General features: G+C 73.2%; 33 protein-coding genes and 1 pseudogene (1 of these 34 running past the window's edge). 11 read left to right on the top strand and 23 right to left on the bottom strand.

Annotation, left to right across the window (positions count from 1 at the left end; all coding sequences use genetic code 11):
• From IH45_RS0127050 to IH45_RS0126985, 14 genes and pseudogenes are all read right to left on the bottom strand, one after another.
• Positions 1 to 169: the 5' end (the start) of an MFS transporter gene (locus tag IH45_RS0127050; protein WP_030673778.1), read on the bottom strand. 1,391 nt of this gene lie to the left of the window's left edge; only the first 169 of its 1,560 coding nucleotides appear in the window; its start codon is at positions 167 to 169; the stop codon falls past the left edge of the window.
• Positions 166 to 996, bottom strand: coding sequence for a thioesterase II family protein (locus IH45_RS0127045; RefSeq protein WP_030673775.1), 831 nt, complete (start codon positions 994 to 996; stop codon positions 166 to 168). The genes IH45_RS0127050 and IH45_RS0127045 overlap by 4 nt, the downstream gene beginning before the upstream one ends.
• Positions 989 to 2,137 carry an arginase family protein gene (locus IH45_RS0127040; RefSeq protein ID WP_234440691.1) on the bottom strand — a complete coding sequence of 383 codons (1,149 nt, stop codon included), beginning with the start codon at positions 2,135 to 2,137 and terminating at the stop codon, positions 989 to 991. Before IH45_RS0127040 ends, IH45_RS0127045 begins: the two co-directional genes overlap by 8 nt.
• On the bottom strand, positions 2,134 to 2,451 hold the full coding sequence (locus tag IH45_RS0127035; protein WP_234440690.1) for a hypothetical protein: 318 nt from the start codon (positions 2,449 to 2,451) through the stop codon (positions 2,134 to 2,136). The genes IH45_RS0127040 and IH45_RS0127035 overlap by 4 nt, the downstream gene beginning before the upstream one ends.
• A 75-nt stretch (positions 2,452 to 2,526) precedes the next feature.
• On the bottom strand, positions 2,527 to 6,351 hold the full coding sequence (locus tag IH45_RS1000000146935) for an aminotransferase class I/II-fold pyridoxal phosphate-dependent enzyme (RefSeq protein ID WP_030673769.1): 3,825 nt from the start codon (positions 6,349 to 6,351) through the stop codon (positions 2,527 to 2,529).
• Entirely contained in the window at positions 6,348 to 7,469 is a 1,122-nt protein-coding gene (locus IH45_RS0127025) for a DNA alkylation repair protein (RefSeq protein ID WP_030673766.1), read from the bottom strand. Before IH45_RS0127025 ends, IH45_RS1000000146935 begins: the two co-directional genes overlap by 4 nt.
• Positions 7,462 to 8,841: an acyltransferase domain-containing protein gene (locus IH45_RS1000000150180; protein ID WP_234440689.1), complete on the bottom strand. Its 1,380-nt coding sequence runs from the start codon at positions 8,839 to 8,841 to the stop codon at positions 7,462 to 7,464. Before IH45_RS1000000150180 ends, IH45_RS0127025 begins: the two co-directional genes overlap by 8 nt.
• Positions 8,842 to 8,954: 113 nt before the next feature.
• A pseudogene (locus IH45_RS01000000144145) lies at positions 8,955 to 13,415 on the bottom strand (beta-ketoacyl synthase N-terminal-like domain-containing protein); the annotation flags it as partial.
• Between the two features lie 68 nt (positions 13,416 to 13,483).
• A complete protein-coding gene (locus tag IH45_RS0127015) occupies positions 13,484 to 22,459 on the bottom strand; it encodes an SDR family NAD(P)-dependent oxidoreductase (RefSeq protein ID WP_030673763.1) in 8,976 nt (2,991 codons plus the stop codon).
• A complete protein-coding gene (locus IH45_RS1000000148110) occupies positions 22,456 to 31,620 on the bottom strand; it encodes a type I polyketide synthase (RefSeq protein ID WP_032918481.1) in 9,165 nt (3,054 codons plus the stop codon). The genes IH45_RS0127015 and IH45_RS1000000148110 overlap by 4 nt, the downstream gene beginning before the upstream one ends.
• The gene (locus IH45_RS0127000) at positions 31,617 to 32,897 is read right to left on the bottom strand and encodes an aromatic ring-hydroxylating oxygenase subunit alpha (RefSeq protein ID WP_234440688.1); all 1,281 of its coding nucleotides are present in this window, start codon (positions 32,895 to 32,897) and stop codon (positions 31,617 to 31,619) included. Before IH45_RS0127000 ends, IH45_RS1000000148110 begins: the two co-directional genes overlap by 4 nt.
• A 481-nt stretch (positions 32,898 to 33,378) precedes the next feature.
• On the bottom strand, positions 33,379 to 34,632 hold the full coding sequence (locus IH45_RS0126995) for an NAD(P)/FAD-dependent oxidoreductase (protein WP_078897797.1): 1,254 nt from the start codon (positions 34,630 to 34,632) through the stop codon (positions 33,379 to 33,381).
• A 731-nt stretch (positions 34,633 to 35,363) separates the two neighbouring features.
• Positions 35,364 to 36,410, bottom strand: coding sequence for a D-alanine--D-alanine ligase family protein (locus IH45_RS0126990; protein ID WP_030673753.1), 1,047 nt, complete (start codon positions 36,408 to 36,410; stop codon positions 35,364 to 35,366).
• Between the two features lie 134 nt (positions 36,411 to 36,544).
• On the bottom strand, positions 36,545 to 37,183 hold the full coding sequence (locus IH45_RS0126985) for a winged helix-turn-helix transcriptional regulator (protein WP_030673751.1): 639 nt from the start codon (positions 37,181 to 37,183) through the stop codon (positions 36,545 to 36,547).
• Positions 37,184 to 37,268: 85 nt separating this feature from the next.
• On the opposite strand from IH45_RS0126985, the gene IH45_RS0126980 reads away from it, so the two are divergent.
• On the top strand, positions 37,269 to 38,483 hold the full coding sequence (locus tag IH45_RS0126980; RefSeq protein ID WP_030673748.1) for a pyridoxal phosphate-dependent aminotransferase: 1,215 nt from the start codon (positions 37,269 to 37,271) through the stop codon (positions 38,481 to 38,483).
• Between the two features lie 151 nt (positions 38,484 to 38,634).
• On the opposite strand, the gene IH45_RS0126975 is transcribed toward IH45_RS0126980, so the two are convergent.
• Positions 38,635 to 39,720 (bottom strand): hypothetical protein, encoded by a 1,086-nt coding sequence (locus IH45_RS0126975; protein ID WP_030673745.1) that lies wholly within the window; start codon positions 39,718 to 39,720, stop codon positions 38,635 to 38,637.
• 184 nt (positions 39,721 to 39,904) lie between these two features.
• Between IH45_RS0126975 and IH45_RS0126970 the strand changes: the two genes are divergently transcribed.
• From IH45_RS0126970 to IH45_RS0126960, 3 genes are all read left to right on the top strand, one after another.
• A complete protein-coding gene (locus IH45_RS0126970) occupies positions 39,905 to 40,291 on the top strand; it encodes a hypothetical protein (protein WP_030673742.1) in 387 nt (128 codons plus the stop codon).
• Positions 40,292 to 40,510: 219 nt separating this feature from the next.
• Positions 40,511 to 42,673 (top strand): prolyl oligopeptidase family serine peptidase, encoded by a 2,163-nt coding sequence (locus IH45_RS0126965; protein WP_030673739.1) that lies wholly within the window; start codon positions 40,511 to 40,513, stop codon positions 42,671 to 42,673.
• 195 nt (positions 42,674 to 42,868) lie between these two features.
• The gene (locus IH45_RS0126960; protein ID WP_030673736.1) at positions 42,869 to 43,417 is read left to right on the top strand and encodes a Rieske (2Fe-2S) protein; all 549 of its coding nucleotides are present in this window, start codon (positions 42,869 to 42,871) and stop codon (positions 43,415 to 43,417) included.
• A 34-nt stretch (positions 43,418 to 43,451) separates the two neighbouring features.
• On the opposite strand, the gene IH45_RS0126955 is transcribed toward IH45_RS0126960, so the two are convergent.
• Positions 43,452 to 44,108 (bottom strand): isochorismatase family protein, encoded by a 657-nt coding sequence (locus IH45_RS0126955; protein ID WP_030673733.1) that lies wholly within the window; start codon positions 44,106 to 44,108, stop codon positions 43,452 to 43,454.
• A 157-nt stretch (positions 44,109 to 44,265) separates the two neighbouring features.
• Between IH45_RS0126955 and IH45_RS0126950 the strand changes: the two genes are divergently transcribed.
• From IH45_RS0126950 to IH45_RS0126940, 3 genes are all read left to right on the top strand, one after another.
• Complete coding sequence (locus IH45_RS0126950; RefSeq protein ID WP_030673730.1) at positions 44,266 to 44,739, top strand: pyridoxamine 5'-phosphate oxidase family protein; 474 nt, start codon at positions 44,266 to 44,268, stop codon at positions 44,737 to 44,739.
• Positions 44,740 to 44,958: 219 nt separating this feature from the next.
• Positions 44,959 to 46,413, top strand: coding sequence for an acyl-CoA synthetase (locus IH45_RS0126945; protein ID WP_030673727.1), 1,455 nt, complete (start codon positions 44,959 to 44,961; stop codon positions 46,411 to 46,413).
• Positions 46,414 to 46,513: 100 nt separating this feature from the next.
• Positions 46,514 to 47,974: a carboxyl transferase domain-containing protein gene (locus IH45_RS0126940; protein ID WP_032918491.1), complete on the top strand. Its 1,461-nt coding sequence runs from the start codon at positions 46,514 to 46,516 to the stop codon at positions 47,972 to 47,974.
• A gap of 354 nt (positions 47,975 to 48,328) precedes the next feature.
• On the opposite strand, the gene IH45_RS0126935 is transcribed toward IH45_RS0126940, so the two are convergent.
• The gene (locus IH45_RS0126935) at positions 48,329 to 49,237 is read right to left on the bottom strand and encodes a LysR family transcriptional regulator (RefSeq protein WP_030673720.1); all 909 of its coding nucleotides are present in this window, start codon (positions 49,235 to 49,237) and stop codon (positions 48,329 to 48,331) included.
• A 75-nt stretch (positions 49,238 to 49,312) separates the two neighbouring features.
• Between IH45_RS0126935 and IH45_RS0126930 the strand changes: the two genes are divergently transcribed.
• The gene (locus IH45_RS0126930) at positions 49,313 to 50,419 is read left to right on the top strand and encodes a DMT family transporter (protein ID WP_234440687.1); all 1,107 of its coding nucleotides are present in this window, start codon (positions 49,313 to 49,315) and stop codon (positions 50,417 to 50,419) included.
• Here the strand turns inward: IH45_RS0126930 and IH45_RS0126925 are convergent.
• Together IH45_RS0126925 and IH45_RS0126920 are read right to left on the bottom strand one after the other, a co-directional pair.
• Positions 50,373 to 50,936, bottom strand: a complete 564-nt coding sequence (locus IH45_RS0126925) for a GNAT family N-acetyltransferase (RefSeq protein WP_050515206.1) — start codon at positions 50,934 to 50,936, stop codon at positions 50,373 to 50,375. The two genes, IH45_RS0126930 and IH45_RS0126925, sit on opposite strands and share 47 nt — an antisense overlap.
• 137 nt (positions 50,937 to 51,073) lie before the next feature.
• Positions 51,074 to 52,405, bottom strand: coding sequence for an aminotransferase class I/II-fold pyridoxal phosphate-dependent enzyme (locus tag IH45_RS0126920; RefSeq protein ID WP_078897796.1), 1,332 nt, complete (start codon positions 52,403 to 52,405; stop codon positions 51,074 to 51,076).
• A gap of 35 nt (positions 52,406 to 52,440) precedes the next feature.
• Between IH45_RS0126920 and IH45_RS0126915 the strand changes: the two genes are divergently transcribed.
• Together IH45_RS0126915 and IH45_RS0126910 are read left to right on the top strand one after the other, a co-directional pair.
• Positions 52,441 to 53,112, top strand: coding sequence for a pyridoxamine 5'-phosphate oxidase family protein (locus IH45_RS0126915; protein ID WP_030673707.1), 672 nt, complete (start codon positions 52,441 to 52,443; stop codon positions 53,110 to 53,112).
• Positions 53,113 to 53,123: 11 nt separating this feature from the next.
• Entirely contained in the window at positions 53,124 to 53,789 is a 666-nt protein-coding gene (locus tag IH45_RS0126910) for an FMN-binding negative transcriptional regulator (RefSeq protein ID WP_030673705.1), read from the top strand.
• 45 nt (positions 53,790 to 53,834) lie between these two features.
• Here the strand turns inward: IH45_RS0126910 and IH45_RS0126905 are convergent, their stop codons facing one another.
• Positions 53,835 to 54,839, bottom strand: coding sequence for a DMT family transporter (locus IH45_RS0126905; RefSeq protein WP_030673702.1), 1,005 nt, complete (start codon positions 54,837 to 54,839; stop codon positions 53,835 to 53,837).
• Here IH45_RS0126905 and IH45_RS1000000148940 point away from each other — a divergent pair.
• Positions 54,838 to 54,975: a hypothetical protein gene (locus IH45_RS1000000148940; RefSeq protein ID WP_158813273.1), complete on the top strand. Its 138-nt coding sequence runs from the start codon at positions 54,838 to 54,840 to the stop codon at positions 54,973 to 54,975. The two genes, IH45_RS0126905 and IH45_RS1000000148940, sit on opposite strands and share 2 nt — an antisense overlap.
• Before the next feature lie 103 nt (positions 54,976 to 55,078).
• Here IH45_RS1000000148940 and IH45_RS01000000144135 read toward each other — a convergent pair whose 3' ends face one another.
• The 3 genes from IH45_RS01000000144135 to IH45_RS0126890 form a co-directional block, all read right to left on the bottom strand.
• Positions 55,079 to 56,101, bottom strand: coding sequence for an EamA family transporter (locus tag IH45_RS01000000144135; protein ID WP_394298714.1), 1,023 nt, complete (start codon positions 56,099 to 56,101; stop codon positions 55,079 to 55,081).
• 310 nt (positions 56,102 to 56,411) lie between these two features.
• Positions 56,412 to 56,942 carry a Clp protease N-terminal domain-containing protein gene (locus IH45_RS0126895; RefSeq protein WP_030673698.1) on the bottom strand — a complete coding sequence of 177 codons (531 nt, stop codon included), beginning with the start codon at positions 56,940 to 56,942 and terminating at the stop codon, positions 56,412 to 56,414.
• Between the two features lie 258 nt (positions 56,943 to 57,200).
• Positions 57,201 to 57,671, bottom strand: a 471-nt coding sequence (locus IH45_RS0126890; RefSeq protein WP_030673696.1) for a PadR family transcriptional regulator, incomplete at its 5' end; no start/stop codon positions are given.

Genomic DNA, 57,671 nt, shown 5'->3' with positions numbered 1-57,671 from the left:
TCCACAGCATCTGGGCGGCCGAGGGGTTCAGGCCCTCACTGATGTGCGGGACCGCCAGGTGCAGCACGCTCACGTCGATCGACAGCAGCAGCGTGGGAAGCGCCAGCACGGCCAGGCCCAGCCACTCCCGTGGCCCGGCCCGGTGGGAGGTATCGGTGACGGTGCTCAACTTGTCTCCTCCAAGGAGTGCTTCGGATCGCCGGCCGGAACGGGTGCCGGGCGGCGGGGCGGGCGGGGGACACGGCCCTCGCCCGGTGCACCGGGGCGGCCGGCCACCAGGTGGCGGGCGACGGCCGCGGCGTGCGGGGCTTCATAGAGGTAGAAATGGCCGCCGGTGAACATCAGCCGGCGAAAGCCGCCGGTCGTCTCCAGGGACCACAGGTGCAGCCGTTCGGCGATGACGACGGGGTCGTCGACAGCTCCGAGCGCCAGGACGGGCACGCCGGTCCCCGACAGCGGGCGCTCGTACCGCTCCATCGCCTCAAGGTCCGCACGGATGGCGCGCAGCGACGGCCGCACGAGGTCGGCCCGGCCCAGCAGCTGCGGTGTGATGCCGCCGATGTCCAGCAGGTGCGCCAGCAGGTCCGCGTCGCTCCTGAGGTGGGTGGCGGGCGGTTCGCCGGCGAAGCAGGGGGGCTGGCGCGCCGAGACGGCCAGCAGCTCGGGCGCGAGCCCCTTCCGCTCCATGTTCCGGGTGAGTTCGTACGCCAGCAGGCCGCCGAAGCTGTGCCCGATGACCGCGTACGGCAGCTCGGGCAGGTCCGTGAGATGTCGGCTGAGCGCGTCGACAAGAGGTTCGACGCGGGTCAGCGGCTCTTCGTTGATACGGGCGCCCCGGCCCGGCAGCTGGGCCACGACGAGTTCGACGTCTTCGGGCAGCACCTGCCACCAGGAGCGGAACGCGGAGGGCCAGCCGCCCGCGTGCGGAAGGGCCACCACCCGGAACCGGGGCGCCGGGCGGGCGCCGGCGCCGATGGTCGTCCACCAGCTACTCATGGGCCGCTCCCCGTACGGTGCCGGCGTCCGCCGGGCGGCGGTGCAGCAGCGGGTGACGGGCCTCCAGATGCTCGATCACCCGGCTCTGGTGGGGCTGCAGGCGCTGGCCCGGCAGATGGTCCAGCGCATGCAGGAAGGGGTCCTGCGGGGCGGGCAGCCCGGCGATCGCACTGGCCGTGCCGAGGACGAGCGTCGGCTGGTACCACGCCGAGTAACCGCCTTCGTGGACGAAGACGATCCGGCCCCCGGACAGTTCGTCGGCGAGCCCGCACACCATCGACGTCATGGCGTGGAACGTCCGGCTGGTGCACAGCATCCGGCCCATCGGGTCGTGCCCGCCCGCATCCACGCCCGCCGCGACCAGGATCAGTTCGGGGCCGAACGCGCGGACCGCGGGCGCCACGACGCGGCCGATGACGGCGAGGTAGGCGTCATGTCCCGTCCCCGGGGGCAGCGGGACGTTGAGCGTGCTGCCCGTGCCGGCGCCCGTGCCCGTCTCCATGACGAGGCCGGAGGCCGGCGGGAACAGGCCGTCCTGGTGGATCGACACGTACAGCACGTCGGGGTCGTCGTAGAACACGCGCTGGATGCCGTTGCCGTGGTGCACGTCCCAGTCCAGGATCAGTACCCGGCGCGCCCCCTGACGCTGCGCGGCCCGCGCGGCGATCGCGACGTTGTTGTAGAGGCACAGGGCCATCGCCCGGTCGGGTTCCGCGTGGTGGCCGGGCGGACGGACCAGGCAGTACGCCCGTCGGAACCGCCCGTCCAGGACCTGCCGGACAGCTTGCGCGGAGGCGCCCGCGGCGAGTCTCGCGGCCTGTGCGCTGTGGTGGTTGACCTGCGCGTACGCGCCGGCGTCGCCCCCGCCGAGCGCCGACATCGCTTCGACGCGCTCGATGTGTTCCGGCACGTGCACCAGCAGAAGGTCCTCGTCGGAGGCCGGGGCCGGAGTGACGCAGGTGTACCGGTCCAGTACGCCCGACGCCTTGACCAGCCCCTCGGCCCGGCGCAGGTCGGGGTCGACCGCGAACTGGCGGAGCGGTTCGACGCCCGGTCCCACCGGCACGTACCCCGAGCCGGGCCCGGGGTCGTGCCAGAAGCACATCTCGTGGCTGTACCACGCGATCTCGGAGGTGTTCACCAGGTGGACACGCCCAGCGAGGCCCGGCTGACGCCGGAGACCTTCTCGATGTACTGGAGGTAGTACTCCCGCTCCTCGTCCGGGGTGCGTTTGGTGCGGAACGTGGTCTCCAGCAGGTCCAGCACCTCACCGGTCTCACCGGGGGTGAGCTGCCGGTCCTTGGCCTCCTCCTCGACGGCGCGGATCCGCGCGGCCGGTTCCACCACGCCCTTGACGTGCTCGTCCTCGTCGGTGCCGTGGTTACGGGTCGAGGCGATGGCCTTCAGTACGGCCGAGAAGAATGCCGTCCGGTCGGTGTCCGTCATGTCCATCATGTGCGTTCCCCCTTGGTTGTCCGTGTGGTCGTGCGACGTGCCGTCCGGCCGGCGCGCCGTGTCCGGCCCCACCGGTCAGGTGATGAGGCCGCAGGCCCGGCCGGCCTTCTCCAGCGTCGCGACGGCCGTGTCCAGATCGGCGTCCGAGTGGCTGAGGCTGACGATGGTCCGCAGCCGCGGCAGCGTCCGCGGCACCGCCGGGTAGACGATCGGCTGGACGAACAGCCCGTCGAGCTGGCACGCGCGGGCCATGGCGTTCGCCTGCTCGGCGCTGCGGCAGATGACCGGCACGACCGGCGTCCGGCCCGTGAGCGTGTCGAAGCCCAGTGCCCGCAGCCGCTCCCGGTAACGCGAGGTCCTGGCCTGCAGTTCGCCGGGCAGCTGCGGAGCGGCGTCGATCACCTCGATCGCCGCTCTGGCCGCCGCCACCTGGGCCGGTGTGACAGCCGCGGAGAACATCCAGCCGCGCGCGTTGTTCTTCAGCGCGAAGACGAGGTCGCTCGGCCCGGCGACGTAACCACCCGCGCTGGGCACAGTTTTGGACAGCGTGCCCATCTTCACGTCGACGCGCGCCGGGTCGATGCCGAAGTGTTCGGTGATGCCGCGTCCGGTGCGGCCGAGCACGCCGAGGCTGTGCGCCTCGTCCACCATGAGCGGGGCGCCGTAGCGCTCGCACAGTCCGACGATGCCCGGCAGGTCGGCCACGTCGCCGTCCATGCTGAAGACGGCGTCGGTGACCACCAGCCGGCCGGCGTCCCCCGCCTTCTTCAGGGCGCGTTCCAGGTCGGCGAGGTCGTTGTGCGCGTAGGTGACGACCTCGGCGCCCGACAGCCGGTAGCCGTCGAGGATGCTGGCGTGGTTGTAGACGTCGCCGATGATGACGTCGCCGGGGCCGACCAGCGCGCCCACGGTCGCCACGTTCGCCATGTAGCCGCTGGAGAAGACGACGGCGTCCTCGGTGCCGAGGAAGCGGGCGAGCGCGAGTTCCAGTTCGCGGTGCAGCTGGAGGGTGCCCGCGAGGAGCCGTACGCCGTGGGCGCCGGTGCCGTGCCGTTCCACGGCCCGCAGCGTCTGCTGCTCGATGTAGTCGTGCCCGATGAGCCCGAGGTAGCTGTACGAGGCGAAGTTGAGGAACCAGCGGCCGTCGAACTTGATGTAGGCGCCCCGTGTCTCCTCGATGACGGGCTCGTAGAAGTACGCGTCCTGGGCGACGACGGCGCGGTCCTCCGCCGAAAGGGCGTCGATACGCCGGTCGAGGAACGTGCCGTCGGGCCTGCTGGTGAGACGGCCGGGCAGGGTACGCCGAAGGGTGTGGGTCCGGGGGCGTGGCGCCTCGGGGGCCGGGGCCGTTCCCGTCGCCTTGGGGCCTGCGGGTGACGGGTCGCGGTACCGGTCCCAGTCGGGGACGAAGGAGTCGGCCGGGGTGCGGTGCACAGCGGCGGTGGGGGTCGGGGTCCGGTGCACAGCGGCGGCGGGGGCCGACCGTTCCGGCTCACGTGCCGGGGGTACCGGGGGTGCCGGGTCCGGCACCGGGGCGGGAGCGGCGGGCGCCTCGACCGGCGCCGTCGCCGGGGCCGGGGCCGTACCGGCCAACGGTTGGAGGTGGCGGGCCAGTTCTCCGACCGTACTGTGGTCGAAGAAGGACATCGGGTCGGTTTCGAAACCGTCGGCGGACAGGGAAGCGGCCAGCTCCACCGCCATCATCGAGTCCAGGCCCAGCTCCAGCAGGTCGTCCTCCGGTGCCACGTCGTCCACGTGCAGGACTTTCTTCAAGGCCGTGGTCAGCGACGGCCACAGCCCGCGTTCCGGTGTCACAGCGGTCATGGATTCTTCCTTCGCATGGGCGGCGGTCAGGACGTAGTGCGCGGGAGGACGGCCGAGGACGGTACGCAGCAGGGCGACACCGCGGTCCGCGGTGAGGACCGGGACGCCGTGCGTGGCGGCCTTCGGGGCGATTTCCGCGCCCATGCCGACGTTCCACAGTCCCCAGCCGAGGCTGAACCAGGGCTCTCCGGCGGCGCGTCTGCGGGCGGCGTAGCCGTCCAGGTAGGAGTTGGCCGTGGCGTAGGCGCTCTGGCCGAGGTTGGCGCGCACCGCGGACACAGACGAGAAGAGGGCGACGAAGTCCGGTGACCCGCTGCCCGCGATCAGGTCGGCGATCGCGTGCACTCCGCCGATCTTGGGGCCGAGGACGTCCTCGACCCAGTCCGGCGTCAGGGTGCGGGCCAGACCGTCGCGCAGCACCCCGGCGGCGTGGAACACGCCGTCGTAGCGCTCCGCGCCGTCGAGCACGTTCGGCAGCTGGCGGACGTCCGCGGCCACGGTGTCCAGGCGGCAGCGGCTGCCGAGCCGGTCGAGCCGCGCCCGCGTCTCCCCGGTGCCCGGGACGTTGCGGCCCACGAGTGTCAGATGGGCGCAGCCCTCGGCCGCCAGGAATTCCGCGACGCGCAGGCCGATGCCGCCCATGCCGCCGGTGATGAGGAAGCGTCCGCCGCGCAGGCGGGGGCCCTGTGCACCGCTCGGCGATCGCGTTGGGTGCCCGTCCGGTTCCAGTTCCGGCCGGTACCAGCTGCCCGCCCGGCGGGCGAGTTCCGGTCCGGCGTGTCCGAGCACCTGCTCCAGTGCGGTCGCCGTGAGGCCGGCCCCGGGCTCCAGGTCCACCAGACGCACGGTGGCGCGGGGGTGCTCCACGGCCACAGTGCGGCCGAGCCCCCACAGGGAGGTCATGAAGGGATCGACGGTCTCCTCCCCCGCCACCTGCTGGGCCCCACTGGTGACCATCAGGAGATCCGGCATCGGCGGATGTGCCGCGAGCCGCCTCACCAGGGCGAAGACTCCCTGCAGGGCTTCGCCCACCCGCTCCGCGCCGGCCAGGCCGTGCGGGGCGGCGTAGACCACAGCCCCCACGACCGTCCCGGCGAGCACCTTGCCGAGGCGTTCCCCGGTCAGCTCCTCCGGCGTCAGGTGGACCACGGACCGGCCGGCAGGCGCCGGCACCCGCTGCGGCGAGACCAGCAGCAGGGCCCCGTCACGCGCCGGTGGGGCGGCCGCCGGTTCGGTCTTCCGCCAGACGACGGTCTCCACCGAACCCGCTGCGGAACGGCTCTGCGCCTCCGCGGTCCGGGCCCGTGCCGCAGACGACTTGAGGGTGATGCGGTCCAGTTCGATCAGGACTTCGCCCTGCTGGTTGCAGACGGTGGCCCGCCCCCGCACCGCACCGCCCCGGGACTGGACGGTCGTGTCCCGCTCCACGAGGGCGAACACCGTGCCGGAGACCCGCCGGCGCACCACGATCCGGCCCACGTACCAGGGCAGACATGCCCCGGCCACCCCGCCGTCGAGCATGCCCAGGGCCTGGAAGACGCTGTCGAGCAGGGGCGGCGGCACGTACCCGGCCCCGTGCGGGCCGGTGTCCGCGCGCAGCACCGTCAGCATGCGGTCCGGCCCGCGGTGCGCGGACCGGATCGCCCGGTAGGCGGGCCCGTACGTGATGCCACTGGTCTGCCGCCATGCCGCCACGTCCGCCAGCACGACGGGTTCCGCGCAGCCGGCCCGCAGTCCGGCCGGATCGACGTAGCGGGGCGGCGGCAGGGGCGTCCCGCGCACATCCGCCGTACTGTGCTCGACCGGCGCGCCTTCCCCGTCGGTACCGGGCGAACGGAGCGAGCACCGCCCGTCGTCGGAGGTGACCACCGTGAGGTCGACGCCGGGGCCGGTCACCCGGAGCGGTGCGCTGAAGGTGACGTTCTCCAGCGTCCACACACGGTCGGGGCGCCGGGCGTCGCAGGCGGTGAGCATGATGTCGAGCTGGGCGGCGGCCGGGAGGACGGGGGTGTCGCCGATCCGGTGGTCACGGACCAGCGGATCGGTGGCGGCGAGGTGCGCGGCGGCCCCGCTCATATGCGCAGCGCGAACTGCTCGGTGGCCTTGACCAGGCCGTTCACCTGAATGTCGACGGCGTGCTCACCCGCGTAGTACCGGCGGGTCTGCACCTCCTTGAGGGCGTGGGTCTTCTGGAGGGACCGCCGCTCCCCGGCGGCGAGTTCGAGGGTCGTCAGCTTGAAGACCTTCGGAATGCTGCGGCCGTTCTTGCGTACGTGGTGGACCACGTAGTCGACGGTGACACTGTGGGCCCGGGTGTCGGCGTTCTCCACGGCGAAGTCGATGACGAGGGTGTCCCCGACGGTCACCGCGGCGGGGGTGACGCGCAGGCCGGACACCTGGACGAACTGCCCGCCCGTCGCCCCGAGGATGGCCAGAGCCTGCTGGTCGCCCTTCTTCACCAGGGTGCGCAGGGCGTGCTTCACGATCCAGTTCGTCTCCGGCGTGGGGCTTTCCTCCAGCCAGCGCAACGCGGTGGCGAGCGCGATCTCCGGGGAGTCCTTGGAGATGTCGTTGAGGTTGTTGGCCACGGACTTGCGCACGTACTCCGCCGGGTCGCTGCGCAGCGTCTCCAGGACCTCCAGAACGGGCCGCGGGTCCTTGACGAAGACGTCGAGGGTGCGGGCCCAGGGCAGGCGCGGGCGGATTCCCTCGCTGGCCAGGCGCCGCACGTTGTGGCTCGGGCTGCGGGCCCATTCCGCGACGCGCTTCATGGTCATCGCATAGTGGTCCTCGACGAAGGGCCGGATGGCGTACTCGCCCGTGTGGCACCGGGTGATCGCCTCGATGGCGTCCAGCGACACCTCGGGGTGGTCCCGGCCGTACTCCTCCACGAACCTGGCCACCGGCATGAGGAACCAGCTGGTGTTGAACATGCCGTCGCCTTCGGCCAGTTCGTCCCCGAGGATCTGCACGAGCACGGCCACGGCGGCCGGGTAGTCCTCGGGAAGCCGGGTGCGCAGGCCTTCGGTCAGGACGAGGACGCGGTCCTTCAGCTCCTTGCCGGGGATGCGCTGTTCGACCTCGGCCGCGTAGCCCTCGACGTCGAACCCGGGGTGGACGGCGCGTGTCCTGCCCCCGATGAGGCGCGCGGCGTCGCCGTTGAAGTGTCGCTTCAGTCCGTATTCGCTAGCCATGGTGCTCGGGCCTCTTCGTCTCGTGCGGGTGGGTACTGTCGGTGGTCGTGGGGCCGGTGGCCGAGGTGCCGGGCACGTCGAGTGTGATCCAGAACCGGCGGCGCCTGAAGGGGTAGCCGGGCACGGTGGTCACGCTCTGGCGTTTGCCGTGGTGCAGGGCGGTCCAGTGCAGGTCCGCGCCGGTGTGGTTGTGGTGGGCCGCCAGCGCGGCGTGGAACTGCGGCTGGTCCGCCCGGCCCCGCTGGAGCGTAGTGATCCACACGGGGTCGGTACCGGGCCGTGTCTCGGCCAGCGTGGCGCGGGCGAGCGGGAGGAGCTGCGGGTGCGGCCCGATCTCCCAGACGGTGTGCGGCCCCGTCTCCGCCAGCGTGGTGACGGCCTGGCTGAAACGGACGGCCCGGCGGATCGCCTGGGCCCAGTGCCCGGGATCGGTGGCGGTGGCATCGCTGTGCCAGGCGCCGGTGAGGGTGCTGGCGAAAGGGATCGCGGGTGGCGCGAGCGGGGTGGCGGCCACCGCGTCCGTGAAGGGCGCGAGGGCCGGCTCCATCACCGCGGAGTGGAAGGCGTGGCTGACCTTCAGGGGCCGTACGCGGAAGCTGCTCTGCTCCGCGAACCGGGCCAGCGCTTCTTCCGGGCCGCTGACGGTGTGGACGCGCGGCGCGTTGTGGGCCGCGATCTCGATGCCCGGGAATTTCTCCAGTTCGGCCGTGAGCGCACGGATGCCGGTGTGGACGACGGCCATGGTGCCGGTGGCGGGCCGGGCCTGCATCAGCTCGCCGCGGAGCGCGGTCAGCCGCAGCAGGTCGGGCAGGGTGAGCACGCCGGCGGCCCAGGCCGCGGTCAGCTCGCCCAGGCTGTGCCCGGCGACCGCGTCGGGCCGGACCCCGGCCGCCCGGAGGGCAGCGACCAGGGCGACCTGGACGCTGACGATGCCGATCTGCGCGTACCGGGTCTGCTCCAGCAAGTGCCGGGCGTCGCCCCACAGGAGGTCGGGCAGCGGTACGTCGGTGTGCGGGGCGAGGAGGCCGGCGCACTCGTGGAGCGCGTCGCGGAAGTGCGGCTCGGTCGCCGCCAGGCCCTGGGCCATGCCCGCGTACTGCGAGCCCTGTCCGGTGAAGAGGAAGGCGGTGGTCGTCGCCGTCCGGGTGTGCCGGGTCGGCGGTGTGGCTCCGGAGGCGACCTCCCTCAGCCGGGCGGCCAGTTCGCCGGCCGTGGCGCCGTGCACGGCGATGCGGTACCGGTGGGCGGCCCGCGCGGTGTTGGCGGTGCGGGCGAAGTCACCGAGCCGGTCCTCGGCGGTGCCTGCCAGGTGGTCGGCGTAGCCGCCGGCCAGGTCACGCAGTGCGGCCTCGTCCGCCGCGCTGATCCGCACGATGTGGCTGTCCTGCGGAAGTCCTCGAAACGGATGTGGTCATTGGGACGCGTGACATGCAGCGTCGGCGGAACCACCCCGTACTCCATCGCCAGCAGACACTTCACCAGACCCGCCAGACCCGCGGCCGGCTCCAGATGACCCACATTCGACTTCAATGACCCGATCGCACAGAACTGCGCACGGCGGGTGTGCCCGCGCCAGGCCCGCACCAGCCCGTCGACCTCGATCGGGTCGCCCAGCCTCGTCCCCGTACCGTGCGCCTCCAGCAGCCCGATCGTCTCCGGCGGGACCCCCGCGTCCCGCAATCCCTCGGTGATGACGTCCTTCTGCCCGCGGGGACTCGGTGCGGAGTAGCGGGTCGTGCGGCCGCCGTGGTTCACGGCCGCGCCCTTGATGAGGCCGCGGACCCGGTCACCGTCCCGTCGGGCGTCGTCGTGGCGCCGCAGGACGACGGCGACCGCGCCCTCCCCGGGGACGAACCCGTCGGCGGTGGCGTCGAAGGCATGACAGCGGTGCCGCGGTGAGAGGGCCATCAGATCGCCCATCGAGCGGAAGTACTCCGGGCTGAGAGCGGCGTGCACCGCGCCGATCACCGCGGTGTCGATGTCCCCGGCGCGCAGGTGCTGCACGGCCGTGTGCACGGCCACCAGGGAGGACGAGCAGAGGGTGTTGACCAGTGCGCTCGGCCCGTGCCAGTCCATCAGGTAGGACAGCCGGTTCGCGATCATCGCCTCCAGGCCCAGGCCCCGGCCGTCGGGCACACCGAGGCGTGCCCGTTCCTCGTGGTAGTGGTCGTGGCTGTACGCGATCCACAGCCCGGTCCGGCCGCCCTCGGCCCGCTCACCGGCGCGTCCGCCGTCCTCCAGGGCCTGCCAGACCGTCTCGTACACGATCCTCGCCTGGGGGTCGATCAGCGGCGCTTCCCGGGGCGAGATCCGGAACGGGCCCGGGTCGAACTCGTCCACGGCTTCCAGGAACGAGGCGTACGGTGCGGGCCCGGACGGTGGCCGGCTCCAGCGGCCGTCGGGCAGCGCGCGTACGGTGTGCCGCCCTTCACGGAGGAGGTCCGCGAACTCGGCGAGGGTGTGTGCGGTGGGCAGGCGGACCGCCGCGCCTACTACGGCGATGTCGCGCGAGCGTACGGGGTCGGACGGGGGCGCGGGCGTTGCCGACTCGGCGGGTACGGGCTCGACCACGCGTATCTCTGCGGGAGGTGCCGGGGCGTTGCCCGTCGGGCGCGCCGGGGCCAGTCCGGCGGCCAGGTCCGGGGCCTCGCTCAGGACGAAGTCGGCGAAGCGGCGGGGGGTCGGGTACTCGAAGAAGACCGTCGGGTAGAGGGACAGCCCGAACTCCTGGGAGATCCGCTCGCTCAGCGAGACGAGGCCCACCGAGTCGAACCCGGCGGACAGGAACTCCGTGTCGGCGTCGTCCTCGGGGGTGCCCGTCAGCTCCAGGAACCAGGTGAGCACCCGTCCGGACGCCGACGGCCGCTCGTCGCGTGTCCCGGAGGCGAGGCGGGCGGAGGACTCCGGGGCGGACGGCGCCGCTTCCGTACCGTCCACCGCTCCCGCCGCGGTCGCGGACACCCTCGCGGACGTATCGCCGGGTGCCGCGGCCGCCGTGGCCGGGGGCTCCCCCACCTCACCGAACGCCTCCAGGGGCACCCGCTTGGACGACATGTCGCCGAAGACCAGCAGGGGGCGGCCCGTGGCGTCGGTCACCGTCTGGGTGACGCGGCAGGCCTCCTCGTTCCAGAAGGCGGTCTCCGTACGGACGTAGGCCGCGTCGTCGAGCGGGCCGTGGAGGTCCACTCGGCCCGCCGAGAGCGGAATGAACGCGGACGCGTCGGCGGCGCCGAACACCGGGTTGTCCGGTGCGATCGCCGCGATGGTGACACTGTCCAGCAGCCCGGGGAACAGTTCGACGCCGGGCGCGTTCAGTTCCCGCTGGCGCCGCCCCTCGACACGGGCGAGCGTGCCGCCGTCCGGGAGGCCCGCCACCCAGGAGATGTTGCGGTAGTAGCGGCCGTGGTGGTAGCCGATCCGCCGCAGCCACCGGTAGAGACCCGATCCGGCGTGCACCTCGGCACAGGCGCCGAGCAGCGCGGCGACCGGTACGGGGGCCGGCTCGGCGGCAGGCTCGCGCTGGAGCCGGCCGGTGACGAAGGGGTCCCCGTGCTGTCCGTCCTCCACCGTGAACCGCCCCAGCGCGTCCACACGGCACACCACGCGGCACGCGCCGGAGGGGATCAACGGGCGGTGGAACAGCAGGTCCCGTACCCCGTGGAAGGGCTCGCCGCGCAGCGCGGCGCCCTCCCGCAGGAACTCCAGCCACGCCACACCCGGCAGCATGATCCTGCGGTACACGGCGTGCTGTGCGAGAGGCGCCTCGCCCGGTCCGAAGACCCGCGCGAAGACGTATCCGGCGGCTCCCTCGTCCCGTACGAGCTCCGTGGGGGTGCCGGGCTCGGGCGAGCGCAGCGGTTCGGGAAGGTTCAGCGCCCGCCCGCGCGGCTGTGCCGACGGCAGCAGGCGCTTGCGCCATGCCGTGCCCCTCTGGTGGGCGGTCCAGTCGATGTCCTGGCCCGCCGCGAAGATGCCGGCGGTGATCGCGGCGAGCACCGCGGCCACCTCCCGGCCGTCGTGGGCCCCGGCCAGGCGGGCGCACAGCTCGCCGTCGGCGGCGGCCTCGTCCCCGGACCCGGTGGCCGGATCGCCGTCGTGACGGAGGACCTCGGCCAGCGCCTCCTCGACCGGTGAGCGGCCCCAGGCGAAGTCGCGGACCGCCTGCCACCCCGGGGGCAGGTCCACCGCGCTCTCCGGCAGCCCCGTATCGCGCAGCGCCACCGTGAGAGCGACTCCCTCGCTGATGCGCAGCAGTTCTCCGGAGAAGTCGGCCAGGCGCAGACCGGTCGCCGTCTCGAAGAGGCCGATGACCTCGTGCACGGGGCGCACCGAGCGGTCGAGGGCGAGCAGCCAGGCGGGGGGCGCTGCTGCGGCCTCGGGACGGACCCGTACGGCGGGTCCCACGGGCGCGGCGGAGTCGGGAGCGCCGTACCGGAGCAGCCACGCGCGCAGGACGGACGCCAGTTCCGTCGCGTCGGCCCCGCAGACGGCCACCCGCTCGGCGCGGTGCGGACGGGCCAGCCGCGCGGTGGCGCACACGTCGCCGAGGTCGTCGCCCACGGTGGGCAGGAACCCGATCCACTGAGCGACCAGTTCCCGCAGCGCGTACGGGGTGTCGGCCGACAGGGGAAGGACATGCGCCATGTGGGTCGGCCCGTCGGTGCGGTCGGGCCGGGTCGGGGCCGAGGGCACGGCTTCGGCCACGACGTGCGCGTTCGTGCCGCCGAAGCCGAACCCGCTCACCGCGGCCCGCCGCACGGGCGCATCGGGCCAGTGGCCAAGCGTGGCGGGGAGGTGGAACGGGCTGTCGGCCAGGTTGAGGCGGGGGTTGGGTTCTTCCACGGCCAGCGCCGGGACGATGCCGTCGCGCAGCAGGACGAGCACCTTGGCCAGCCCGGCGAGACCGGCCGCCGAGTGCAGATGGCCGATGCGGCGCTTGAGGGAGCCGAGTGCCACGGAGTTGCGGGGCGCCCCGCGCCGGCCGAACACCTCGGTGAGCGCCCGGGCTTCGATCGGGTCGCCGATCGCGGTGCCGGTGCCATGGGCTTCGACGTACCGGACGGTCGCCGGGTCGATCCGCTCGTAGACCTTGTCCAGCAGTTCCACCTGCGCTTCGAGGTTCGGCGACGTGACGCCCATGGTGCGGCCGTCGTTGTTGACCGCGGTCGCGGCGATGGCGCCGAGGACCAGGTCGCCGTCGGCCAGTGCCGCCGGCAGCGGCTTAAGGACGAGGGCGACGGCGCCCTCGCCGGGCACATAGCCGTCGGCCCTGCGGTCGAAGGTCCGGCACAGACCGCTGGGGGACAGGGCTCCGGTACGGGAGAGCAGGACGAAGGTCAGCGGGTCGATCAGCAGGTCGACCGCGCCGACGACGGCCAGTTCGCAGGCCCCCGCCGTCAGGCTCTGGCAGGCCAGCCAGACGGCGGACAGGGAGGACGAGCACGCGGTGTCGACGACGAGGCTCGGCCCCGCCAGATCGAACCGGTCGGAGAGCCAGGCCGCCATGAAGTTCTGCGACCGCCCCCAGAGGGCGGCGGCTCCGGGCCCGTCGGCCGGGCCGCCCGCGTCGTCCGCCCCCGGGCCCCGGCCGTGGTCGAATCCGTAGGCGTTCATGCGGGCGCCGATGAACACGCCCGCGTCGAGCCGACGGCGTGTCCCCAGGTAGCCGGAGTCCTCCAGGGCCCGCGCGCCGACTTCGAGCATCACACGCTGCTGCGGGTCGAGGAGGACGGCGTCCTCGCCGGTCAGGCCGAACGCCTCGGGATCGAAGGAGAACGGGTCCAGCAGGAAGCCGCCGCGGTGGTGTGTGCCCTGGTGGGCGCCGCTCCCGACGTACAGCTTGCGGGCCCAGCGGCTCGGCGGGACCTCACCGACCTCGACCCCGTCGTGCCGCAGCAGGGTCCCGAAGTCCGTGACGTCCTCGGCTCCCGGGAGCCGCACCGCCATGCCGATCACGGCGATACGGCCGTCGCGCTCGCTCACAGCAGTCCTCTCGTTCGGCTCTGTCGTCATGGTCACCGGTCCTGGTCCCGGTCCCGGGTGAGCAGCGGCCGCAGCAGGGCGCTCAGGGCCGGGACACGCTCGTCGGCGGGCGCGGGCCGGACCGGGGGCGCCTCTTCGGCAGGGGCCGCGGTCCGGCCCGGAGCGGCCGCGGCGAGACCGGCCGCGATGTCATCGGCCGTGCGGGCCCGCATCAGCAGGGACGGATCGACGTCGAGGCCCCCGCGCCGCTCCAGGGCGGTGGTCAGTTCGGCGATGACCAGGGAGTCCAGTCCCAGTGCCTGGATAGGCCGGTCGCCCGGGTCCTCGCCCAGCACGTGTACGAAGGCGTCCCGCACGTGTCCGCGCATCACCTCGTGGTCCCGGCTGCCGGTGGCCGGCGCATGGATCACCGTGCGGATCCGCGTGGCCACGCCGCTCGTTGCGGACGGCATCGCGGTCCGCTCCGGCGGGGCGGGAGCGCTGCCGGGGAAGACGACCGCACCGCCGGACCGTACGTGGTCGAGGAACGCGTCCGCCGCCTCGTCGGCGTCCAGGGAGTGCGCGGCGGAGTAGGACGCGTCCGCCTCCATGCCGGTGCCCGTCCAGTTGGGCCACGCGTGCGCGGTGACCGTGGTGGGGCCGCCGTTCTCGCGCTCGGCCAGGGCGAGTTGGTAGGCGTTGGCCAGGCTGTAGTCGACCAGGCCCCGGCCGGCCCGCGGCTGCGTGCCCGCGATCGAGGACACCAGCACCGCGAAGTCGGCGCCCTGCGTCCGGGCCAGGCGTACGGCGTTCAGCGAACCGGCCGCCTTGGGGGCGATCACCCGCGCGGCGTCGTCCCAGCGCCTGCGGTGCATGGCACCGAACGGGTTGGCCCCGCCGGAGCAGTGCACGACCCCGAGCAAGCGGCCCCAGCGGGCCCCGAACTCCCGCGCCGCGGCGGCCAGGGCGGCCGCGTCCGAGACATCACAGGGCACATACCGCAGCTCGGCCTGCCCCGACGCTTCCCGCAGCAGTACGGAGCGGGCCTCGTCGAGCACGGACCGCCCGACCACGCCGACGTGCCGCGCTCCCCGGTCGACGAGCCGCCGGACCAGGTGCCGTCCGACTGCGCCGAGCCCGCCGGTCACCAGGTAGTACCCCGCGGCGGACGGCTCGTACGACGGGCCGGGCGCGGCGGCGGTCATCGTCGGCACGTACCTGACGCCGTTTCGGTAGGCGGCGAAGGTGTCGGACGGCACGTCCGCGGCCGGGTCGCCGTCGGCACGGTGGAGCAGAGCCGTGTACTCGGCGGCGAGCTGCCGGGCCCGGGCCTCGGTCGCGTCCGCGGGGTCCAGGTCGATGACCGCGGAGCGCTTCCGGCTCTCCGCGCAGGTCGCCCGAACCGCCATGGCCATGGCCGCGGCCTCCGGACGGAGCTGTTCGCGCTCCGCCGCGTGCACGGCCACGCCGTGGTGCAGCGCCCGGATCAGCATGCCGTGCGCGGGCAACGCCGAGACGTGCTCGCGGAGTTCGGCCCAGAAGGCACTCAGGCCGGACGGCTCGTCGGCCTGCGGGCCCGGGCTGCCCACCGCGATGATCGTGTCCGCGCCGGGCCCGTCTTCCGCGACGGCGGCGCCCCGGTCCCGGAGAGCCGCCGTGAGCGCGTTCCGCAGGGCGGGGTCCGCGGTGATGATGCGCACCGATGCATGAAACAACTGGCTGCTGGAAGGCGGTAGTTCACTTTCCCGCCACTGGACCCGGAGGGCTTCCGGGTGGTGTCGGACCACTGTCTCCGCTGCCGGGCCGCCGTCGATGACTGCGGTTGCGGGCGCGGCTGCCACGGGGGCGGCCGGTACGCCGGTCTCGTGCGTGTGCCAGTGCTTCTGCGCGGCGAACGGATAGGTCGGCAGGTCCGCGATCCGTGCTCCGGGGGCGGAGAGCGCCGCCCAGTCGATGTGGGCGTATCCGGCCCTCACCAGCTCGACGACAGCGGCGTGGTCATGAGGCGTGCCGGCCGGGACCGGCGCTCCGAGGATCTGCTCGGCGGTCAGGCCGCTGTCGGACCGGGCGATCGGCACACTGCCCGCAGCGATGGCGCGCAGCGCCGCTGTGAGTTCGGCGGCGTCGCCACCGCTGACGGCCGTCTGGAACTCCAGGGCCGCGCGGCCGACGTTGGCCGTGTGGCAGAGGTCCGCTGCCGCCCAGTCGTCGCGTGCCGTCTCGAAGTGGTCGGCGTAGGCGGTCGCGAGCGCGCGTACGGCGGCCTCGTCGGCCCCGGTGACCCGCACCAGGTGGCTGCCCGCGGCTGCCTGCACGCGATCCGGTACCGCCGGTGGTTCTTCGACGATGACGTCCTCGAAACGGATGTGGTCATTGGGACGCGTGACATGCAGCGTCGGCGGAACCACCCCGTACTCCATCGCCAGCAGACACTTCACCAGACCCGCCAGCCCCGCGGCCGGCTCCAGATGACCGACATTCGACTTCAGCGACCCGATCGCACAGAACTGCGCACGCGCCGTACGTCCACGCCACGCCCGGGACACCCCCTCCACCTCGATCGGGTCACCCAGCCCCGTTCCCGTGCCGTGCGCCTCCAGCAGCCCGATCGTCTCCGGCGGGATTCCCGCGTTCTCCAGGGCGGCAAGCACCACGTCCCCCTGCGCGCGAGCGCTCGGCACCGTAAGGCCGCTTGTACGGCCCCCGTGATTGACCGCGCTCCCCCGGATCACGCCGCGCACCCGGTTGCCGTCGCGCAGGGCCGCAGCCAGCGGCTTCACCACGACCGACACCACGCCCTCACCCGGCACGAACCCGTCCGCGGCCGCGTCGAAGGGCCGCGACCTGCCCGAAGGGGACAGGGCCCGCAGGTTCCTCATGGCCACGTAGTGCAGCGGCGACATCGCGACCCGGACGCCGGCGACGACGGCCTGTTCGCACTCGCCGTCGCGGATGCTGCGCACCGCCGTGTGCAGGGCCACCAGCGACGACGAGCACAGGGTGTCCACCGTCATGCTCGGGCCGCGCAGGTCCAGGAAGTGGCTGAGCCGGTTCGCCAGGAAGGCGTTGTGGTTGCCGAGTCCGCTGTGCGTGTCCAGTTCCGCGGCGATGTTGTAGTCGCGGTAGTGCTGATAACTGGCGCCCACGAACACGCCCGTGGCCGGAGGGACGCGGCGCGGCGGGAGGCCCGCCGACTCCAGCGCCTCCCAGGTCGTCCGGAGCAGCCAGCGCGCCTGGGGGTCGAGCACCTCGGCCTGCTTGGGGAAGAAGTCGAAGAAGCGGGCGTCGAATTCCTCGATGTTGTCCAGGAAGCCGCCGGTGTCGGTCGCGCCGTCCTGCGCGTACGACCCCCAGCGGTGGGCGGGTGCGGGGCCGATCCGGGTGTCTCCCCGGGTGAGCAGCGACCACAGCTCGGCCGGGTTGCGGGCACCCGGCAGGGCCAGGGCGAAACCGATGACGGCCATGTCCTCCGGGCCGGGTGCGGCTGCGGCGGCGGGCTCGGCGGGGGTGGGGGACGGCTCGGCGGGGGTGATGGTCCGTCCGGGTCCGTCGGGCCGCTCGGCGCCGGCCGGTTCGGCGCCGGTCTCCCCGGCGACCCGTACGGCCAGAGCGCGGCAGTCCGCGGCGTCCAGGACGTCCGTGGGACTCAGCCGTACGCCGTGGGCCTCCTCGATGGCGGCCGCGACGGCCGTCGCGAGCATCGAGTCGAGTCCGGCGGAGGACAGCGGGGTGGTCGGGGTGACACCCGGATCGTGCAGGACGGTGCGCACGACGGCGACCACGGAGGCGACGGTGTCCGCCTCGCCGGCGGGTGGAGGCGTGCTCACGGCCGGGCGGCGCACGTCCTGCCCCGGCTCCTCCGCCGCTACGGGTACGCCTTCCCCCGTCACCGCCCGGTAGGCCACGTCCTCAAGGCGCGCCAGCACCCGGCCGTCCGCGGACAGCAGGGTGGCATGTCCGCGCCGCACGCCGTCAGGCGTGGTGCCGTCGGCATCGAACAGCACATAGGCCGTCCGCCCCGGATCATCCCGCCGCAGCACCCGGCCGATGGACACCGGCAGGTACGTCGCCGATGCCGCGGCCGGGTCGGCCAGGGTCAGGACGGCCATGCTCTGCAGGGCGGCGTCGAGGGCGACCACGGCGCTCTCCAGCCGCCCGCCGTCGGGCGCGTCGAGCCGTGCGAGCACCCGGGCGGGCCCGAAACGTATCTCGGCGAGGGAGCACAGCGGCGCCGACAGGTCCATGCCCTTGGCCGCGAACCAGGCATACAGGCCCGTGGGTTCCAGTGTCCGGTCGAGCTCCGCGCGCAGGGCGTCGATGTCGTGGTCGCCGGCCGTCGCGTCCGCGGCCTCGTCCGCGCGGCCCGTTTCGAGGCGGGCGACGATCCGGTCACCGAACCGGAACGTGACCGGCCCGGTGCGGGCGGGATCGTCCAGATCACTGGTGAGGGCGTGGAGTCCGGTGCCCCGGCTCACGAACTCGACCCGCCGCAGTACGCCGGTGGTCCGCAGCGCCACGGCCAGCGGCAATGCGCCCGGCAGGGTCTCCTCGGCGAAGACGCGGTGGGCGCGGCTCAGCCGGTGCACGATGTCAGCCGGATCGTCGGCGTCTTCCGCTTCCGGGGCGTGTGCCCGCGGGGGCGCGGCCCGGAAGGGGTAGGGCGGCAGGGTGATCCGCCGGGCCGGCGTCCCCTCGTACACCTGGCTCCAGTCGACGGTCCCGCCGCCGACGTGGAAGAAGGCCAGTCCGGTGCTCAGCCGGTCGTCCGGGGCGCGGAGCTGGTCAGCGAGCCGTTCAGGGGTGTGCGGTGTGAAACGGGCCAGCCGGGCCGCGAGCGCGGTGCCGGCCGTACGGGCTCCGTGCTCCAGGACCGCGCCGTCGCGCAGGACGGTCCCCGCGGCCTCGCCAGCCCGGCCCGCGGCCCGTGTCAGTCCGGCCAGCAGGGCGTCGGCCGTGGAGCCGAGGACCGCGACGCGGTACCGCAGGTGGTCGCGTCCCACAGCGGCCGAGCGGCACAGCGCGCCCACGGCCGAGGGCTCGGCGCGCAGAAGCCGCTCCAGGTCGGCGGCGCGCCGGACCAAGTCCCGCGGCGTGTGCGCGGACAGGAGCAGGAGATGTTCGTCCAGGCCGGCCGGTACGGAGGTGTCCGGCGCGTACGGTGCGGCGGGGTACTCCTCCACGACGATGTGCGCATTGGTGCCCCCCATGCCGAAGGCGCTGATCCCCGCACGGCGCGGACCGTCCGAGTGCCACGGCAGCGGTTCCGTCGGGATCACGAAGGGCACGCCGGTGAGATCGAGGTGCGCTCCGGGCGTCTCGAAGCCCGCGAGGGGCGGGATCTCCCCGTGGCGCAGGCACAGCAGGACCTTGACCAGCCCGGCGAGTCCCGCGGCCGGTTCCAGGTGTCCGACGTTGGCCTTCACCGAGCCGAGGTGGAGGGGCGCGCGGCGGCCCGGGTCGGCACCGAACACCTCGGTGAGCGCGGCGATCTCGATCGGATCGCCCAGCCGGGTCGCCGTGCCGTGGCTCTCGATCAGGGAGAGGTCCGCCGGGGCCGCGCCGGCATCGGCCAGGGCGGCGCGGATGACGGCGGCCTGGGCCTCGCCGCGGGGTACGGGCAGGGCGCTGCCGCGGCCGCCGTGGTTGACCGCCGCGCCGCGGATCACGCCCCAGATCCGGTCACCGTCGCGCTCGGCGTCCGCGAGAGGCTTGAGCATGACGGCGACCGCCCCCTCTCCGGGGACGAAACCGTCGGCCCGGTCGTCGAAAGGACGCGGCCGGGTCGTGGACAGCGCGCCGAGCTGGCTGAGGCTGCGGTAGTACCAGGGGGTGAGCCCGACGTGGCAGCCGGCCACGATCGCGGCGGCGCAGGTCCCGGCGCGCAGCGCGGCGACCGCGTGCTGGACGGCGACGAGGGAGGAGGAGCACAGGGTGTCGACGGTCTGCGACGGGCCCGTCAGGTCGAGCGCGTAGGAGATGCGGTTGGCCAGCACGGCGTTCAGCGAGCCGAGCGCGGTGTGCGGTCCGACGGTGTCCAGGCCCCGGGCGTCCCGGTGGTGGGTGTACGTGGCGCCGACGAAGACGCCGATGTCGCGGCGGCCGGCGAGCCCGCTCTCGTCCCGTACCGACCAGGCGTGTTCGAGCAGCAGCTTCTGCTGGGCGTCCATCTCCCCGGCCTCGCGTACGGAGATCCCGAAGAACGACGGATCGAAGCGGTGGATGTCGTCGAGGAAGGCGCCGATACGGCAGTAGGTCCCGGTCATGTGGGGGCCGCGCGCTTCGAAGTACGTGTCGATGTCCCACCGTTCGGCCGGGATCTCGGTGAACGCGTGCCGGCCGGCGCGCAGCAGTGGCCACAGGCCGGTGACGTCGGGTGCTCCCGGCAGGTCGCCGGAGATGGCGACCACGGCCACGTCCGTGCGCGGCCCGGTGTCCGGTCGCCGGGGAGGGGCGGCCGGAGCCGGCTCGGGCTCCCGCGCTTCCGGGGCGTCCGGTGCCACCGGTTCACGGGGGGCCCGGGCGGCCGGTGCCCGTACCGCGCCGGCCGCGCCGTACCGGTCCGTCAGCGCCTGGGCGAGGTCCGCGAAGTCGCCGTGCTCCAGGAAGAGGGTGGCCGGCAGGTGCAGGTCCCACCGGCGGGACAGCTCTTCCGACAGCTCGACGCTCATGATGGAGCTCATGCCGTAGTCGGCCAGGGGAACCCGGCGGTCGAAGGGTGTCACGCCGAGCCGTTCGGCGAGGAAGTTCTCCAGCTCGTCCGCCACCCGCTCCCGGCCGGCCACGGCGTGCACGTCGCCCGGGCCGTCGCGTTCCGGGCCGTCGCGTTCCGGGCCGTCGCGCTCCGGGCCGGTTTGCGGGCCGGTTTCCGTGCCGTCGGGGTGGGCGATGACCACCTGGCGGGCGTCGCCTCCCAGGACGCCGATCAACGCGTCCAGGGCCTCGGCCGTGCCCAGTGGCCGGACACCGCGGCGCCGGAGCTGGTCCGCGACCGCCGTGCCCATGCCGACCTCACCCCACAGGCCCCAGTCGACGCTGAGCCAGGGCGCGCCACGCGTATGGGCGAAGGCGTCCAGGTAGGCGTTGGCTGCGGCGTACCCGCCCTGGCCGAGGTTGCCGAAGGTGCCGGAAACCGAGGCGAACAGGACGGCGAAGTCGAGGTCCGTTCCGGCGACGGCGGCGGCGAGTTCGCGGACGCCGTCCGCCTTGGGCCGGATGACCGCGGTGACGTCCTCGATGGTGGTGGACCGGATCAGCCCGTCCTTGAGGGTGCCCGCCGCGTGGACCACTCCGTGGAGTTTGCCGTGCTCGGCGCGGATACGTACCACCACGTCGCGGAGCTGCCCCGGGACGGTGACGTCCGCGGCGTACGACACGACGGTGCAGCCGGCCGCCCCGGCTTCGGCCAGGCGAGCGCCGTCCGCGCCCGCCGCGCCACGCCGGCTGACGAGCGCGACGAGTCCGGCCCCCTCGGCGGCGAACCGGCCGGCGACCTCCAGGCCCAGTCCCCCGTGCCCGCCGAGGACGAGGTAGCGGCCACCGGGTCTGACGGCCCGGTGCGCCGGGCCGGTCCGCCGCTCGGGAGAGCGCACCGGCTCGTGGCGTACGCCATGCCGGTAGGCGACTTCCGTGGGGCCGTCGCCGAGTTCCGCCGTGAGCGCGCCGGGGGTGTCGTCGAGGTCGACGAGCCGGGGGCGCAGGCCGGGGTACTCGATGGCCGCCGTACGGACGAGGCCCCACAGTGCCGCGCGGGCGGGCACGGGTGTGTCGTCGTCCGCGACCGGCTGGGCGTGCCGCGTCATCACCAGGAAGCGGGACTTGCGCTGCCGTTCGCCGAGCGTCTTCAAGGCGGCGAAGCACCCGTGGAGCCCGGTGCCGAGTTCGCCCTCCTCGGCCCGGTCGTCGGTCGCCTCGGTGGCGTTCCACAGATGTACCACTCCCGCCACCGGATCCCCTACGGCTTCCCACAGCCGCCGGAAGCCGTCCTCGTCGGCATGCGTCAGGACGAGACGGTCGCGGCTCCGTGCGGGGTGCTCGCCGGGCGTGCCGAGGTGGGCCTCCACCACTCGGGCCCCCTCCGAGCGCAATTGACGACTCGTCAGCTCGCCGAGGGTGTCGCCGTGATGGAGGACCACCCAGGTGCCCTGCGCCGGTTCCCGTCCCGGGCCGGGCGCGGGCCGCCAGCGGATGCGGGAGACGAGCGGGAGCAGCTGCCCCGCAGGCTCGGCGACCGCCGTCGTACGGCGCATCCGTACGCCGTCGAATTCCGCGGCGACCTCGCCCGTCGGACCGAGGACCACGGCGTCGGCCGTCGAGTAGGCGCCCTCGACGCCGGTCCGGCGGGCCAGGACGGTGGCTCCGGACGCCAGCGCCGACAAGTCGGCGTACACGGCGATGCGCGCGACACCGATCGGCAGCATGGGCTGCGGTCCGCCCGCTCCCGCGAGGTCCTGGAGGGCGCAGCTGACGACCTGGAACACACCGTCCGTCAGCAAGGGGTGGGCCAGCCAGGGCATGGGCTCGGCGTCGCTGCGCAGGACGGCGCGGGCGACGCCCTCCCCGGCGGTGAGCTCACGGACCGTGCGGAAATCGGGCCCATAGCGCAGGCCGGCCCGCGACCAGCTCTCGTACAGGTCGTCCGGGGTGACCGGGTGGGTTCCGGTCACCTGCGGGACGGACGCGGGAGCCGAGCTCCGGGAGAGCGGACGGCCGCGGCCGGTGGACAGCCGTCGGCGCTCCCCCGCCACCATGGTGCTCAGCTCGAAGCGGTCGTCGGGGGCTTGGTCGTCGGGGGCGTGGGTGACATCGAGCCGTACGGCCGCCGTCGCGTCGTCGGCGATGGTCAGGGGCCGGTGGAAGGTCACGTCGGTGAGCTCCGGCGGCGAGCCGGTCCCGGGCCGGGCGAGGCCCGCCATCGCCATCTCCAGCTGCACCGCGGCGGGCAGCAGCCCGGTGTCCGCGGCACGGTGCTGGGCGATGAGCGGTTCGTGTCCCGCGAAGGTCTTCTCGTAGGTCTCGGCTCGGTGCGTCACGGTGCCTCGCTCCGGTGCTCGTAGTGGCGGTCGAACAGCGGGTGGCTGTCGGCCTTCGGCCTGACGCGGCGGCGAGCGGGGGGCGCGGCCAGCGGCTCTCGGTGGAAGGGGTAGGTGGGCAGGGTGGTCGTGCGGTGCTGCTTGCCCTCGTGGAGCGCGCTCCAGTTCAGGTCGGCGTCGGTACGGTTGTGGTGGGCCGCCAGGGCGGTGTGGAGCTGGACCTGACCCGTGCGCCCGCGGTGGAGGGTGGTGAGCCACAAGGGGTGCGGCTCGGCGAGGGTGGTACGGGCCAGGGGCGTGAGGTGGGGGTGCGGGCCGACCTCCCAGACGACCTGCGGTCCGGTCTCGGCGAGGGTCGTCAGTGCCTGTGCGAAACGGACCGGTCGGCGGATGGCCTCGGCCCAGTGCCCGGCGTCGACGGCGGAGTCCGGCGTGTGCCAGGTTCCGGTGCGGGTGTCCGCGAACGGGATGGCGGGCGGCTCCAGGGCGACGGCGGCCACCGCGTCGGCGAAGGGCGCGACGGCGGGTGCCATGTCGGCGGAGTGGAACGCGTGGCTGGTCGCGAGGGCCTGGGTACGGTGCGGAGTCTCCTCGCGGAAGCGGGCGAGCGCGTCGGCAGGGCCCGTGACCGTGTGAACCAGGGGCGCGTTGTAGGCGCCGATCTCCAGGCCGGGGTGGTCCCGCAGAGCGGCTGCGAGGGTGTCGGCGTCGGTGTGGACTACCGCCATGGCGCCGGTGGCCGGCTGGTCCTGCATGAGCCGTCCGCGCAGGGCGGTCAGGCGGAGCAGGTCGGGCAGGCAGAGCACACCGGCGGCCCAGGCGGCGGTCAGCTCGCCGAGGCTGTGCCCGGCGACGGCGTCGGGGCGTACCCCGGCGGCTTCCAGGAACCGTGTCAGGGCCACCTCGACGCTGACGATGGCGGGCTGCGCGTACCGGGTCCGGTCCAGCAGATCGCGGGCGTCGCCCCACAGAAGGTCGAGCAACGGCACGTCGAGGTGCGGGGCGAGGAGGTCGGCGCACTCGTGCAGCGCGTCGCGGAAGCACGGTTCCGCGGCGTACAGGTCCTGGCCCATGCCCGGGTACTGGGAGCCCTGACCGGTGAACAGGAAGGCCGTGGTGGCGGGCTTGCCGGTGTGCCGGACCACGGGCGTACGTCCGGAGGCGACGTCGGTGAGCCGGTCGGCCAGCTCACGGGCCGTGGACCCGTGCACGGCGACCCGGTGGCGCTGGGCGGCACGGCCGGTGTTCGCGGTGAAGGCGACGTGGCCCAGCCGGTCTTCGGGCAGGCCGGCCACGTGGCCGGCGTAGGCGGCGGCGAGGGCGCGCACGGCGGCCTCGTCGGCACCGGTGACCCGTACAAGGTGGCTGTCCTGCGCCGGCCCTGCGGGGGCGGGCGCATCCGGTGCCTCCTCGACGATGACGTGCGCGTTGACGCCGCCCATGCCGAAGGCGCTCACCGCCGCGCGGCGCGGCTCGCCCGTACGCGGCCACGCGACGGGCCGGTCGGCGAGGTAGAACGGCGTTCCCTCGAAGCGGATGTGGTCGTTCGGCCGCCGTACGTGCGCGGTCGGCGGGACGACCCCGTGCTCCAGCGCCAACAGGACCTTGACCAGGCCCGCGAGCCCCGCGGCGGGTTCCAGGTGGCCGATGTTGCTCTTCACGGAACCCAGCGCGCAGAACTGCGACCGCGCCGTGAAGCGGCGCCAGGCCCGCGTCAGGGCCTCCACCTCGATCGGATCCCCCAGTCCGGTGCCGGTACCGTGCGCCTCGACCAGGCCGATCGACTCCGGCGAGACCCCCGCGTCCGCCAGCGCCGCGGCCACGACCTCCTGCTGGCCCGCACCGCCGGGAACCGTCAGGCCGCTCGTCCGGCCGCCGTGGTTGACCGCGGTCCCGCGGATCACGCCGCGCACCCGGTCCCCGTCGCGCAGCGCCGCCGCCAAGGGCTTCACCACGACCGACACGACTCCCTCGCCCGGTACGAACCCGTCCGCGCCGGCGTCGAAGGCACGCGACCTGCCGGTGGGCGAGAACGATCTGAGGCGCGAGCCGAGCTGGAAGTACTGGGGCGACATCCCCATGTGCACGCCGGCGACGATCGCCTGACGGCACTCCCCGCTGCGGATGCTGCGCACCGCCGTGTGCAGGGCCACCAGCGACGACGAGCAGAGCGTGTCGACCGTCATGCTGGGGCCGTGCAGGTCGAGGAAGTAGCTGAGCCGGTTGGCGAGGATCGCGTTGTGGTTGCCGAGCCCGGCCGCGGTCTCCACGACATCGTCGACGACCAGGTCACGGTAGTGCTGGTAACTGGCGCCCACGAACACGCCCGTGGCACGGTCCGGCGCGCCCGCCAGCCCGGCGTCCTCCAGGGCGCGCCAGGCCGACTGGATCAGCTGCCGCTGCTGCGGGTCGATCCACTGCGCCTCGGCGGGCGACAGCCGGAAGAACCCGGGGTCGAAGTCGGTCAGTCCGTCGACGAAGCCGGCCCGCCTGAGGTACACGGTGCCGGGCTTGCCGTCGGTGCCGTAGTAGGCGTCGATGTCCCAGCGGGAGGCGGGCACGTCGCTCAGGCAGTCCGCGCCGTCGAGCACGACCCGCCAGAGTTCCCCGGTGTCGACCGCGTTCGGGAAGACCCCGTCGATGCCGATGACGGCGATGTCGTGCCGCTCCGGGCCGGCCGTGTCCCCGGCCGGCGCCGCGGGGGTGGTGATCTGTCCGGTGACCGACGGCGTCCCGCGCGGGGCGTCGTCCGGCTCCTCCGTGTACGCGGCTTCCGGCTCCTCCGTGTATGCGGCTTCCGGCTTTTCCGGCTCCTCCGTGTATGCGGCTTCGCCGGGGACGGTGGTGACGCCGTACTCCTCACGGAGCACGGCGGCGAGCCGGTCGACCGATCCGGTTTCCAGGACGAGGGTCACGGGGATGTCGGCGGCCAGCTTGGCCCGCAGGTCCTGCGCCAGCGCGACGGCCAGCACGGAATCGAGCCCCTGCTCCTGCAACGGACGGTCCCGTTCGAGCTCGTCGAGCCCCGTTTCCAGGGCCTCGGCCACCCAACGGGCCAGGGCGGCGTCGAGGCCGTCGCCCCGTCCCGTACCGGGCCCGGCGCGGTGACCGTTGTTCCCGGCGGCCGGGACCGACGGCCGGCCTGGGCCGGCACCGACGCCGCGTGCCGTACCGGGCCCCGGGGTACCGGCCCACAGCGCACCCGACAGCCGCTTCCATGTGATGCCGCGGGCTTCCAGCACCGGCTCGTCGCCGTCGAGGATCACCAGGCCGGCGGTCAGCAGGCCGGAGCCTGGGCCGGATTCCCGCTCCTGCCGGGCGTGGACGCGGGCGGTTGCCGGGACCGGGCCGAGCACGGTGAGCCGTTCGACGGCGAACGGAACGTACAGGCCCTGGGCGCCACACGCGGCAAGGGCGACCTGGAAGGCCCCGTCGAGAAGCCGCGCGTCGACCACGCCGTCGGATTCGGCCGCGGCGCGAAGCTCGCCCGTGGCCTGCCCGGGTGCGGTGGACAGCGCGGTGACGGTCCGGAAGGCGGGCCCGTAGGACAGCCCGGCGCGCTCGAACGTACGGTAGAACGCGCCGGTTTCGACCGTCGTGAAGTTCTCGCCGGACGGCGGGGCGAGCAGGGCCGGCTGTTCCGGTGCGGTCAGTTCGGCGGTGCAGACGAGGGCGCCGTTGCCGTCACGGAACGCGACCCGTGCTCCGTCGTGTTCGGCCGACAGGGACGCGGGCGCCTCGACGGCCCCGCGGAACGTCAGGTCGCGCAGTCCGAACCGCTGCCGTCCGACCAGCTCGGCCACCTTGCCGGGATAGGCCGCCCCGGGCAGGGTCGGCCTGCCGAGGACCAGGTGCCCGGCGGTCTCGGGGAGTTCCGTCCATACGGCGGTGGTACGGCCGGAGGTGTCGGCCACGTCACGAGTACCCGGGGGCCGGACCGCGGCCGGGGGCGTCGGCTGCGGCTGCCCGGCCGGCTCCAGCCAGAGGTACTTCTCGTCGTGCGGCGCGGTCGGGAAGCGTACGCCCGCCCGGCCCGGCCCGGTGCCGAGGTCCGCGCCGGTCACGAATTGCCGCGCCAGCGCATCGAGTTCGGCCCGGCCCGCCCCGTCCCGGACCGGCACCGTCTCCGTACGCCCGGTGCCGTCGGCCGCCCCCAGGTGAAGGGAGCGGACGTCTTCGACGCCGGCCAGGAACAGCCGCAGCTTGTCGCCGAGCTGTTCCGGACTGTCGATGACGCAGGCGAGCCGGTGTGCCGCAGCCGGACGTCTGCGGCTCGCCTCGCTGAGCGACGTGAGCGACGGGCAGTACGGGGAGTCCAGCATCAGCACGAGGCGGTGCGCCAGGGTGCGCAGCGCCGCGTCCGACCCCGCGGACAGGGTCAGCAGCCGGGGCAGCCGGTCGCGGTCCGCGGTGTCCTCCGCGGCGCGGGGAGCGGCTTCGACCACCACATGGGCGTTCGCGCCGCCGAAGCCGAAGCTGCTGACGCCCGCGATCCGCGGGCCCTCCCAGGGCAGCGGCCGGTCGGCGACGAACAGCGGTGAGGCCGCGAAGTCGAAGGAGGCGTTCGCCGTGGTGAAGTTGAGGGACGGCGGGATGCTCCCGGCCTGGAGCGCGAGCACCGTCTTGATGAGCCCGGCGATGCCGGAGGCGGGCTCCAGGTGGCCGATGTTCGTCTTCACCGATCCCACCGCGACCGGGTGCGTGGCCTCAGTGCCGAGGACCGCGTGCAGCGCTTCGAGCTCGGTGAGATCGCCCAACCGGGTGCCGGTGCCGTGTGCCTCGACATAGCCGATGTCCCCGGCGGCGACCCCGGCTGCCGCGAGTGCCCCGCGCAGCACTGCCGTCTGGGCGGGCCTGCTGGGCGCGGTGAGGAAGCCCGCGCTGCCACCCGTGTGGTTGACGGCGGTGCCACGGATCACCGCGAGGACCGGGTCCCCGTCCCGCCGGGCGTCCGCGAGCCGCTTCAGGATGACCACGCCGCAGCCCTCGCCGCGCGCGTAACCGTCGGCGCCCTCGTCGAAGGCCCGGCACACGCCCTGCGGGGACAGCATGCCGTTGCGGGCGAAGGCGCGCGTCTTGTCCGGCGTCAGGATCAGGTTCGCCCCGCCCACGACGGCCGCGTCGACATCGCCCGACCGCAGGTGCACCGCGGCCTGGTGCAGGGCGACGAGGGACGAGGAACACGCCGTGTCGACGGCCAGGCTCGGTCCCGACCAGTCGAAGACGTGCGACAGCCGGTTGGCGACCATGGAGATCGCGGTGCCCGTGGCCACGTGCGGGTCGTCGTGGCCGATGCTCCGCGTCACCAGGTCCGGGAAGTCGCTCGCGATCGTGCCGATGAAGACGCCGGTGGCACCGCCGAGCGACGCATGATCGTGGCCGCTGCCCTCCAGGGCTTCGGCGGTGACGCTCAGCAGGATGCGCTGCAGGGGATCCAGGCGCCGGGCCTCGCGGTCGGTGAGGCCGAAGCGTCCCGGGTCGAAGTACTCGACTCCTTCGACCCAGCCCGTCCGCACCTCGTCGGCCTCGGCCGCGGCCCACAGGTGGGCCCAGCCGCGCCGGCCCGCGGGCGCGTCACCGACGCTGGAGACGCCGTTGACCAGATTGCGCCAGAACTCGTCCGGAGTGGCGGCACCGGGGAACCGGCACGCCATCCCGATCACGGCCAGCGCACCGTCGGGGTCCGCCGTCCGCGCGTCCTGGGGTACGGGGGTGCGCGCCCCCGGCTCCGCTTCCGGCTCGGTGATCCGTACCAGGCCCTCGTCCGCCAGCAGCCGGGCCAGTTTGGCCGGGGTCCCGGTCGCGAAGATCGACGGAGCGGTGACCTCGGTGCCCAGCTCGCGGCTGAGGCGTACGGCAGCGATGGTGACGGTGGCCGAGTCGCCGCCGAAGTCGAAGAAGTTGGCGTCCACGGTGAACCCGGGCTGTGCCACGGTGTCGGCGAAGACGCGGGCGATCAACTCGGCCGGCGTTTCTCCGGTCAGCGGGGCCGCCGTGGCGGTTCCGGACGCGGTGACCCGTCCGGCCCCGGGAGCGGCCGGTGCGGGCACCGGTTCGGCGTGCAGGACCGTGTCGCGCCCCGGCAACGGCAGCCGGGCCCGCGCCACCTTTCCGTTGTCGGTCAGGGGCAGCGCGTCGATCCGTACGTACGCGTCCGGCACCATGTACTCGGGCAGCGCGGCGGCGACGGACTCGTCCAGCCGGGCCCGCGCCGGCAGGTCGTCGCCGACCAGGTAGGCAGTCAGCCGGGGTTCGCCCCGGCCCTCGAAACGGGCGGCGACGACAACCGCCGCGGTGATCCCGGGGACCCGTTCCAGCACCTGCTCGATCTCGGCGGGCTCGATGCGGTTGCCCCGCACCTTGACCTGGGCGTCGACGCGGCCGAGCCATTCGATGGCGCCGTCGGCGTGCAGCCGCACCTCGTCACCGGTCCGGTAGAGGCGCGTCCGGGTGCCGGGGTGGACGGTGAAGGCGTCCGCCGTGAGATCGGGCCGGTGGGCGTACCCCCGGGCGAGTCCTGCGCCCGAGATCCACAGCGTGCCCGTCGTACCGGGCGCGCACGGCTCCAGCCGCTCGTCCAGCACGTGCAGGCAGGTGTTCGGCAGCGGCGCGCCGAGCGGGACGAAGGTGTCCACGGTGGTGACGCGGTGGGCGGAGGCCCAGATGGTGGCCTCGGTGGGGCCGTACAGGTTCCACAGGGCCCGGGCCGAGGCGTGCAGGCTCCCGGCGACGCTCCGCGGCAGGGCCTCGCCGCCCGAGAGGACGGTGAGCTGCGCGGACGGGGTCCATCCGGTGGCCAGCAGGAGCCGCCACATACTCGGTGTGGCCTGGGCGACGGTCACCTCGCCGGCCAGTTCGGCCAGGCGTCGCGGATCGCGCGCCACCTCGCGGGAGGCCAGGACGACCGTGCCGCCGACGGTCAACGGCAGCAGGAGTTCCAGCAGGGAGATGTCGAAGGCGACCGTCGTATGGGCGAGTACGACGTCCTGGTCCGAGGAGCCCAGCCGCTCGCCGATGCCGGTGAGGAAGTTGGCGAGCGCCCCGTGCTCGATCTCCACGCCCTTGGGGGTGCCCGTGGATCCACTGGTGAACAGCAGGTAGGCCAGGTCGTCGGCGGTGACCCGCGGCGGCACGGCCGGAGCGGACCCGTCCGCCTCCGGTACGGGCAGGGCGGTGCCCAGCAGCGTGCCGAGGGCGTGGGTGGTGCGGTCGGTGAGGATCAGGTCGCACCGCGCCGCTTCGGTGTATCCCCGCAGCCGCTGCACGGGGTACGCCGGGTCGAGCGGGAGGAAGGCGGCGCCGGAGCGGAGGACGCCGAGGAGGGCGGGAATCAGGCCGATGTCCCGTTCGACGAGGACACCGACCACCGATCCGGACTCGATTCCCTGGTCGTGCAGACGTGCGGCGATGGCGTCGGCCCAGGCGTCCAGGGCGGCGTAGTCGAGGGTGCGGGTGCCGCTGCGGACGGCGGTGGCCGTGGGCCGGCCGGCGGCCACGGCGGCGTACAGGTCGAGCACGGTGGCACGGCCCGTTGCCGCCGTCTTCCCGGCGTCAGGCGGTGCGGCGTCGGCCCGGGGCACGGGCCGCTTGTCATCGCCGTGCAGGAGGGCGGCAAGGATCAGGTCCTCGACCCGCTCGGTGAACTCCAGCGCCTCGTCGCCCCCCATCGCGGTCTCGCGGATGAAGACGGCCGGCGGGCCGTCCCGCAGGCACAGCAGCGCGATCTCGGTGTGCGGTTCGGCCGAAGCCTCCTCCCCCGCGCCGCGTTCGAGGACCATGACGTTGGTGAACGTCGGCTCCCCGGAGCCCAGGGGGCGTCCCGCGAGACCGAGCCGGACCTCCAGGTCGACGGCGTAGCCGTGCCGGGCAGTGGCCTCGTCGAGCTTGTGGCGCAGTGCGGGGACGCTGTCGCCGTCGAACCGTACGGGGAAGCGCGCGGCGGCGATGCCGTGGGTCTCCTCGGCCCGTAACCGGGCGGCCGACGGCGACCAGGCGAAGTCGAAGCTCCGCTCGCCCGCGCGCTCGGCCACGGCCTTCAGGAAGGCACGGACGACGCCGGTCGCCTCCTCGTGGGAGGACGGGACGTAGGCGAGCTCGTAGCGGCCGTAGTGCGCCGTGCCGGCGCTGAAGTCGTCGACGGGCAGCGGCACCGGGCGCAGGTCCAGCAGTCGCGCCCGCCACCACGGTTCATGGGACCGCAGTGGCCGCTGGGCGGCGGTGATGGCGGCGAGCCGGTCTCCGTCGACGGGGGGCAGCGGGGCGCCTTCGGTGGCGCCGAGCCGCTGTGCGGCGGCCTGTCCGCTGAGGGCGCTTCCGTCGACGGCGGCGAAGTCGCTGAACACCAGGTCGGCGTCGGGTGCGGACAGGGTCAGCGCCGAGGTGGTCACCGACCGCACGACGGTGTCCGTGCGGGGTTCGTCCCGGGGCACGAGCCTGACCTGCCGGGTGAAGACGGCGCCCTGGGCGGTGACGAGCGTGGGTACGCCGAGCGGGTTCGGGAAGCTGCCGTAGTCCAGGGCCTTGGAGATCCGCGCGGCCTCGGCGGCCGGCGTACCGGCGTGGATGAGGCCGCCGGAGGCCATGCGAGCGGACCGTCGGTAGAACCGCCGCTCACGGTCACCCGTGTCGACCGCGTCGGGCAGGGTGCCCGCCACGACGTACGGGACGAGGTCCTCGAACAGCTCGATGCCGATCTCGGCGGTCTCGTACGTCAGCGACAGCGCGGTGGAGTGCTCGCGGACCGGGAACCAGCGTTCGAGCAGGACGCTGCCGGCGTCCACGGCCTCCGTCATCCGGTGCCACGTCGCCGCGTGCCGGGTCGCGCCCTCGTACAGGGCCCAGGCCGGGACGTTGCTGCCGGAGTAGCGGGGCAGCGGGCCGTCGTGGAAGTTGACCGCCGCGACCTCGGGCAGGCCCAGGACGTCCGCGGTCAGGATGCGGAAGTTGACCATGCTGAACAGGTAGTCGAACTTCCGCCCGGCCAGCGTCGCCGCCAGGTCACCGCGCGGGTCGAGCACCGGTACGGCGTGTTCGCCCGCCCACGTGACGACCGCCGGGTCGTCGCTGAGGATGCCCTCGATGCGTACGCCCGCGTCGAGCAGCCGTGCGGCGCACCGGGTGAGGACCCGGGTTCCCCCGATGATGTAACAGGTGGTCGTCATGCTCGCCCCTTGGCCGCGGAGGGCTCGGCGGGGCGGGCCGGGCCGGTGCGTTCCGTATCCGGCGTGCCGGGGCGTTCCGTATCCGGTGTGCCGGGGGTGCCGTGGAGGCCGTGGGTGCCGGCCGCGTCCTGGGCCGGGTCCGTGGTCCGGGCGGCGACCCAGGAGTCGATCTGCGAGACGACCTCTTCGTCGAGCGAGAGCTGGCCGGGGGTCCACGACGGGTTGGACAGACCGCGGTGGGTGCGTTCGCACATCTCCCAGTCCTCGTGGTTCGCCTTGTCCCACAGGGCGAACACGGCTTCGTGGGAGAAGTCGCTCTTGGCGGTCTCCGAGGGGTGGAACAGCCAGAAGTGCCGTACGAAGCAGGTGCCGGGGCTCTCCGGCCAGACCCACTGCATCATCACGTAGTCGGCCGTGAACCCGAACAGCAGGTTGGGCAGGATGGTGATCCAGTTGATCCGCTGCCGGTCGGCCTCGGGCACGCGCGGCAGCGGCGTGCGCCGGCTGTGTCCCGTCATCGATACGGAGTTGAAGCCACCCCGGATGGACTGCCAGGCCCCGACGATGTCGCCCTTGAGGTCGTAGGTGCCCGCGTCGTCGAAGTCGGTGATGCGGTGCAGGTCCTTGTGCGCGGTCGGGAAGTGCAGGCTCTCGTTGACGTTGTGCGCGACGAGCTTCCAGTTCGAGGCGACCGGGTAGTCCTTGGCCTGGACGCACTCCAGGTCGGCGAGTTCGTAGACGCGCGCGAACTCCCCGAACTCTCCCAGGGCGTCGTCGAGGTCCGGGGCGTCGTCGCTGAAGGTGATGAAGACGACGCCGTGCCGGATCTCGGTGCGTACGGGCAGCAGACCGTTCTTCTCCTTGTCGAAGAAGTGGTCGAAGTAGGTGCCGTTGAGGCTCTTGAGCTTGCCGTTCCGGTCGTACACCCAGCAGTGGTAGAGGCAGACGAGGCTCTGCCGCTTCCCGCTGGCCTCCTCCACGAGCTTGTAGCCCCGGTGCCGGCAGTAGTTGTGGTACGCCTGGATGCCGTCGTCGCCGTGGAGGAGCAGGACGGACCCGCTGCCGATGTTCAGGGTGCTGTAGGAGCCCTTTTCCCCGAGGCGTGAGACATGGTCCACCGGGAGCCAGTGCCGGCCGTAGATGCGGGACATCTCCCGCCGGTACTGCTCTTCCCCGGTGTAGAAGTCGTGTGACCGGCCGATGCCGCCGGACTCGAAGTAGGGCCTGTCCTCCGGCTGTTTGCCGATCAGGTCGAACATGCTGGACGCGCGCGTCATCTGGTGAGCTCCCTCAGGGTGAGGTGCGTGGAAGTCTGTGGCGGAGGCCCGGCCACGGGCCGTGTGGACGGGGCGCCGGAGCGCCTGCGCCCAAGGCCGTTGGGCAGCGAGCAGCGGGCAACGGGCGCCTGCGCAGCTCCGGGTACGGCGGCAAGCCGGGCCGGGCCCGGGGGCCGGTACGGAAAGACGGAAGGGAGAGGCGGGGGCGAGGATCGGCGGGCCGGCAGCAGGGGCGCACCACAGCGCTCGTGCGGCGGCCCGCCGCGGCCCGCGGGCGCTCCGTCGCCACGCGGCACGCTGCGTACGGATCTCGGCGCACACTCCGCACGGACCCCGCCGCACACTCTGCGCGGCCCGTGGTGCCCGGGGTGCGGGTGCCGACGCACCCGGCGCCCGCTCGCTCCGGTCGGGTGGATCGCTTCGGGTCACTGCGGTCCTCCCGGCCCCTGCGGCACGCTCCGTGACCGCAGGGGCCGGGAGGTCAGGCGGCCGGATCGTAGACCCGCTCGTCCTGCGGTACGCCGGCGTCGTCGTACAGACGCTCCAGGGCGTCCGGAGCGTAGATCTCGTAGTCCGGTACCACGCCGCCGATCAGGCCCAGCATCTTGTTCGTCCACTCCTGGCTGGCACTCATCGCGCTCATCGTCGCCTTGAAGAACGGCGGGAGTTCGGTGAGTTCGCCGAGCGTGGTGGTGAAGTCGTAGACGCCGGCGCTCTCCTCGTCCCGCACCTTGTTGTACTCGGCCAGCGCCTCGTCCATCGGCCGCTCCCCGGACAGCCCCTGGTGGACGCGCTCGGCGAGCAGTTCGCCGTGGAGGAAGGCGTCGGTCATGCCCCAACCGGTGTAGGGGTCCTTGTGGTAACCGGCGTCGCCCACGAGGGCCCAGCCGGGACCGTGGGCACGGCGGTAGTAGTTGTCCGGGTAGCGCATGGGACGGAAGTTCTCCTCGCGCCGCCCGGCATCACGCAGCTGGGCGCCCATGTCCGGAGCGACCTCGTCGAAGACCGCCTGGAAGCCGGTCTCCACGTCCTGGCGGAAGTCCTTCAGCCGGCCGCGGGTGCAGATGACGGCCAGCATGGTCAGCCCGTCGTTCGTGGGCCAGCTGCCGAACCAGCTCTCGTGGAGGCCGGTCTTGTGGTGCAGGCCCCAGTCGAGGCCGCTGTAGTACGAGTAGTAGCTGAAGCCGGCCGCGGGGCGCACGTTGTACAGCTCCGCCCCGACCTTCTTCGCGACCGTGGAGTGGAACCCGTCCGCGCCGATGACGAGCGGGGCCCGGAACTCCCGTTCCGGCCCGTCCCCCGCGCGTCCGCGGATGCCCGTCACCCGGCCCTCGGAGGCGATCACGTCGGACACGGTGAAACTTTCCAGCACTTCGGCGCCGGCCCGGCGCGCGGCGTTGACCAGGATTTCGTCCAGCACGGTCCGGCGCGGGCAGTACACGGCGTCCACCCCGTCGACGGGGTCGGCGAAGCCGTTGAGTTCGATCCCCCGGTACGCGTAGTGCATCGTGCGGAGCGCCGGCGTCTTCGCCGCCACCACCTCGTCGAGCAGGCCCCACTCCTGGAGCTTCAGCAGCCCCGCCTGGTGGATGTAGTGCGTCGAGACGGTGTCGCTGGGAAAGGAGGACCGGTCCACCACGAGGACGCGGTGTCCCAGTCGCGCCAACAGCATGGCGACCGGCGAACCGGCACAGCGGGCACCCACAACAATGACGTCGTACACGAGCTCCCCCATGAATCGAATCAGGCACCTGGCAGCGAATCCAGGCCCGGTCACGGCGTTCCGTGGTCAGCAGCGCCGATAATGACCGGAAGGTTATGGGCAGCAACTGACGAAGGTCAACAGTTGGTAGTGAGATGGCAATGTCACAACATTGCAGCCCATCCCTTGAACATTCCATTCCACTCCACAGAGTCACTACCAGGGGGGTGACATGACACCATATACACCTTTTGCCGCGCACCTTTCGAGGCGAATGTGGCTTGTGACACACCCCAGGGTGACGGGCGAGCGGCCACACTCGGTGAGTGGCGCACCACCGTTTCCCACGCAGCGTAGGTAAAACGAGAAGGCCCCTTCCATGAATTTCCATTCCACATCCGCCGCGAATTACTCGGTTGACGTAACCCGAGAAGTTGCCTGAACGAATCGCGCCACAGCGTGTCCAAAAACTACTGCCCGGGCCTTTCGGCGCGGTCACCCCCCGGAGCACGAACGACCAGGAGAGGCCCGCTTCTCGACAGATCACGGACTGCGGACGCGCTGCGGAGATTTCCGCCTTGTCGTTCGCCCGGAGAGCCGGCGGGACAGCGCGGCCCCATGGACGTACGCGCGCTTCGAGGGCCGCGCGCTTCTGGTCGTACCGGAACGGGACGCGGTCATCCCGCCGGTGCGACCGAGCTTCTGCACCGCGCGCCGGGAACAACGCCTCGGCCCGGGTTCCCCGGCGGGCCCGATGGCGACGGCTACGGCCGCATCGCGAGATCCACGATGCGCTGTACCAGATCGGGGTAGTCCCAGCCTGCCCCGGTCGCCGCGCGCGGGAGCAGGCTCGCCGCCGTCAGGCCCGGGAGCGCGTTCACTTCGAGGCACATCGGTGTGCCGCCCGCGTCGTTGCGGAAGTCGGCACGTGAGTACGTGCCGCTGCCGAATCCCAGGGCCCGGTGCGCGCGTACGGCCAGTTCCTGAAGTCTGGAGGCGAAGTCGGCCGGGATGCGCGCCGGGCAGACTTCGCCGACCGCCTCGGGCTGGTACTTGGCCGTGTAGTCGAACACCGGCGTCGTCAGCTCGATCTCGACGACGGGCAGCGCCTGGCCGCCGAGCACGCCGACGGTGAACTCCCGCCCCGGGAGGAAGGGTTCCACCAGCAGCTCGGCGTCACCGGCACGCATCTCGGCCGCGACCCGGGCCAGTTCCGGCAGCGAGTCGACCCGGTGGACCGACACGCTCGAACCGTCCGCGACCGGCTTGGCCACCACCGGCCCGGCTTCAACCAGCCGCCGTACGTCCTGTGGCACCGCGTCCCCGCCGGCCCCGGGCCGCCACAGCACCCGGTCGGCCACCGGCACACCGGCCGCGCCCAGCACGGCTTGCGCCCGCCCCTTGTGCCAGGCTGCCGCGCACACCGCGCTGCCCGCGCCGGTGAACCGCACGCCGGCCATCTCCAGCAGCGCCTGCACATGCCCGTCCTCGCCCCAGCCGCCGTGCAGCGCCAGGAACACCAGCTCCGCGTCGCGCAGCAACTCCATGACCGGGCCGCCGGTCAGTGCGGTGTGCATGCGCCGCCGCAGTTGCCGTTGTTCCGAGAGGGACGGCGGTTCCTTGCCGACTGCCACCGTGTCGACCGCGTCACCGGGACGCAGCGGTCCGGCCAGGACCGGCTCCACGGCGGCCGGGTCGATCAGCACCACCTCGTGTTCTCGCTCCAGCAGGGCGCGGGCGACCGACCGGCCCGAGGCCAGGGAGACATCTCGTTCCGTGCTCTCTCCGCCGCACAAAATAACGATTCGCATGCCGGGATTCTGACGTATTGGGCCGAATTGCGCACGCGTACCCTTCATCTATCCCTCATCTACCCCTCGTCCATCCCTCATCGATACGCCACGGGGCGGGGAAGGCGAACGCGACCGCGCCGGACGGGACGCCATCACGGCGCTGCACGCAGCCGCTCCGCCAGCTCGCCGTCGCCTTCCACCTCGATGCGGCCGGACCGCACCCCTTCCCCGAAGGTGAGCCGCCCGCCGAGAAGGTCCTCACAGGCGTCGGACCGCAACGCGACCCGGGCGGCGGGCTTCTCCGCCGCGCCATCGCCGTACAGCGGAAAGCCGCCATCGGTACGCAGGTGGAAGGTCCCCGAGTCCAGCACCACGTCAACGATGCCCGCGAGGCCGCCCGACGCTCCGGTCAGCAGCCGGAGGAGCGGGAGGGCATGCCAGTGCGCGCGCACGGCGTCGGTGGGCCGCCGGTCCGGCAGGGCCGGCGCTCCCCACTCCGCGAGTGCGGTCAGGACGGACTGCAACTGCCGCCCTCGTGGCGTGAGTTCGTAGACGTAAGAGGCGGCCGGCGGGGGGAGGCGGTGGCGGGTGGCCAGTTCCTCGCGCTCCATGTCCTTGAGGCGGGAGGCCAGGACATCGGTACTGATGCCGGGCAGGTCGGCGTGGAGGTCGGTGTAGCGGCGGGGTCCGGCGAGGAGTTCCCGGACGATCAGCAGGGTCCACCGGTCCCCGACGGCGTCCAGGGCCCGGGCGGCGGCGCAGTAGTGGTCATAGCTTCGGCGGCGAGGCATGGCAGCAGTCTAGAGAAGACATTGGACTTGCCAAGCTCCTACTTGGTAAAACCAAGTACGCAACGAAGCCTTGGGAGGCCACCGCATGGAATTCCGGCAGTCGAGCAAGCTGAGCGACGTCTGTTACGAGATCCGCGGACCGGTGATCGAGCACGCCAACGCCCTGGAAGAGGCGGGGCACAGTGTGCTGCGCCTGAACACGGGCAACCCCGCCCTGTTCGGGTTCGAGGCGCCGGAGGAGATCGTCCAGGACATGATCCGGATGCTGCCGCGGGCCCACGGGTACACCGACTCGCGCGGCATCCTCTCCGCCCGGCGCGCGGTCGCCCAGCGCTGCCGGGCGCAGGGCCTCCCCGAGGTCGACGTCGACGACGTCTTCCTGGGCAACGGCGTCTCCGAGCTGGTCAGCATGGCCGTCCAGGCGCTGCTGGAGGACGGTGACGAGGTTCTCGTACCCGCGCCGGACTTCCCGCTGTGGACGGCGGTGACCACGCTCGCCGGCGGACGCGCCGTGCACTACCTGTGCGACGAGTCCGCCGACTGGTACCCGGACCTCGACGACCTGGCCTCGAAGATCACGGACCGCACCAAGGCCCTCGTGATCATCAATCCCAACAACCCGACGGGCGCGGTGTACCCGCGCGAGATCCTCCAGGGGATGCTCGACCTCGCCCGCCGCCATCAGCTGATGGTCTTCGCCGACGAGATCTACGACCAGATCGTCTACGACGACGCCGTGCACCTCCCCGCGGCGTCCCTGGCCCCGGACCTGGTCGTGCTGACCTTCGGCGGCCTGTCCAAGACGTACCGGGTGGCGGGGTTCCGCTCGGGCTGGCTCGTGGTCACCGGCCCGCGGCAGCACGCGCGGAACTATCTGGAGGGGCTGACCATGCTGGCCTCCATGCGCCTGTGCCCCAACGCGCCCGCGCAGTACGCCATCCAGGCCGCACTCGGCAGCCCGGACTCCATCCGCGGCCTGACCGCCCCCGGCGGCAGGCTGTACGAGCAGCGCGACCGGGCCTGGCGGAAACTGAACGAGATCCCGGGCGTGTCGTGCGTCAAACCGAAAGGGGCGCTGTACGCGTTCCCGCGCATCGACCCCGCCGTACACAAGATCCACGACGACGAGCAGTTCGTCCTGGACCTGCTGCTGCGCGAGAAGATCCAGGTCGTCCAGGGCACCGGCTTCAACTGGCCGTCCCCGGACCACTTCCGCATCCTCACCCTGCCGCACGCCGACGAACTGGAATCGGCGATCGGCAGGATCGGGCGCTTTCTCACGGGGTACCGGCAGGGCTGAACCGGCGGGCGGCGGCGTGCGCGGCAACGGGGTGCACATGAGTCCGTACGCCGGAGCCTGGCCATGTCCCTTCGGGCGCCCCTGGAACCTCCGGCGCATACCGGAGGTTCCAGGGACCACGGCTCACGAAGACACCGCACGGACCGTGGCGTCAGCGGCAGCGCCACACCGTCGGCTGGTTCCGGCCGTTGTCGCCCTCGGGGCGGCTCCAGCCGGCGAGTGAACCGTCGTCCGCGGAGACCTGCAGCCCGAGGGCGCCCGGCAAGCTCGCGGTACGGCGGTCGAGCTGCCAAACGGCGTCGCCGCCACCGCCCGCGGCCCAACCGACGGACTGACCGGAGCGGTTGACGGAGTTGACGCTCGCACTCCGCTCGGGGCGCAGCGGGGTGCCGTCGCGGTCCCACAGGACGCCCTGGCCGTCCGCGCTCGGCGAGGGCTGAGTCAGGCCCGCCACCCGGCCGTTGGAGATGCCATTGCCGTGCACCACCGCCGTACCGGAAGGCAGGCGCAGCTGGCGCGCGCTGCCCCCGCGCCACAGGTAGAGGGCCGCGGGATCGAACGCGTCGGTCCGGCTCTTCATGTGCTCGACCAGTACGGTGCCGTCCTGGTCGATGCCGGTCGCCTTGGTCTGGCCGGTGTCCGGGAGGCCGCCGGTCAGCTTGACGACCGTGCCGGGGGCGTTCGCGGGCCACCGCACCGCGGTGTGTACGAAGTAGCTGTCGACGCCCTGCCGGACCCGCACGGCGACATGGCCGACGATGTCGCCGCCGTCGTTGATCCCGGTCGCCCGGGACGTCGCGGTGCCCGCCGGCTCGGGCAGCCTCTCCAGCTTGCCGTCGCGGGTACGGAAGGCGTGCCGCTCCGAGTCCTCGGCGGCGCTCACGTCCCCCACCACCGTGCCGTCGCGGTTGACGGCCGTCACCGTCGGCTGGGTCACGCCCTCCGGGCGGGTGAATTCGGTGACCTGGCCGCCCTTCCAGCGCAGCACGTCGCGGGTGGTGGTGCCCCACGACCAGGTGACCGCGCCCGTACCGGCGTATCCGCCCTGGCTGTCGGCAGCGGTGATCTCTCCGCCTCCGGTGAAGCGCGCGGGCACGGTGAGCAGTTCGGGGCTCCAAGTGCACGACGCGACCGTCGTCGACCGGACCGCCGGGGCGGCGTGGGCGGTGGGCGACAGCAGTGCGGCGGACACCGCCACCGTCATGGCCGCCGTGACCGCTACGCGTCTGGACCGCATACGAGCATCTCCTTCGCTGGTGAGCACTGCACTGCGCCCCACCCTGGCAACGGGCGCTTACGTCGCGATGACAGTGCAGTGACCGCACGGGGCAGTGACCGCACGGGCGGCGCGGCCGGGAGCCGTTCCGCGCTCTGCCGCCCCGGTGAGAGTCGGGAGAACGCGGGCCTGAAAGAGTGGCCCCATGCTGCTCGACCCTGAGAAGACCCTGTTCATACGGGGTGCCACCCCTGTACTCCTGCTGTCCGAAGCCCCCGTGCACGACGCCCTCCCGGTCCTGGCCGCGCCGGACGGAGCGGTCCCCCGGTGCGACGGCTGGAGCATCGTCCCGAAGCTCACCATGTGCGTCGTGGACGGGCCCGGCGAGGCCGGGATCGTCATTCCCGCCCTTGTCGCGCCGGTGATCGACGACACCGACCCGCCCGGTGGGATGGCCGCCTGGTGCACGGATGCCGAAGCGGCCGGTGGCGCGGTCGTCCTGTCCCTCGACAGCCTTCCCGAGGTACTCGACTGGCCCCGTCTGCTGGGCTCCGGCACCGCGCACGGAGGATTCCTGCCGGGTCTGTTCTGACCTGATCCGGCCTGGCAGGAGCACGCTCGCGCCCGATAGGGCATAACACCTGAATACATGTACACTTGTCGCACGAAGCCCCGCGGTTCCCCCGTCCGCGGGGCTTCGTCGTACCGTCGGCCTGCGACGCGTCCCGCCGTCGGCCCACGCGTTCCGCAGTCGGCGGCGGGGCGGCGAATGCGGTGGTCACCGGGACGGGCGGAATGAAAGAGTCCCGTCATGACGCCTGTTGATGACTCTTTCGGATTGTCCAGGACCGCTTCCGCATCTTCCAAGGCCACTTCTGACCACTCCGCGTTTCCCCGCCAGTTCGCGCGCACCCAGCGCTTCTCCCTCGGGGTGCCGCGCCGGTTCAGCGTTTCCCCGGACGGGCGCCGTGTGCTGTTCGTCCGTACCGGCGGTGGCGGCGACCCCGTGAGCCGGCTGTGGCTGTACGAGGACGGGGCGGAGCGGGCGATCGTCGACCCGGCGCTCCTGGGCGGGCAGCCGGATTCCGAGGGCCGGCTGCCCGAGGCGGAGCGGGCCCGCCGGGAGCGGGCACGTGAGCATGCCACCGGTGTGGTGGCGTACGCGACGGACGCGGCGGCGCGGGTGGTGGCCTTCGCGCTGTCCGGCGCGCTGTGGGTGGTGCGTACGGACGAGGGCGCCCCCTTCCCCGTACCGACGGCCGGGCCGGTCGTCGATCCCCGGCCCTCTCCGGACGGGCGGTACGTCGCGTACGTGACCGGCGGCGCACTGCACGTCGTCGGTCTGGCGGACGGGAAGGACCGGCAACTGGCCGCCCCGGAGGGACCGGACGTCACCTACGGGCTGCCCGAGTACGTCGCGAGCGAGTCGATGGGCCGCACGCGCGGCTACTGGTGGGCGCCCGACAGCCGCCGCATCCTGGTGGCCAGGGTGGACACCTCCGGTGTGACACGGCGCTACATCAGCGATCCGGCGCACCCCGAGCAGGCGCCGCGCGCCATCCCGTACCCCTCGGCGGGGACGGCCAACGCGGACGTGTCGCTCCACATCGCGCCGGTGGGCGGCTCCGAGGCGCCGCGTGTCGAGGTGGTCTGGGACCGGGCCGCGTACGAGTACCTGGTCAGCGCGGCGTGGGACAGGCACGGGCCGCTCGTCGGCGTACAGAGCCGGGACCAGCGGACGCTGCGCACCCTGGCGGTCGACGCGGCCACCGGCGCGACCGAGGTCCTGCACGAGCGCACCGACGCCGCGTGGGTCGAGATCGTGCCCGGGACTCCGGCCCGTACGGCTTCAGGAGCGCTGGTCCTGCCCGAGGACACGCCCGGGACGCGGCACCTGACGGTCGGCGGCAGTAACGTCACGCCGCCCGGACTGCAAGTGCGCGAGGTCGTCGCCGTGGTGGACGAGGAGGTGTGGTTCACCGCGAGCGAGGAGCCGACGACGACCCATGTGTGGCGGTGGGGTCCGGAGGGCGGCCTGCGCAGGCTGAGCGAGAAGCCTGGAGTGTTCACGGCCGTGGCCGGGGGCGGCACGGTGGTGTTGACCGGGCTCACACCGGACGGGCCAGTGGCCGACGTTTTCGGGCGCGGGCAGGACGCCCCCTCCGGGAGCATCGCCTCGCTCGGCGAAGAACCGGTGGTCACTCCACGTCCGGAGCATCTCGTGCTCGGGGAACGGGAGTTGCGCGGCGCGCTGTACCTGCCCTCCTGGTACGACCACGACGCGGGCGGCAAGCTGCCCGTACTGCTCTGCCCGTATGGCGGGCCGAGTATCCAGGTCGCCATACAGGCGCGGGAGTGGTTCGTCTGTGTGGCGCAGTGGTTCGCCGAGGAAGGTTTCGCCGTCCTGCTCACGGACGGGCGCGGCACCCCCGGCCGCGGCCCGGCCTGGGAGAAGACCATCCACGGCGACCAGCTCACGCCCGTACTGCAGGACCAGGTCGACGCGCTGCACGCGGCCGCCGCGCGCTTCCCGTGCCTCGATCCGACCCGGGTGGCGATCCGCGGCTGGTCGTTCGGCGGCTTCCTGTCCGCCGCCGCGGTCCTGCACCGCCCCGACGTCTTCCACGCGGCGGTCGCCGGTGCCGCGCCCACGGACCAGCGGCTGTACGACACCCACTGGAAGGAGCGTTACCTCGGCCACCCCCAGGAGACACCGGACCACTACACGCGCTCCTCCCTGGTGGGCCGGGGCCACCTGCTGCGCCGCCCGCTGCTCCTCGTCCAAGGGCTGGCGGACGACAATGTGGCGCCCGCGCACACCCTGCGCTTCTCCGCGGAACTGCTCGCCGCGGGCAAGCAGCACAGCGTGCTGCCGCTTCCGGGAGCCGGGCACTCGGTGGGTGATCCGGCGGTCCGCGAGAACCTGCTCCGCTTCGAACGCGACTTCCTGAGCGGCGCGCTGGGCGGGGTCTGAGTTCCTGAGCAGCAGGCACTGGGCAGGGTCTGATCGTCTGCACTGCGCGCCGGCGGGGACTGAACGGCCATGCCTCCGTATCCGTATGGAACTTCCACAACGCCCATGGGACGCACGGACCACGTGGCACGCACCGCTCACGGACGGACGCGGCGCCCACGGGCCTGGAAAGGCACCGAGAGCCGGAGGCACATCATGACCCAGCAGGCAGCAACGGGGCGGACGGGCGCGGGAACGGGGCGCCGTACGGTCGTCGCGGCGGCCGGCGCGGCGGGGCTGGCCGCCGCGCTCGCGGCGTGCGGGAGCGGCTCGGACGGGTACGGCACGGGCGGGGACGGATCGGGCGGGAACGGATCGGGTGGGAACGGCGACAGCGCGTCGTCCGCACCGTCCGGGTCGGCGGCGGCCGGGGGTGACGGAGCCGGCGGCGGCGCGTCGAAAGGCGGCGGCGCGGCCGGGGACGTGCTGGCGAAGACCGCGGACATCCCCGAAGGCGGCGGCAAGGTCTTCAAGGACCGCAAGGTCGTGGTGACGCAGCCCGCCGCGGGCGAGTTCAAGGCGTTCTCGGCGGTGTGCCGCCACCAGGGGTGCCTGGTGAACGAGGTGGCGGACGGCACCATCAACTGCCCGTGCCACGGCAGCAGGTACGCCATCAACGACGGCAGCGTCCGCCACGGCCCCGCCACTCAGGGACTGCCCGCGGCCAAGGTGAGCGTGGAGGGCGGGGCGATCAAACTCGGGTGACCGGGGCACGCCCGCAGGCGGCGGCCGGCCGGGTTCACCCGGCGGCGGGCCAGGGACGGCGCGGGCGCTTCCAGCAGGCGAGCAGGTCCTCGGTGGTCGTCACCGTGGCGACGAGCGCGAGGGTGTGGCGGACCATCGCCGCGGTGTAGTCGGCCGGTACGCCGGCGATGGCGTCGGCGGGCACCACCGCCGTGTATCCGAGGTTGACCGCGTCGAAGACGGCGTTGGGGACCGCCACGTTCGCCGACACCCCGGCGATGACGAGCGTCCGGCAGCCGAGGTTGCGCAGCAGCGCGTCCACGCCCGTACCGGCGATCGGTGACAGGCCGTGCAGTCTACGGACGATCAGGTCGTCCTCGGAAACGGGCACCGGGTCGGCGATCCGTACCGCGGTCGTACCGGCGAGCTGTTGTACGGGCAGCCGCTCGGCGGCGGCGAACAGGCGCGCGTTGCGGTTGGCTCCCCGGCCGTCGGGGCGGCGCTCGGCGACGGCGTGCAGGACCTGTACGCCCGCGTCGTGCGCGGCGGCGGCCAGCCGGGCCACCCGGCCCAGCGCACCCGATGTGCGGGCCGCGTCGGCGAGTTCCGGCAGCGCGCTGTCCGGTCCGACGACACCGCGCTGGCACTCGACCGTGAGCAGCGCCGTCGTCGCCGGATCGGTCAGTTCGAAGAGGCGCGCGCCTGGTGGCATCGGATCGGCCCTCCTGGTGGGTGGACGTACCGCCGCGGGCCGCGTGAGCGTAGCCGCCATTGCGTCCGTACGGAAGAGACCGCAGCATGCTTCCCTGGCACTCGGACAGGCCGGCGCGGGCCGCGCCCGGCCGCCGTACAGCGGAGGTGGTCGACGGATGACCGGCACACAGCGGCGCGGGCGCCGCGTCATGATGACACCGCGGGAACTGGACGCCTTCCTGGCGGAGCAGCGCACCTGCCGGGTGGCCACGGTGAGCGAGGACGGTACGCCGCACGTCGGCCCCCTGTGGTTCGTCTGGGACGGCGCGGCGCTCTGGCTGTACTCGGTCACCCGGAGCAAGCGGTGGGCCCAGCTGCGCAAGGACCCCCGGGTCGCGGTGGCCGTGGACGACGGCCACGACTACGGGGAACTGCGCGGGGCGGAGCTGAGCGGCAGCGCGGAGATCGTCGGCGAGGTGCCGCGGACGGGCGGCGCCTGCCCGGAACTGCACGCGCCGGAACGGTTGTTCGCCACGAAGTACTTCGGGCTGGAAGCCATGCCGCACGACGGCCGGCATGCCTGGCTGCGGCTGGTTCCGGATGCGGTCGTGTCCTGGGACTTCCGCAAGATGGGGGCTTCCGCAGGATGACGGCTTCCGCAGGGTGACGGCTTCCGCAGGGTGACGGGGTGAGCCGGCGCTCCGGCGCATCGGGGCGGCGCGCTGCGGGCGGCACGGCCCCGGTGTGCTTCCTCGCGGTGCCGTGTGATCGCGTTGTCGGTGGTCTCTGCCAAAGTGGTGGGGTCGGCCCGTTCCGGCAGATCCGGACGGGCCACCCCGACGTGGGACGACGAGGACGAGGGAGACCTGGTGAACGTGCTCTTTCCGGCGCTGAGCGATGCGTCGCCGCAGCCCGCACTGCGCTTCGGCGAGCGTGCGCTCAGCTACCGCCAACTGGCCGCGGTGGCGGGCCGGCTCGCCGACCGCCTCGGCGACGCGCCGCGGGTGGCCGTCTGGGCCACCCCGACGCTGGAGACCTCCGTCGCCGTGGTGGGCGCGCTGCTCGCCGGGGTGCCCGCCGTGCCCGTCAACCCGAAGATCGGCGAGAGCGAGCTGGCGCACATCGTCTCGGACAGCGGCCCGTCGCTCGTACTGGCCGAGCCGGACGCCGAGCTGCCCGGCGCGCTGGCCGCGCTCCCCCGCCTCGACGTGGACCTGTCCGCCGCCGACGAGGAGGTCCCGCCGCTGCCGTACGAGCCGGACACCGAGTCCCCCGCCCTGGTCGTCTACACGTCCGGTACGACCGGCCCGCCCAAGGGCGTCGTCATCCCCCGCCGGGCCGTCGCGCACACCCTCGACGCGCTGGCGGAAGCCTGGCAGTGGACCGCCGACGACGTGCTCGTGCACGGGCTGCCGCTGTTCCATGTGCACGGCCTGGTGCTGGGCATCCTCGGGCCCCTGCGGCGCGGCGGCAGCGTGCACCACCTGGGGAGGTTCAGCACCGAGGGCGTCACCCGGGAGCTGGCCGCGGACGGCACGATGCTGTTCGGCGTACCGACGATGTACCACCGCCTGGCCGTCGAGGCCGGCGGGAACGAGGCGCTGGCCAAGGCGCTGGGCCGGGCCCGGCTCCTGGTGTCCGGCTCGGCGGCGCTGCCGCGCAGCGACCACGAACGGCTCGCCGCGGCCGCCGGCTGCCGCGTCATCGAGCGGTACGGCATGACCGAGACACTGATGAACACGAGCGTACGGGCCGACGGCGAGCCCGCGCCCGGCAGCGTCGGCGTGCCGCTGCCGGGGGTGTACGTCCGGCTCGTCGACGAATCCGGCCGGGCCGTCGAGGCGAGCGACGGCGAGACGGTGGGCGAGATCCAGGTCCGCGGCCCGAACCTGTTCGTCGAATACCTCAACCGCCCGGACGCCACCACGGCCGCCTTCGACGGCGGCTGGTTCCGTACGGGCGACATGGCGACCCGCGACGCGGCCGGCAACTACCGCATCGTGGGCCGCAAGGCCACCGACCTGATCAAGAGCGGCGGCTACAAGATCGGCGCGGGCGAGATCGAGAACGCGCTGCTGGAGCACCCGGGCGTCAGCGAGGCCGCGGTGACCGGCGAGCCGGACGAGGACCTGGGCGAACGGATCGTCGCCTGGATCGTGCCGGAGCCCGCGGCCGACGGCGCCCCCGGCCCGACCGCGGCCGAGCTGACCGATCACGTGGCCCGCCAGCTCGCCCCGCACAAGCGCCCGCGCGTCGTGCACTTCCTGGAGGCCCTGCCGCGCAACGACATGGGCAAGATCCTCAAGCGGGACCTCCGTGCGTAGGGAGGCGCCGCCGGGCGGGGCGGGCGGGGGCGCTGACAATCGGTCCGGGTCGGGCGGGGCGAGCGGGTCGGGCGGCTCCAGTGGGGGTGGCTCGGGCGTGCTGTCGCCGCGCTGGTCCGCGCGCGAGGCAGTGGCCGTGGTGACGGAGGAATTCACCGAGTTCTCGCCCGACGACGTGTCCACCGGCCCGCCGGGTACCGACGACGGGCCGCTCGGCTGGGACGGATACGGCGCCGCGCGGCAGCGGGCCCAAGAGCGTACCGGCGAACGCGAATCCGTGATCAGTGGTATCGCCCGGATCGGCGGCGTGGCGGCCGTACTGGTCTCCTTCGAGTTCGGTTTCCTCGGCGGTTCCCTCGGCGAGCGCACCGGCGACCGGCTGGTGGCCGCCTACACCCGCGCCCGTGAGCTGCGCCTGCCGGTCGTGTCGCTGATCGCCACGGGCGGCAGCCGCATGCAGGAAGGCATGCGGGCGCTGACCCAGCTCCAGCGCGTGGCCGCCCAATCCGCACTGACCCGCGCGGCCGGTCTGCCGCAGATCGCCGTGGTCCGCGACCCGACGACGGGCGGCGGCTGGGCGACGCTCGGCGCGGGCGCCGATGTCGTCCTCGCCCTCCCCGGCGCGCAGATCGGCTTCGCCGGCTCACGGGTACGCCCGGCGGACGCCGACCCGTATGCGTACAGCGCCGAAGGCCAGCTGGCGGCAGGCCAGATCGACGCCATCGTCCCGCCGGACCGCTTGCGCACGACGCTCGGACGCTGGCTGCGGCTGCTGACGCCTGAGGCTCCCGGGCGCGAAGCCCCTGAACCCGTGGCTTCCGCACCTGTTGATTTCACATCTGCCGGGAATGCTCCGGCAGCCGGCCGCCCTGCGACGCCCGCCGGAGGAATCACGCCGCCTCCTCCCCCGCCACCGCACGCCCTCGGATCATCCGGTCTCCCGGCCACCGGCTGGGCAGCGGTGCGCGCGGCCCGCGACGAGCGGCGACCGCGCGCCGCGGCGTATCTGGACGCGTACTTCGACTGGCGGGAGGAGATCAGCGGCGACCGCTGCGGCGGCACCGACCCGGGCATACGCTGCGGATTCGGCCGACGCGACGGGCGCACGATCGCGTTCGCCGCGCAGTGCGGTACGGCCGTGCGCCCCGCCGGATTCCGTACGGCCGCCCGGCTGATCCGGATGGCGGACCGGCTCGGCATACCGGTGCTCACGCTCGTGGACACACCGGGCGCGGCCAACGACCCGGACGCCGAGCGCGCCGGCGCGGGCGCGGCCATCGCGGACGTCTTCGCCGCGCTGGCCTCGGTCCGTACGCCCGTCACCTCGCTGCTCATCGGGGAAGGCGGGTCCGGCGGCGCGCTGGCCCTGGCCGCGCCGGGCGCGCTGTGGGCCACGCCGGACAGCTACTTCTCCGTCATCGCCCCGGAATCCGCCGCCGCCATCCTCAAGCGCGACGCGCACGCGGTGCGCGACACGGCCGACCAGCTCCGCTTGCGCCCGCAGGATTTGCTGAGCCTCGGCGTCATCCAGGGCATCGTTCCACCCGCCCCTCCCGAGTAAGACGAAGGGGCGCAGGTCACCACGCACGAGGTGTTCGTGCGCCGTTTCGTGGCGTGGGCGCGGGAGAACGCGTCCTCGCACCACTGCATGGTCATGGTGCGGGATGAGGTGGTCATCGGCATGGCGTGGCCGGCGGTCACCCGACGCGTACCGAGCCCGCGCGCGCTGGACCGGGCATCCGGTGACGTGCAGTGCGTGTACGTGATGCCGGGCGAGCGGGACGGCGGGCCGGGCGGACGGCTCATCGACGCGGTACCGGACATACTGGACCTGGCGCACGGACCCGGACGGAGACGCTGGAAGCCCCGCCCAGCGCCCGGCCCCCCGTTCTTCGGCGGCTCTCGATCTCCTCCTTCAGCGGCCCTCGACCTCCTCGCCGGCCTTGCGCAGTGCGGTGACCGCGGCGCGGATGGACGGCCGGCGGTCGGCGTCGGCGCGCCAGATGGCGTAGACGTGCCGCCGCATCGTGTGCCGTACGGGCACCACGCTCACCCCGGCGGGCACCGGCCCGCGCCCCAGGCGGGGCGCCACCGCTACGCCCAACCCGGCTTCGATCAGCGCGAGTTGGGTGTGGTGCTCCTCGACCATGTGCGAGATGCGCGGCTCGATGCCCTGGCCTCGCAGGGTGAACATCAGCCACTCGTGGCAGAACTCGCCCTGCGGCCAGGAGACCCACTCGTCGTCGGCGAAGTCCTCCAGGACGACCGAGCGGCGCCGCGCCAGGGGGTGGCCGGCCGGCATGGCCACGTCGGCCGGGTCGTCCAGTATCGGCGCCTTCGCCAGGCCCTCGGGGAGCGAGAGCGGCCGGTTGTGCCAGTCCAGGACGACCCCCAGGTCGATGTCGCCGCGCACCACGCTCCGCACCGAGGCGTCCGGCTCCATCTCCCGCAGGCGCGCCCGCAGTTGGGGGTGCTCGACGCGGAGCCGGGCCAGCGCTCCGGGGAACAGGCCGCGTGCCGCGGTGGGGAAGGCGCCGAGCCGCAGTTCGCCGACGGCCTGACCGCGGTGCGCCTCCAGGTCGGCCTGGGCCAGCTCGACCTGCGAGAGGATGCGCACGGCGTGGTCGGCCAGCAGTCGGCCGGCGTCGGTCAGCCGTACGCCGCGCCCGTTCTTGGCCAGCAGCTGCTGGCCCGTCTCCCGCTCCAGCTTGGCGAGCTGCTGGGACACGGCGGAGGTGGTGACGTGCAGCCCTTCCGCCGCCGCACTCACCGAGCCGTGCCGGGCCACCGCGCTCAGGGTGCGCAGACGATCGAGGTTCAACATGTAAGTGATGCTAAGCGATGCCTCCCACAAAATCTCGCTTGTGCTACGAAATGGTGAGCGGCAATCGTAGGGACCATGAGCACCACCGCCCCTTCCCTGAACAACACGGCTCCCGCCGCCCCCGGAGCTGATGCCGCACCCGTTGCCCTCGGAGCCGACGAGGTCCCCGTCGTCCCCGGAGCCGACAAGTCCCCGGTCCGCGCAGGCGCCGCTTCCGGCGCTGCGCCCACCACTGCCGCTTCCGTCACCACGCCTCCCTCCCCGGCACCGCGGGGCACGCGGCGCCGCGCCCTCGACTGGCGGCTGCGGTTCGGCGTCCTGTGCCTCGTCTGGGGCTTCAGCTTCCTCTTCATCAAGGTCGGCACACAGGGGTACGCCCCGCTGCAAGTCACCTTCGGACGCCTCGCGTTCGGCTCGGTGGTGCTCGTCGCCGTACTGGTGGCCAAGCGTGAACGGCTGCCCCGCTCCGCGCGGACCTGGGGCCATCTGGCGGTCGCCGCGTTCTTCCTCAACGCCCTTCCCTTCTCCCTCTTCGCCTACGCCGAGCTGACCATCCCCTCCACACTGGCCGGCATCTGCAACGCCAGCTCCCCGCTGTGGGGCATGGCGCTGTCGCTGGTCGCCCTCTCCGAGGACCGGCCCACCCGCCGCCGCGTCGCGGGCCTCGGACTCGGCTTTCTGGGTGTACTGACCGTGCTCGGCGCCTGGCAGGGCTTCTCCGGTACGGATCCGACGGGTACCGCGATGGCCCTGGGCGCGTCGCTGTGCTACCCCATCGGCTGGATCTACGTCCGGCGTACCCTCGCCGGCGCCGAGGACTCCAACGTCGCCCTCGCCGGCACCCAGATGCTCCTCGCCACCGCCCAGGTCGGCGTGGTGACCGCGCTCTTCACCTCCGTTCCGGCCGCCTTCCCCGTCGTCCCCCTGCTGGCCGTGGTCGCGCTCGGCGCCCTGGGCACCGGCTTCGCGTTCCTGTTGCAGTACGGGCTGGTGGCGGAGGTGGGCCCCACCACCGCCCAGATGGTCACCTACTTCGTGCCCGTGATCGCCACCACGGCGGGGGTCGCGCTGCTCGGCGAATCGCTCAGCTGGAACACTCCCGTCGGCGCGTTGATCGTCCTGGCGGGCGCGGCCCTCACGCAGAGCCGTCCCCGGCGGCGTGACCGGTCGTCTCGGCCGTGATCGCCCACCGTTCGTGGTCGCGCCAGGCACCGTCCACGTACTGGAAGCGCGGGGAGTAGCCCTCGCGCCGGAAGCCGAGCCGTTCGACGAGCCTGGTGGACGCGGTGTTGCCGGGCTGGATGTTGGCCTCCAGCCGGTGCAGCCCCAGCGCGGTGAAGGCGTACTCGACGACGAGGCGCAGCCCTTCGGTCATATAGCCGTGCCCGGTGGTGGACGCGTAGGCCACATAGCCGAGGGCACCGCTCTGGATACCGCCCCGGACGATGTTGTTGATATTGATGCCGCCGACGATCGCGCCACCGGCCCGCAAGCAGACCACGAAGCCCTCGTGGGTGGGCCGGTCGAACCTGGCGACGTACTCGCGGAAGGCATCCGGTGTGGTCTCCCGGGCGGGAACCCACGGGCGGTGCAGCGCGGCGCTCTCCCGGTCGAGGGCCGCGATCTCCTCCCGGTCCCGGAAGGAGATACGCCGGACGGCCACCCGAGGACCACGGACAAGAAAGCTCTGATCAGGCATCGTGCGATCGTAATCAGCATCGGTTCCCCCCGTTGCAGCCAGTCTTGTTGCCGGTCTTGTTGCCGGTCTCGCTGATGGTCTTGTTGCCGGTTTTGCTGCCCGCTTTGCGGCCGGGCCGGGACCGGGCCCCGGCAGCGTCAGTCGTATCGGCGCGCCTCCGTCGGCGCGACGGCGGTCGCGATGGCGTCGGCCAGCGCCGGCAGCTCGTGCTCCGCGAGGCCGGCGATGGTGACGCGTATGCCGGGTGGTGAGTCCAGGCGGAAGCGGGCGCCGGGCGCCACGGCCCAGCCCGCGTGCAACAGCCGAGCGACCGCGCCGGTTTCGTCGGGGACCGGGATCCAGACGTTCATCCCGCTGCGTCCCCGCGCCCGGATGCCTCGTGCGGCCAGGGCGTCCATCAGGGTGTCCCGGCGTCTGCCGTAGGCGTCGGCGACCGCTTTCGGGTCCACCGCTCCCGTACGCCACAGGTGCACCACCGCGTCCTGGAGCAGGTGGCTCACCCAGCCCGGCCCGAGCCGCTGGCGCCCGCGCACCCGGTCCACGGTCACGGCGTCGCCGGTCAGCACGGCGAGTCGCAGGTCCGGGCCGTACGCCTTGGCCGTCGAGCGGACCAGCGCCCAGTGGTCGGTGGCCCCGGCGAGCGGGTGCAGCGGGAGGTCGACGATGTCGTGGCCGTGGTCGTCCTCGATGAGCAGCACGTCGCGGTGGTCCGCCAGGATCTCCCGCAGTTCCTCGGAGCGCTCGGGGCCGAGCACCGCGCCGGTCGGGTTCTGCGCCCGGTCCGTGACGACCAGTGCCCGCGCGCCCTCCCGTACCGCACGGCCCACCTGCTCGGGCAGCGGGCCGTCGTCGTCCACCGCGACCGGCACGACCCGCAGCCCGAGGCCGGGGATGAGGTCCAGCAGACTCCCCCAGCCCGGGTCCTCGACGGCGACCGCGTCGCCGGGGCGGAGATGGGCGCCGAGCACCCGCTCCACCGCGTCCAGCGCGCCCGAGGTGACGGCCATGGCGCCGCTCGGCACCCCGTCGGCCTCGAAGGCGGCGCGGGCCAGCCGCTCCAGCTCGGTGCCGACCGTGGGGGCGCCGTACAGCGTGGGGTGCCGCGCGCTGCGGGCGGCGGCCGCGGCCAGCGCCTGCCCGAGGGCGGGCAGCAGGGCGGGGTCGGGGTTGCCGTCCGACGCGTCGCGCACGCCCGGCGGTACGGGGCCGAGCGCCGCTTCCCGGGCGGTGCTCGCCGGACGCGGACGCACCCGGCTGCCCCGGCGGCCGGCCGTTTCGATCACGCCGCGGTCCCGCAGTGTCCGGTATGCGGACGCGACCGTATTGGGATTGACCTCCAGATAGACAGCCAACTGCCGCATGGGGGGCAGGACTTCGCCCGGTTGGAGCTCGCCCGCACCGACGGCTCGCTCGACGCTGGCGGCAATCTCCGATGCGCGCCGCCCTTCGATCCGATACTCTCCTAGCACAAAGTTCATTATGTACTAGTGCAATGGAGTTCGCAATGCCCCAGGCCCAGGACCCGTCCTTCGCCCGGACGGAGCGCACCGTGCCGACCCGCGCCCGCGAGCGTGCCGCCTACGACCACGAGACCGTGCACGCGATCCTCGACGCGGGGTACGTCTGCCACCTCGGCTTCGTCCGCGACGGCGCCCCGGTCGTCCTGCCCACGCTGTACGGCCGCGTCGGCAACCGCCTCTATCTACACGGTTCGACCGGCTCGCGTCCGCTCCGGATGGCCGGGGAGCCCGCCGGCCCGGGGCTGCCCGTGTGCGTCACGGTCACCCACGTCGACGGTCTGGTCCTGGCCAAGTCCGCCTTCCACCACTCGATCAACTACCGCAGCGTCGTCGTCCACGGCACCGCGTACCAGGTCACCGACCCGGACGAGAAGACCGCCGCGCTCGACGCCCTGGTCGACCACGTCCTGCCGGGCCGCGCCGCCGACTCCCGGCCCGCGAACGCCAAGGAACTGGCCGCCACCGCCGTCATACGCCTCGACCTGGACGAGGTTTCCGCCAAGGTCCGCACCGGCGGCCCGAACGACGAGCCCGAGGACGAAACGCTCCCCTACTGGAGCGGCGTCCTGCCCGTCTCCCCCGTGTACGGAGCCCCCGTCCCGGCCGATTCCCTGGACCCCGGCATCGCCGAACCCGCGTACCTGTCCGCGCGCTGAAGGAGGGCCGCATGCTGATCCACCCGTGGGACGCCCCCACCGACGACGCCGAGTGGCAGGACTGGCTGGCCGGGCACGACTTCGGCCAGCTCGCCGTCAACGGGCCGCCGGGCGCCCCGCCCCTCGTCCAGCCCCTGCACTTCGCCTACGACCCGGCCCGCCGGGAAGCCGTCACCCACCTCGCCCGCCCCAACCCGATATGGCCGGCCCTGGAGGCCGCCCCGACGGTACTGCTGAGCGTGGTGGACGACTATGTGTTCATACCCGGGCCGTGGCAGGCCGCCGAGGAGGACCCGCCCGAGCACGGCGTGCCCACCAGCTTCTACGCCGCCGTACAACTCACCTGCACCGCCCGCATCGTGGACGACCCCCAGGAGAAGGCCGCGCTGCTGGATCGCCAGACAGGGCACTTCCAGCCCGAGGGCGGCTCGGCGCCGGTCACCGCGGACGGCCCGCCGTACGGTCGCCAGTTGCCCGGCATCCGGGGCCTGCTGCTGGAAGTGACGGACGTACGCGCCAAGTTCAAGTACGCGGGCAAGCGGACCGAGGCCGTACAGCAGCGGATCTCGGCACGCCTGGCCGAACGGGACGCGCCCCGCGACGCCCAGGCCCGCGCCCATCAGCAGCGGAGACTGGGGGCTGGACTGAGACCGGGGGCCGAAATAAGCCGCGGGTAGTGGTGAGGCGCCTGAGGGGGAGGCCGGCCGGCCTCCCCCGACGGGTCAGCGCGCCGCCACCGGCTCCGGTGCGCCCGTACGGTCCGCCACCGCTCCCCGCGCCTCCGATACGGCCAGGCCCGCGACGGCCGCGAGCAGCACACACGTCCCGACCGCTGTGCCCGCCGTCAGCTCCTCGCCGAGGAAGAGCACCGCGATCACCGCCGCGGACACCGGCTCGACCAGCGAGATCACCGACGCGGTGGCCGCGCGGACGGCCGCCAGGCCCGCGAAGTACAGGCCGTAGCCCAACGCCGTCGGCACGGCGGCGATGTAGCCCATCAGCAGCAGGCTGCGGCCCAGCCCGTGCGCCTGCGGCCACAGGCCCTCCGCCGCTGCCGCCGGGAGGAGGCAGAGCGCGCCGACGGCGAAGGCGCTGATGGTCGAACCGTACGGGTCGGCGGCGCCTCCGGCCCGGCCCAGGCGGCGGGTGGTCAGCGTCATCACGGCGCAGCCGGCGGCGGAGAGCAGCGCGAGGGCGACCCCGGCGGGCCGCACCGTACCGGAATTACCGCTCCCGAGGACCAGCACCGCCAGCCCGCACAGGGCACCCACGACCGCCAGGACACCCCCGGCGCCGAGCCGTTCGCTCATGGCCAGCCGCGCGCCGAGCGCGATGAGGACAGGCCCGGCCCCCATGGTCACGACTGTGCCGACGGCCAGCCCGGTATCCTCGACGGCCGCGAAGTACGCGGCCTGGAAGACGGCCAGCGCGATCCCCGTCACGGCGATCCGCATGACACGACGCCACAGCGGGTCAGGTGACGCGGCCGTACAACGGCTTACGGAAGAGACCGCGCCGCCTGTACAACGGCGCAGCACCGCCCGCGCGGCCAGCAGCAGCACAAGGCCGCCGACGGTGCGCCAGAAGGTGAGTGCAAGGGGGCCCAGGCCGCTGCTGCGGTAGAGGAGGGCGGCGGCCGCGCCCGCCGTACCCCAGGCGGTCGCGGCGAAGGTCACGTACAACAGGCCCCGGCCCACGGGCAGGGCGGGGGAAGAGACTCCATGCATGACTGTGCTTCTCCGGGAGTTCCGGGACGGCGCCGAGCGCCGTGGAATGGTCGCGTGGTCCCGTATGCGGGCAGCGACGACCTGCCCGGGAACCCGCCCGGACCGGTACTTCCTCGAAGGCCGCCGCCCGCGCTAGGCGGCGGGAGGGGGCAGCACGGTCGAATGCATGATCGGCAGCCTATGCGGCGGCTGAACCGGCCGACAAGTCATGGACATATCGTGGACAGGTTCCGGCGGGCTCAGGGGCACGGAGCACGGTCCGGTGCCGGGGCGTCCGCCGAAGTTCCGCCCGTCCCGTCCCCCTTGGGAGTCGCCGACTGCGCGATGAACGCGCCGGCCAGCACGACCAGCCCGCCCACGATTTGCGGCGCGGTCAGGTGCTCGTCGAGCAGTACCCAGGCCAGTACGGTCGCGATGACCGCCTCCAGGCACGCCACCACCCCCGCCACCTGCGGGGAGAGCCGGCGCACGGACAGGATGCCGGTGAGGTACGCCAGCACCGTGGCGATCAGTACGATCCAGCCGAGCAGCAGCACGGCGGGCACCCGGGTCCCGGCCATGTCCGTGCTGCCGCCGAGCACCGCCCAGTCCATCTCCCAGGGCCGCGCGACCACGGTGAGCAGCACCGCGCCGATCAGCAGTCCGTACGCGATCACGCCGAGCGGGTCCGCCGCGTCCTCGCCGTCGCTGCCGTGGTCGGAGAGCACGAAGTAGCCGACCTGGCAGCAGGCGGCGCCGAGGGCCAGGACGAGTCCGACCGGGTCGAAGCTCAGCCCCGACCACACCTCGACCACACAGGCCAGTCCGCCGACCGCCAGGACGACGCCGAGGGCGGCGGCCCGGGTGACCGGCTTGCGCTGGACGAACCGGACCCAGCCGAGCACCAGCGCGGGAGCGAGGTATTCGATGAGCAGCGCGACCCCGACGGGGATACGGGACAGCGCGGCGAAGTAGCACGCCTGCACGCCGGCGACCGCGAGCAGGCCGAAGCCCAGGAGGAGGGCGGGGCGGCGCAGCAGCAGGCGCCGGTGGCGCCAGGTGACGGGGAGCATGACGAGCGCGGCGCCCGCGACGCGCAGCCAGGTGACGTGCAGCGGTTCGAGGCCCGCCGATATCAGGGGTTTGGCGGCCACGCCGGAACCGCCGAAGGCGAAGGCGGATATCAGCGCCAGGACGAGGCCGATGTTCCGGGCCCGCGCGGGGCCGCCGCCGACACCGGGCGCCGGCGCTTCCGTCTGATGCGACCGCACTGCGGCAGCCACAGGGGCCTCCGGAACACCGGGACCCCCCGAGCTCCCTGCCGCCCCTGAAACCGCCTGATCCCCCATAGACACGCGCATCGGCACATCATGACAGGAGGCGTCAGCAGCGTCACCCCTGACAGACCTGACATTCCCGGCCCGTCATACCTGTCCATATCTGGTCGGTCATACCTGGCCGGTCATACCTGGCCGGTCATACCTGGCCGGTCCGGTCATACCTGGCCGGTCATACCTGGCCGGTCATACCTGGCCGGTCATACCTGGCCGGTCATACCTGGCCGGTCATACCTGGCCGGTCATTCCCGGACCGTCACTCCTGGCCGGAGCGCTCCCCGTCCAGCCGGGCGGCCAGCCGTACGGTGTCGACCGAGGCGCGGCGCAGCACCTCGACGGCGCGCGACTCGGGGTCGTCCACGAGGGCCGCGAGCAGGTCGAGACAGGTGGCGTGGGTCGCGTACCGGGCGTGCGCGCGGTCGAGTGCGCCGTCCAGGGCGGCGGCCGCGGCGGGCGACCAGCCCGGTACGGCTCCCTCGGTCACCACCGGTACCGCGCCGGAGTCCTCGACCGTGCCGTGCCATCGGAGCCCGTATCCGATGCTGCGCTGGACGAGATAGCCGAGCAGCCGGGCGACCTGCGGCCCGCCGTCGAACGCGGCCCGTACCGACGGGTCCGACTCCAGGAGTCCGTGCAGCAGGTGGGCGGTGTCCACCTGGCGGTCACCGTCCCGCGTGGCCCGCCTGCGGGCGGCGGAGACCACCGACGCCAGCTCGACGGTGAGCTGCGCTTCGAGGTCTTCGCACGGAGATCCTCCTCCGCTGTTGTACGCAGTACGGTTTTGCACAGTCCCCACCCCACCAGCCACAGTCGTCCGGAACATCCCCGGCGGGAAGCATTTGCGCGTCCACCCGTGGTTGGGCGCCGCCGCGGGCGTCCTCCTCCTTGCGGAGGAGGGGCGGCGCGCCGGTCCGGCCGTGACCGGTCCCCTCGTCCGGTCCGCCGACGCCGAAGGGCCGTGACCGGAATTCCTCCGGCCACGGCCCCGGGGCACGCTCACTCGTCATCGTCAGGCCTCACCGCCGCGCGGCGGACGGCGAGCGGATCACTCATCCTCGGCGAGGATCAGGTACAGCTCCTTGCGGGCCTTGTTGACCACCGAGATGGCCTTCTCCCGTTGCTCGGGCGTACCGGTGGCCCACACCTGGCGGAATGCCTCGATCAGGCCGCCACCCGCCTTGCGGATCTCGTTCATGGCCTCCCAGTCGACGCCGCGGCCGGCCTCTTCCCAGGGGGCGTCGGCGACGTTCTCCGCCTCCGTACGTCCGGCCTCGGTGAGCGAGAAGAGCTTCTTGCCGCCCTCGCTGGCGCTGCTGATCAGCCCCTCGTCCTCCAGGAGCTGGAGGGTGGGGTACACCGAGCCGGGGCTCGGCTTCCAGGTGCCGCCACTGCGCTCGGCGATCTCCTGGATCATCTCGTAACCGTGCATCGGCCGGTCCTTCAGCAGGGCCAGGATCGAGGCACGCACATCGCCGCGCCGGGCCCGGCCGCGCGGCCCGCCGCCGCGGCCCCGGCC

Source organism: Streptomyces rimosus subsp. rimosus (assembly GCF_000720725.1).
Taxonomy (GTDB): Bacteria; Actinomycetota; Actinomycetes; order Streptomycetales; family Streptomycetaceae; genus Streptomyces; species Streptomyces rimosus_A.
This window is presented reverse-complemented; position numbering and strand designations above follow the sequence as displayed.

Bases quoted from the DNA above. Each gene is read 5' to 3' on its own strand.
- IH45_RS0126915 (WP_030673707.1), top strand. From the start codon at position 52,441: ATGCCCCAGGCCCAGGACCCGTCCTTCGCCCGGACGGAGCGCACCGTG.
- IH45_RS0126930 (WP_234440687.1), top strand. From the start codon at position 49,313: ATGAGCACCACCGCCCCTTCCCTGAACAACACGGCTCCCGCCGCCCCC.
- IH45_RS0126980 (WP_030673748.1), top strand. From the start codon at position 37,269: ATGGAATTCCGGCAGTCGAGCAAGCTGAGCGACGTCTGTTACGAGATC.
- IH45_RS0126975 (WP_030673745.1), bottom strand. From the start codon at position 39,720: ATGCGGTCCAGACGCGTAGCGGTCACGGCGGCCATGACGGTGGCGGTG.
- IH45_RS0126960 (WP_030673736.1), top strand. From the start codon at position 42,869: ATGACCCAGCAGGCAGCAACGGGGCGGACGGGCGCGGGAACGGGGCGC.
- IH45_RS1000000148940 (WP_158813273.1), top strand. From the start codon at position 54,838: ATGACTGTGCTTCTCCGGGAGTTCCGGGACGGCGCCGAGCGCCGTGGA.
- IH45_RS1000000146935 (WP_030673769.1), bottom strand. From the start codon at position 6,351: ATGAGCGGGGCCGCCGCGCACCTCGCCGCCACCGATCCGCTGGTCCGT.
- IH45_RS0127045 (WP_030673775.1), bottom strand. From the start codon at position 996: ATGAGTAGCTGGTGGACGACCATCGGCGCCGGCGCCCGCCCGGCGCCC.
- IH45_RS0126925 (WP_050515206.1), bottom strand. From the start codon at position 50,936: ATGCCTGATCAGAGCTTTCTTGTCCGTGGTCCTCGGGTGGCCGTCCGG.
- IH45_RS0126935 (WP_030673720.1), bottom strand. From the start codon at position 49,237: ATGTTGAACCTCGATCGTCTGCGCACCCTGAGCGCGGTGGCCCGGCAC.
- IH45_RS0126995 (WP_078897797.1), bottom strand. From the start codon at position 34,632: ATGGGGGAGCTCGTGTACGACGTCATTGTTGTGGGTGCCCGCTGTGCC.
- IH45_RS0126955 (WP_030673733.1), bottom strand. From the start codon at position 44,108: ATGCCACCAGGCGCGCGCCTCTTCGAACTGACCGATCCGGCGACGACG.
- IH45_RS0127000 (WP_234440688.1), bottom strand. From the start codon at position 32,897: ATGACGCGCGCGTCCAGCATGTTCGACCTGATCGGCAAACAGCCGGAG.
- IH45_RS0127035 (WP_234440690.1), bottom strand. From the start codon at position 2,451: ATGATGGACATGACGGACACCGACCGGACGGCATTCTTCTCGGCCGTA.
- IH45_RS0127025 (WP_030673766.1), bottom strand. From the start codon at position 7,469: ATGGCTAGCGAATACGGACTGAAGCGACACTTCAACGGCGACGCCGCG.
- IH45_RS0126950 (WP_030673730.1), top strand. From the start codon at position 44,266: ATGACCGGCACACAGCGGCGCGGGCGCCGCGTCATGATGACACCGCGG.
- IH45_RS0126970 (WP_030673742.1), top strand. From the start codon at position 39,905: ATGCTGCTCGACCCTGAGAAGACCCTGTTCATACGGGGTGCCACCCCT.
- IH45_RS0126990 (WP_030673753.1), bottom strand. From the start codon at position 36,410: ATGCGAATCGTTATTTTGTGCGGCGGAGAGAGCACGGAACGAGATGTC.
- IH45_RS0126985 (WP_030673751.1), bottom strand. From the start codon at position 37,183: ATGCCTCGCCGCCGAAGCTATGACCACTACTGCGCCGCCGCCCGGGCC.
- IH45_RS1000000148110 (WP_032918481.1), bottom strand. From the start codon at position 31,620: ATGACGACCACCTGTTACATCATCGGGGGAACCCGGGTCCTCACCCGG.
- IH45_RS0126905 (WP_030673702.1), bottom strand. From the start codon at position 54,839: ATGCATGGAGTCTCTTCCCCCGCCCTGCCCGTGGGCCGGGGCCTGTTG.
- IH45_RS0126910 (WP_030673705.1), top strand. From the start codon at position 53,124: ATGCTGATCCACCCGTGGGACGCCCCCACCGACGACGCCGAGTGGCAG.
- IH45_RS0126965 (WP_030673739.1), top strand. From the start codon at position 40,511: ATGACGCCTGTTGATGACTCTTTCGGATTGTCCAGGACCGCTTCCGCA.